The organism is Brumimicrobium mesophilum (genome assembly GCF_003025005.1).
GTDB lineage: Bacteria > Bacteroidota > Bacteroidia > Flavobacteriales_D > Crocinitomicaceae > Brumimicrobium > Brumimicrobium mesophilum.
Genome location: NZ_PVSS01000012.1, coordinates 1 through 57,671, shown reverse-complemented (window position 1 = coordinate 57,671; position 57,671 = coordinate 1). Strand labels below are relative to the sequence as shown.

Here is a 57,671-nt window from a genome sequence, read left to right as displayed (position 1 = left end):
CATTATTGTTCACTGACGTAAAAGTTCCTAAAGAAAACAGAATTGGAGAAGATGGATTCGGATTCAAATTCGCAATGAAAACACTTTCAGGAGGAAGAATCGGTATCGCTGCTCAAGCATTAGGTATCGCTGCTGGAGGAATGGATTTAGCGGTTGCTTATTCGAAAGAACGTAAAGCATTCGGTAAAGAAATTCACAAACACCAAGCCATTGCATTCAAAATTGCAGATATGGCTACAGCTGTTGAAACTGCTAGATTGATGGTTCATAAAGCGGCATGGGAAAAAGATAATGGTCTTAACTATGACCAATCTGGAGCGATGGCAAAACTATACGCTTCATCTGTAGCGATGGAACAAACTGTAGAAGCAGTTCAAATTCATGGTGGATATGGATTCGTTAAAGAATACCACGTCGAAAGATTAATGCGTGATGCAAAAATCACTCAAATCTATGAAGGAACTTCTGAAATTCAGAAAATCGTTATATCAAGAGGTGTTTTGGGAGCATAGACTTCTCACCTTTCTAAATAACTTTAAAGCCCAAACAGATTGTTTGGGCTTTTTTATTTTTAGAATTCCATGCAAAGAGTTGTAGTATGGAAGGTTAGCAAACCGTTCCTGCTCAATATTTTCACTTTAATTGTGCTAATACAATTGGTGATTGGAAAAGATTTTAATTATATTCATTTTTCGAAAATAAAAAGACAAAAAACAATATAGATGAAAGTATATACCAAAACAGGAGACGAAGGAAAAACATCATTAATTGGTGGAAAACGAGTTTCTAAAAACGACATTAGAATTGATAGCTATGGAACCGTTGATGAACTAAATTCGTGGATAGGATTACTGAGAGATCATGAAGAAATGCCAAAAAACCAATTTGATCAACTTATAGAAATACAAGATCGTTTATTTACTATCGGCTCTTTATTGGCAACCCAGCCTAATGGAACAAAAATGAAACTACCATTGATTTATGAAGGAGATATTGAATTCCTTGAAGAATCAATTGATAAAATGAATGAAGACTTGCCAGAAATGCGCCACTTTGTTCTTCCAGGAGGAAAACCTATTCTTTCTCATTGCCATATTGCTAGATGTGTGTGCAGAAGAGCGGAAAGATTGACCGTTGGATTGGAAGACAATAGCGATCAATTTAAAATAGCTGTGAAATATTTGAACAGATTGAGTGATTACTTGTTTGTACTTTCAAGAAAAGTTGCCAACGATTTAAAAATTGAAGAAATCCAATGGAAACCAAGAGTTTAAGGAGTTAATAGACTTTTAATCTGTGAAAGTTAAAATACTATTTGGATTTTCAAAAATTAAAATTACTTTTGCGCATCGATTCAGATGTATATAGAATTAACATTATAAAAAACAACATAATATGTATTGGACATTAGAATTAGCTTCCTACTTAGAAGATGCACCATGGCCAGCAGCCAAAGACGAGTTAATTGACTTTGCTATCCGTAACGGTGCACCATTAGAAGTGGTTGAAAATTTACAAGGTATAGAGGATGAAGGAGAAATTTATGAAAATATCGAAGATATTTGGCCAGATTATCCTTCGAAAGAGGACTTCTTCTTCAATGAAGATGAATACTAAACCTTATTGATTCATTAAACCCAGACATTTTTGTCTGGGTTTTTTATTTAACCTAACGTCATATTGTCAGTTATTCACTCATGGAATAATTTATGTTATGACTAACATATTAAAAAATACTACACCCCAATTAAAAGTAATTAGCTTATTTTTGAGGTCTAAATAATAGCATATAAAATGATAGGAGGACTATTAAAAAAATTACTTGGTGACAAATCGGTTACAGACCGTAAAACCTTTCAGCCAACAATTGATAAAGTAAATGAGATTTTTAACTCAATACAAAACATCAGTGATGATGAATTAAGGGCAAGAACCAAATCATTCCAAGACAAAATAAAAGAAGGAACGGCGGAGATTGAAAAAGAAATCCAATCACTTGAAGACCAAGCCAACAATACCGAAACAGCAGTTTTGGATAAGGAGAATATTTTTGAGAAAATAGACAAACTTACTGAAGAAGTTGATACAAAAATTGAAGAGATCTTAAAAGATTTGATGCCAGATGCATTTGCAACAATCAAAGAAACTTCAAGACGTTGGGCAGAAAACAAAGAAATAATCGTTACGGCTACCGACTATGACCGCGAAATGGCTAAAAAGCATGACGGTTTAGTAATTGATGGCGATAAAGCGATTTGGAAAAACAAATGGACTGCAGCAGGAACAGATGTTGAATGGAACATGGTTCATTACGATGTGCAAATCATGGGTGGTGCAGTTCTTCATGGTGGAAATATTGCAGAGATGCAAACGGGTGAAGGGAAAACTTTAGTCGCTACTTTACCCGTTTATTTAAATGCATTAGCGGGGAAAGGTGTTCATCTTGTAACAGTGAACGACTACCTATCTCGTCGAGATAGTGAATGGATGGGACCACTTTATCAATTCCACGGTTTATCCGTAGATTGTATCGACAAACACAAGCCAAACTCAGAATCAAGAAGAGAAGCTTACAAATCGGATATTACATTTGGAACGAATAATGAATTTGGTTTTGACTATTTACGTGACAACATGTCAAGTGACATAGAAAGTTTGGTTCAAAGAAAACACCATTATGCAATTATTGATGAGGTCGATTCAGTATTAATTGATGATGCAAGAACTCCTTTGATTATTTCTGGACCCACTCCAAAAGGAGACCAACAAGAATATGTAGCATTAAAACCATTAATCGAAAAAGTTGTTAGTGCTCAAAGAGCTTATATTAATAAAGTCCTTGCAGAGGCTAAAAAGGATTTAGCGGCTATAAATCAGCCAAGTGAAGATAAGAAAGAACAAAGAAGGTTACTGGATGAAGGTGGACAAAAACTACTGCGTGCATTCCGTGGACTTCCAAAAAATAAAGCATTAATAAAATTCCTTTCTGAACCTGGTGTAAAAGCACACCTTCAAAAGACTGAGAATTTTTACATGGCTGAGCAAAATAAGCAAATGCCATTTATCGATAACGAATTATTTTTCGTGATTGATGAAAAAAATAACACCATCGACCTTACTGATAAAGGAATTGATTTAATGTCTGGACAAAATGATCCTAACTTTTACATCATGCCAGATATCGGAACAGAATTAGCAAAACTTGACAATGAAGATTTGGCTGAAGATGTATTAGCAGAGAAGAAAAACGAATTAATTCGTGATTATTCTGTAAAATCTGAACGTATCCACAGTATCAATCAACTTTTAAAGGCTTATACTTTATTTGAAAAAGAAGTTGAGTATGTAATTGCTGATGATAAAGTGAAAATTGTTGATGAATCAACCGGTCGTATCATGGAAGGTCGTCGTTATTCTGATGGACTTCACCAAGCAATTGAAGCTAAAGAGAATGTAAAAGTTGAAGCGGCAACGCAAACTTACGCAAGTGTTTCTCTACAAAATTATTTTAGAATGTACCACAAATTGTCAGGAATGACAGGTACAGCAGAAACTGAAGCAAAAGAATTTTGGGATATATACGAATTAGATGTTGTAGTTATCCCTACGAATAGACCGCTAGCCCGTAAGGATTTAGAGGACATGGTTTATAAAACTGGTCGTGAAAAATACCAAGCAGTTATTACTGAGGTTGAGAGGTTAGTTGCTGATGGACGTCCAGTTCTTGTTGGTACAACTACAGTTGAGATCTCTGAATTATTGAGTCGAATGTTACAAATGAAAGGCATTAAACACAATGTCTTGAACGCGAAACAACACCAAAAAGAATCTGAAATTGTTGCCGAAGCCGGTACTACTGGAACGGTAACAATTGCAACGAATATGGCTGGTCGTGGTACCGACATTAAATTGCGCGATGAGGTGAAAAAAGCGGGTGGTTTGGCAATTGTAGGTACTGAACGTCATGATTCTCGTCGAGTTGATAGACAATTACGTGGTCGTGCCGGTCGTCAAGGTGATCCAGGATCTTCTCAATTCTTTGTTTCTTTAGAAGATGATTTGATGCGTAAGTTCGGTTCTGAACGTATTGCTAAATTAATGGACCGTATGGGCTTGAAAGAAGGTGAAGTTATTCAACACAGAATGATTTCTAAATCTATCGAGCGTGCACAGAAAAAAGTAGAGGAAAACAACTTCGGTAACCGTAAGCATTTATTAGAATATGATGACGTAATGAATGCACAGCGTAAAGCAGTGTACAGAAAACGTAAAAATGCACTTTATGGAGATCGTTTAGATTTAGATATTGCCAATATGTACTATGACACTATTGAATTTATAGTAAGCAAGTACAATGGAAAAGATGACTTCAAAGATTTCGAATTAGAATTATTACGTGTTGTGGGAATCCAATCTCCAATTACACCTGAACAATTCAATAGTCAAAATCAAACGGATACTATCAACGCAGTTTACAATGCTGCATTGGACCGTTATGATGCAAAAAACAAAAAGATAGCTCAATTGGTTTTCGAAAATGTGAAACCACATTACGAAAATGAAGAAAATTGGATGCGACACATGCGTGTTCCAATTACTGATGGCAATAGAGGAATTGAAGTTTCAACAACTATTAAAGATGCATTTGATACTGAAGGTAACTCTATCATTCGTCAATTTGAAAAGGCTATAGTTTTAGGTTTAATTGACAATGAATGGAAAGAGCACCTTCGTGAAATGGATGATTTGAAACAATCTGTTCAACAGGCACGCCATGAGCAAAAAGATCCATTATTGGTATACAAATTGGAATCTTTCAATCTTTTTAAAGACATGATTGACCGTTTGAATCAAGATACCGTAGAGTTCTTGGTAAAAGGAGCTATTCCAGTTCAACAAGCACCGGCATCTGTTCAAAACAATGCAGCAAAGCAAAATGACAATTATGCTCAAGCGCAAGTGAATGAGAACAAACAACCACAGACTAGCGGAAATCAACAGAAGTTTGAAGGAAGTCAAGGTTACGATCAAGCAATGGCCAATTCTCAACGTCAAAGTGCGCCAAAACAACAACCAGTTGTTGCTGAAAAAACTGTAGGTAGAAATGATCCATGCCCTTGTGGAAGTGGTAAGAAATTCAAGCAATGTCACGGTAAATAATTTTCCAAAGTGGCAAAAGTTGCAATAATTGGAGCTGGTGTTGGTGGCCTAGCTAGTGCAATTCGATTTGCGAACGCTGGACACCAAGTAACAGTATTCGAAGCAAATTCTCATCCCGGAGGAAAGATTAACACTCTTTCCTTGGGAGAATTTCGCTGGGATATGGGCCCATCAGTTTTAACTGCTCCACAATACATAAAAGATTTGTATAAATTATGTGGAAAAGACTTTGCTGAATTTGAATACAATAAATTAGACACCACCTTCAATTATTTTTTTAATGATCACACCCGATTTTCTTTACCTGCTAATCAGGAAAAAATGTTGGATGTTTTTGAACAAGAATTGGGTGAAGACAGAGAAGTTGTAAGAAAGTATTTGAAAAAAGCTGGTGAAAATTACAACCACATCGCTCCTTTATTTATCGAAAAGTCATTACATCGATTTAAGCACCTGATTAACGCCAAATTATTCAAAGCCCTGGCAAGACTCCCAAAGTACAGATTAAACTCTACAATGAATGAAGAAAACCTTTCTACATTCAAAAATGAGAAGACAATCCAATTATTTAATCGTTACGCTACATATAACGGCTCTAGTCCTTTTAAATCTCCTGCGATGTTGAACATGATTCAACATTTAGAATTGAATGACGGTATATTTTTACCTAAAAATGGGATGGTACAAATCCCACTTTGCTTATATGATTTAGCAAAAGACCAAGGTGCTGTTTTTCGTTTCAACGAAAGGGTTCTATCCATTGAAACTCAAAACAATAAAGTTAGAGCAATAAAAACCGATCAAAGAACAGAGGTTTTTGATGTTGTGGTTTCTAACATGGATGTGAGCTACACTTATGACAGGTTACTTTCAAATGAAATTCCTAAACCTAAGAAAACTTTAAATCAAGAGCTGTCTTCGTCAACAATCGTATTTTACTGGGGAATTAATGGCACATTTCCAGAGTTAGATGTTCACAACATGTTTTTTGCTTCAAATTACAAGGACGAATTCAGACATATTTTTGAGTCCAAAACACTGAATAACGATCCATCCATTTATCTTCACATTACTTCTAAAATGAAGAAAGAAGATGCTCCAGAAGGCAAAGAGAACTGGTTTGTGATGATTAACACTCCCAACATTGAAAACCAAGACTGGGAAAAACTAATACAACAATGCAAAGAGGATTCATTAAAAAAATTAAGTAAACTTTTAAATAGGGATATTAAGTCATTAATTGAAGAAGAATTCGTGATTGATCCCGTCTATTTAGAAAAAACCTATTCAGCAGCAAAAGGTTCTATTTATGGTAATGCTTCTAATAATAAATACGCAGCATTTTATCGTCACCCAAACTTCAGCAAAAAAATCGCTGGTCTCTATTTTACAGGAGTGACTGTGCATCCAGGAGGAGGAATTCCTTTAGCGCTTAACAGTGCCAAAATAGCATTTGAATGCTACGAGGAGGATGTAAAAAAAGCGTAGTGCTGTCCTACCCTATTTGAACAAATTTCTAAATCCTTCAAACTCAAATTCAGGTACTAAGTATAATTTGATTCAATACTTCATAAATTGTGCTTTGAACCTTCCAAAAACAAAAGCACTTCCCATTTAATATCTTAAAACTGATGATTAACAAGAGATCAAGATAAATCTTGTTTTTCAAATTTACTTATTAAGTTAATAAATAAAAATGCCAAACGGTAACTTTACCCCTAAATAGATTGACTAGCTCCAAAGGAGCGCCATGTTATTTACCAAGACCAAAGTCCGAACCTATAAAAATATAGTCCATCTATGACTAAAATTTGTAAGCCACTAGTAACAATGGACAAACGACTACTCATCAGAATTTATTTTTCCTGTAAAAAAACATATTAAATAAATATGACCATTCCGAAAAACTTTAGGGATAATGAAGATGATAGGCATTTAAATGAATTATGACTACTTCATTCTAAGTAGTAATCAGTCTAAATTCAAAATTGAAATTTTGAAAAAAATGAATCATCAGTACAACTTAATGTCAGTTAAGCATATTAGGTAATCCTGAAACCGTTCATAAACTATTTGATTATCCAATACCACATATAAAAACTGAGCTACCTAAAAGTACTAAACAAAAAAAAGGCTCATCTTACGATGAACCTTTTTCAAAATAAATATTGCGTTTTACTATTTAACTACAGCCATAAATGCTGCGTTTTCATGGTAATCAATAAACTCACGGTCTCTAGCAGCTTTAGCTTTAAGAGAAGAATCTTGAGCAATTGCAGCGCTTAAGTTTTTGTTTACTTCTGCGATATTGTCTTGACGAGAAGCGATGATTGCTTTCAAGTAATAACCTTTAGCAGTTTTAGCCTCTTCAGAGTTTTCGATTGTAGTTTTTGCACCACTATCGTTTTTATTTAACAATTGAGCTAATGCTTTGTTGTAAGTATCTTCACTTCCGAAGTTAGAAACAGCAGCATCATATTTACCATCTTGGATAGCTAAAATACCTTTGTTGTAAGATACTTCATCACCAGCTCCATTTGCTTCACCTAAAAGATCTTTAGCTTTTTGACGCTCACCTTTAGCTCCAGCAATTGCAGCTAAGTTATTTTTAGAGATAATATTCTCCTCAATAGCATTTGCTTTTTCAAACTGAGTTTTTGCTTCAGCCATTTTGTTTTGCATGTAGTAAACTCCACCAACGTTGTTTGCTCCACGGTAATCTTCAGGGAACATACGCTCAGCTTCTTTATATAAACGTAATTTTTCGTTCATATCATCAGTCAATGTTGCTGTAAAAAGAACTTCTTCAACAGTCATTGTATCGATGTTAGATTTTGAAAGTGCAGTTAATTCTTCATCAGTGTATCCTGTCAAATCGAAATCTACAACAATTTCAGAACGACGTTGTGCTGGGAAGATATTTTTGTCTAAGTATAAATATGTACTTAAATCACGAATTGCTTGCTCACGAGAAGAAGCAGTTTGTTGCATTTCAAGAATTCTTAAGATACGGTCTTTATCACCTTCATCCATTTCAGATGCCTTTAAAGCTTTTTTGAAACCTTCGAAATCCTCTCCTTTTCCAACTGTAGAATAACTAGCGTCTTTTTGACCTGCTTCGTTAGCTACATTCTTCTTAGCTGCCATTTCCATAGTCGTTTCCTTTGCCGACTTAGCACGATTTTCTGAAAGTGTATTATTTTTAGTTTCTTCACCCTCGATAGAAGCAAATGCCGTAATGTTTATAGCATTAATTTTAATCTTTGGATTTTTCTGTGCTCTAATCATGAATGCTTCAAGATCTTTCATGTCTTGATCAACTTTTTCACCAGAACGAACAACTGGACTACCTTTTAAGTAGTTAATTTCAGCAATTTGCTTTTCTTGAGTAACTCTCTTGAATGCATCTTTTGCCATGATAACGCGGAAATCTTTATCAACCAAGTAAGGAGTGATAATAGTTGCATCAGCAATCTTTCCTTCATCAATATAACCTTTTGCTTTTCCTTTTTTGAAAACTTCACCTGTCAATTTCAATTCAGAAACCTCAAGATCTGGAGTATAAGCAACTATATCTTCATAGACTACTTTCCCTCCCGGCTTATAAGGAATCACTGCTCCATTGGCAGTAGCTTTTTCTCCAACAATAGTTACTGGTTTAAGTGGTTTATCACCCAACATAGGAACGATTTCAGCATAAGCGTTTTTCTTAATCCCTTTTTCAGGTACCATAACGTCTATTCTCACTTTAACACTATCATTGTGCATTTCAAGCGGAGAGGGAACAACAGTATATTCCACATCTCTAACTATATCACAGCTTGTCGCCATTAAACCAGCTGCAGCAACAAATGCTATACTTTTGATTCCTTTTTTCTTCATTATCATAATTTTTATTTCTTTCCTTGTAATTGTTTGCAATAATAATAATTATTTCCACCACAAAAAAGTAGTTTATAGTAATAATTTTAATGTTAATGTTTAATCCTCATACAATACGACCTTATTTTCAACGTTACAAATCATAAGTAAATGCTTTGTGGTTACACCCTTTAAAGGATCAATAAAGACAGGTAATAACTCAGCTAAAGGCTTGACAACAAACAACCTATCGTAAATTAACGGATGAGGAATTTTCAGTCTTTCAGTATCTAAAATCAGATCATTATAATATAAAATATCAAGATCAATAACCCGTGATTCGTAAAAATTATTTTTACTTTTTTTAACTCTTCCTAGTTTCAATTCAATCAATTGCGTTAATTCTAAAACCCTATGAGGAGCCAAATTAGTGCTAAAGGAAACACAACAATTCAAAAACAAATTATTTGAATCAAAACCCCATGGTTCAGTTTGATATATTGATGAAGATTTAACATTACAATCGAAAACCCTTTCTAACTCTAAAATAGCTTCTCTTAAATTGTTTTTTCTATCACCTATATTACTCCCAATACTTAAAACAACAATATTCTCTTTTACCATTTTACTCATTTTCTTAACCTACCAAATCAAAACCATTCCACTTATACCTTTTGATTTGGAAATTGAATATCATTTTTTGTACTTTGTAAAGTACAAATGTTCAACGCAATAAATTATATTACAAATAAAAGTAAATTATGACAAACAAAAAAGTTTCATTCTGGCGCATATTCTGGCCAAGTTTAATATCTGGAATCCTTATTCTGGTGTTAATAACTGTGCTTTTTATGGGAGCAATTGGCTCATTAATGAATAGCAAACCTGTTTATACAGTTGAAGACAAAACAATCCTACATCTTCAACTAAATGGACAAATTGGAGAAATTAGCAAAAATGACCTTAGTTATTCTAGTTTTGGTATCGTCAATAAAACAGGTTTGGCAGATTTAATATTTGGATTTGAAAAAGCTGCCAAGGACGATAGAATAAAAGGAGTCTTTATTGAGTTGAACGGCGCAAACTGTGGTTATAGCGCAGCAACCGAAATAAGAAATGCAATCAAAAGATTTGAAAAAGAATCTGGTAAATTTGTTGTAGCTTATCACAGTGGAGAAGTTGTAAGTTTAAAACAATATTACATAGCATCGGCAGCAAGTGAAAATTATGGTTTTCACTCCACAATGTTTGAATTCTTAGGTTTAGGAGCAGAATTAATGTTCTACAAAGGAATGTTTGATAAACTTGATTTAGAAATGCAAGTAATCAGAGGTTCAAACAACGACTTTAAAAGCGCTGTTGAACCTTATTTCTTAACTGAGATGAGCGATTCTAGCAGATTACAATTACAAACTTACCTCGACAATATTTGGTTGGCAGTTAAAACAAATATTAGTAATGACAGAAAAATTTCGATGACTGAATTAGAAAGAATTGCAGACAGCAGCCTGGTTAGAAGAGTTGAACACGCAGTAGAATACAAACTGCTTGATGGTTTAAAATACAGAGATGAAGTGATTCAACTTATAGCAGATAAAATTAAAGTAGAAAAAACGGAAGACCTCATCTTGAAAAGTTTTGAAAAATATGCTCAAAAGAAATTCGAAGACAATCAAAACATGGCACATGTAAAAAAAGCAAATGTTGCAGTAATTATTGCTGAAGGAGCTGTAATTGTTGAAGGTGAAGGCTTGGCAAGTAAAAATATCACTAAACTTCTTAAAGACGCTAGAAAAGATGATGATATTAAAACAATCGTTTTCAGAATCAATTCTCCTGGAGGAAGTGCTTTAGCAAGTGATGAAATTTGGAGAGAAGTAAAATTGGCCAATGAAAAGAAAAAAGTAATTGTTTCTATGGGAGACGTTGCTGCATCAGGAGGTTATTACATTGCAGCTCCAGCAAGTAAAATATTCGCAGAAGAGACAACAATTACCGGTTCAATAGGTGTTTTTGGTGTAATTCCTTTCACTGGGAAAATGCTGGAAAACAAATTGGGATTATCATTTGATAGAGTGAGCACAAATAAACATGCGGTTTTAAGTACAAACCAAAAGCTAACAGATAAAGAAAGAAGTTTAGTTCAAAACGAAGTGGATCACATTTACTCTTCATTCCTAAATGTAGTAGCCGAAGGAAGAGGCATGACTGTTGAACAAGTAAATACTGTTGCAAGAGGTCGTGTTTGGACAGGAAAAGATGCTCTACGTGTTGGATTAATTGATACAATTGGCGGAATTAAAGACGCCATTGCCTACGCTGCAAAGGAGGCTGGCATAAAAGAACCATTAGTTCGCTATTATCCTAAAGTTGAAACAGAAGCATGGATAGAATTACTTGAATCCTTTGAGGGAGAAAACGGAAATACAACTAACACAACCGTAATCCCCGAGGAGTTGACTGAAATGTATTCACGCATTAAACAAATTGAACAGATGTCAGGTATCCAGGCGAGATTGCCTTATGAAATCATTTGGTAGAATTTTCGAACTAATTCAACATTCGAATTTTAAAGAGGAAGGGAAACCTTCCTCTTTTTTTGTATAAAAAAAGACATTTATGAGAGTAGAAAAGTTTTACAGTAGAATAATCTAGTGGATTAGCTTCTTTTTTTTGGGGGGAGCCTATTTCCGCCTACTCCTCCAATTTACCTTATTGAATTGCTATATTGATTCTGGCAGAAGAAAGAGCTTCCAGAGTCGCTTTCCCTATGTTATCAACATGCAATCAATTACAGTAAAATTTCCGTATTCGTCGGGGCTTAGGGTAAAATACTTCGAAAATGGACCTATGAATTAAATATAGTAAATTATTGGCCCACTAAGATAAGTCGTACCTCATATAGATGAGATTCATTCGTTTTGCAATCATAGGATGAAAGTAAGTTATGAGATGGGTGCGGATAATTCAGTTTAAGCTTATCTCAATGAAATTGATAATTTTGATGGTGACTGCAAAAGGTTAGCGCGCTAGCAAATCGCAATCCCTAATCCCACTCCAATGTATTCATGAATTCATAAAGATCATGCTTTACAAATTCCAAAGTTGGAAGAATAGAATCATAATTAGGTCGTGAATTAAAGTACACTACTCCACTTAAAAAACGAGAAGTACTATCTGTTAGATAAAACTGAAAAGGAGAAGCAACATTACCTTGTAATTCAAACAAAGTTCCAAAAACTTTAGCTTCATTTCTAATAAAAGAAGTATCAAGAATTGCCGTAGCCATAACTTTATGTTCACCTACCTTATCTATTGAGTAATTCACATAAGCGCTTAAACTTGTATCCATATCTAATCTACTTAAATGAAGCATACCATTCAATGTTGACAATTCAATATCTCTGTTGCAAGTAGAACCCGAAACATCTTTTACTTCAAAATAACTTGGTTTATTGAAAGCGTATCCACAGCTGTCAATGTACTTTTCATAGGTACGCTCTGGCAAATTCAATTCTAAGAACGTAGAAGGTTTTGGAACATAAGTTTCTTGATCATTGCATGAAGCAAGTAATATTAACCCCAATAAAGCAAAACCAAAATTCTTCAACATACCACTTTACAATTTAATGATTTTAACCATCTTCACCCTTTTCTTATCGGAAGATTCAACTACAAATTTGAAGTTTTCAAAAATATATTTTTCGTTGTTATTCAAAATTCTACCAGATTGTTCAACTAGAAAACCACTAATTGAATCCGATTCACCTTTTTCTTCTTCAAAAGCTTTACCATCAATTTCCAAAACTTTATACATATCTACCAACGAAGTTTTACCTTCAAAAAGATAAGTTGATTCGTCTATTTTGGTGTAAACAATATCTTCATCATCAAATTCATCAGTAATTTCACCAATTATTTCCTCAAGCACATCTTCTAAGGTTACTACTCCTGAAGAACCTCCATACTCATCAACTACAACAGCCATATGCATCTTCTTCTCCTGAAATTCTTTTAGCAAATCATCAATCTTTTTATTCTCTGGAACAAAAAACGGTTGACGAATAATTTGATTCCATGCAAAATCAGAAGGTGCATTCAAGTGCTTCAACAAATCTTTAACGAATAGAATTCCTGTAACATTATCAAAAGTTCCTCTAAAAACTGGAATCCTAGAGTATCCTGAATTAAGAATCACCTGCATCAGTTGTTCGTAAGAATTCTCTTCATTGACCGCAATCGTGTCAACCCTAGAGCGCATAACTTGGCGCACATCAGTATTTCCAAAATTCACAATTCCTTCTAAAATTCGGTGTTCATCTGCTGTCGTATGTTCCTCACGTGTTAAAGCTATTGCGTTCTCTAAATCATCAGTTGAAACATCAATTTGACGCTTTCGTGCATATTTTAAAATAACATCTGTTCCATTCACTAGGAAAATTCGTAACCAAGAAAAAGGTGGTATTTTACCTAATGTATTCAAAGGAGACGACATCAATTTCACAAGTTGCAAACTATTCTTGTTGGCATAAACTTTAGGAATTACTTCTCCAATCAACAACAATACAAATGTAATTCCCCCAATTTCAATTGTAGTCCTCAGATAATCAACACCTACAAAATCAGGGTTAACAGGATAAATTTGAGCAAATATATAACTCGCTATAATAACGATAGCAACATTCACGAAATTATTCACGATCAATATAGTGGCCAACAATTCTCTGGGATTATTCAACAATCTTAATGAGGTTTCAGAACTTGGAATATTCGACTCTCGAATCCCTTCTTTGTCTTCTGGCGACAAAGAAAAGAAAGCAACCTCTGAACCAGAGACCAATGCTGATGCGGCCAACAATAAAATAAGAACTAATATTGAAATCCAAAAATTCACCCCAAAGTCGGATGAGGAAATAGAAAGTAGAATAAAACTGAAGGGGTCTGTATCGTCCATTAAACTTATGCTTTAAAATGGTAAATCGTCATCATCATCTTCAGACAATCCTCCGCTCATCGGCTTAGGTTTTTCTGGTGTATTTCCAGTATTGAAATCAGGTTGGCTTGGACTGTTTGCATTTTCATTTTTACCTGACAACATTGTCATATTATCTGCAACAACTTCTGTAGTATATTTTGTAGCACCGGCTTCATCTTGCCACGATCGGGTTTTCAACTTCCCTTCAACATAAACTTTTTGACCTTTCGTTACATACTTTTCTACAACTTCGGCAAGGCCTCTCCAAACTACGATATTGTGCCAATCCGTAATATTCACACGCTCACCAGTTGTTCTATCATTATAACTTTCGGATGTAGCCATAGGAAAACGAGCTAATTTCGTCCCATTTTCTAAAGTTCTAATCTCGGGATCTTTCCCTAAATTACCAATTAATATAACTTTGTTTACGCTTCCTGCCATAATGCAAAAGTAAAAAAATATTCACTTAAATATACATACAATATTCGTAAAAATTTAATAATGTATAAATTAGGGTTGAATTGCAATGGAACGCTTTATTTATTGTGGATTTGTAAATTGGAAAGATAGTTCAATAGCCCCTAAAATTGAATCTAAATTTTTACATCTAAAAATAATGAGGTATTTTAATGAATTACATTCAACCTAAAGCGCGATATAGGTTTGTCTTAATTTCCAACTTCCGCCATTCAATTCAATCAACCTACCTTTTACCAAAAGGAACTTCAAATCATTAAATTTTAGCCAACTTTTATTAGCCAATGCAAAATTTATCTTCTCATTTTCAGACAGATTTCGAGATATTAACATCAGCGTATCATTTTTGTTATTCCATAACCCTTCTGAAAAAAATGAACTCTTTCGTTTGTTTGCTGAAAATTGGAATGTTCTGTCCTCATTTAAAATCAATTTCATTTTAAAACGGTCCTTATTCCGTCCTTGATAATTGCCAAAGAACAATATTGTTTTTCTATCAGGGGGCTCAATATTCATCAACGTATACATCCTATCGTTAAATATCTTGATAAATCTTGAGATTCTGGAGGCGTCAGTACACGTGTGGCAGAATTTTAAATCAATAATCTTTATATTATTTAAGTAAAGTGTATCTATCATTTCATCTGGACAACCAGAATAACCTCCAACTGGGCTAATTAAAATTCTTTTTCCCTCTTGATAGAGAGCTGTTGCAATTTGACTAATTCGTTTGTCCAACCATTGCCTGTCATGTTCGGATAATTCAAGCTCCTCTCTATATCCACTATAAGCTTGGATCACTCCTATTGAATTTAACGTGGAATAAGGCAATTTACTCTCTAGATCATGAATTGAGTCAGGTTTTAGATTTATCGGTACATAATTCACTAAATCGTAATACTGTTGTTTTTGAAAATTAGTCGAATCAGAATCTTGAGCAAGCACTAATGTGCCAATAATGAAACTTAGTATGAAAATGGCATTTTTCAAATGATGAACTGGTTTTTATTTACGTAATTTAGGAATTTTCTTAATATTTAATATTTCACTTTCAGTACAACAATCCCTAAAAAAACTAAACCTTCGAAAAAGACTCTAAAGATTAGCTTTCTCTGAATCAATAAGTTTGTCGTGCTGAATATCGTTTCTGCTCTCAAATGAAAAAATATTATCAGGGCATGCTAAAACTAAAAATTCTAGAATGAATATTAAGCATCTCATTTTGCTATATTCTAAACAATTAAATCTTATTCAATCACTATCTTTTGTTGCCAAACACCACCATTGCTTCGCTTAAAAACTATGACATAAACCCCTGAATGAAATCTACTCGTATTAATTTTAGTTTCACCTTCGTAATTTCGCAAACTCTGATTAATAATACTTCTTCCTGAAATATCATAAATCTCTAACTCTGCATCGGAAGAAGACAATTCGTATTGAACCGTAATAATGTCTTTAGCTGGATTCGGAAAAACGCTAAAAATCTCATCCACTTTTTCATTTCCATCTAACCCTAATTCAGTTAGATCAACACAAATACCATCGGTCATGACCGGAGAAAGAATAAAAGTTGCACCAAAACTTTCACCATTTCCATATTCTCCATATTGATTTCTTCCTCCCCAATACCAAATTGTACCGTCTGATTTGGTAGCCATAATAGCATTTGCAAAGCCAGCATTTACAGTTTCCCAATTGTTTTCTGTTCCAATTTGATAAGGTACAAATCTATTTATATCAGTTCCATCCCCTAATCGTCCAAAAGAATTTATTCCCCAAACCCATAAAGTACCATCTTCCTTAATCGCATAAGATGTATTTCCGCCAGCAGAAAACCATGACCATTTATCTGTAGAAATTTGTTGAGGGGTATTGGTTTCAGTGGGCGAACCTCCAACACCTAAACCAGCTCCTCCTCCCCATGACCACAAAGTACCATCGGATTTTTGCGCCAATACATGTTGTAATCCAATACTCATTTTAACCCAATCGGTTGTTGTACCTATTTGGGTTGGCTCGAGAACTAAGTTAGTGCTGCTGCTGGCTTCAATGACTGAAGAAATATTAGATCCCCACCCCCAAATAGTACCATTCGATTTTAATGCAAAAGAAGTTCTGTGAAATCCTGCAGCACTTACCCAATCGGTATCCGAACCTATCTGAATAGGAAATAATTGATCAGCCGTATTTGGTGAATTACCCATCTGATTGTAATCGTTACGACCCCAAGCCCACAACGTTCCATCAGTTTTTATCGCCAGAGTAAAATCAGAATTTGGATAAACATCCATCCAGTTTGTAGCGGTTCCCACTTGCTGAAATGAATGAAATTGCTGTGTAGCAGAATTCACCCCTAAAGATCCATATTGATTACTTCCAGCCCCCCAAAGTGTGCCATCTTTAATAGCAAAAGTGTTCAATTTCCCAGCTTTTACAACATCCCAATCAGTCTCTGTACCTACTTGGATTGGATTAGGTTCAACAATTGTTATGGTTTCCAAATTTCCATAAGCAGCCGCCCCCCAACCCCAGAGAGTCCCGTCAGACTTCTGCCCAAGGGTGTGCATCCCACCAAAGGTTAAAGTTTCCAGGCATTGTGCAGACGAAATTAGAGAAAAAAGTATTAGAAATTTTAAGAGTAGTAACTTTTTCATAAGAATTGATTTTAAATAGCTTTAGTTTTATCTATAGCTAATCGTTATTAATTGTAGTATTAAATAATGTTTTCTCACCAAATTGTATGACAAAACATCATTACAAAAACGTTCTTATTCTGACTAAGGTTGTCAAAATCATAAAAATTGTTCTTTTGAGTATATAAAAGAAGAAAACCACTCCACTAACACAATCATTAGTCTTAATTCAAAATTGAAGAGCGCAATAGGTACTTTGAATAGTTAGTTATTATGGCTAGTATTTGCACTAATCGTCCTTGAACTAGGTTTGAATTACGACAAATCAGGGCAAGTACATCACTCCATAAACAGTCCTACATTCTCCTCCAAAAATCTTTCAATCAACCTTGGCAATGGCAAATCATTAATTGTTTCCAAATCAACTTTTACTATTCCTCCATCTTTCAACCTTTCATCAACTTCCCAAAACGTAGCATTAATATGTTGATGCGTTAATATATGCTTTTCCTCAGAAATCTTCTTGAGCAGATTTACACGAAATTTCTTTTGGACTAATGTTTTGATTTCACTCTTTAATTTTTTGCCTTCTAGTTCAAGCACAGGAAATTCATACATATTTTGCCATATACCTTTTCCTTCTCTTTTAATAAGTTGAATTTCTTGAGAGGGAAAAATAAAATAATGAAAATGGCGGGTAGTAACTTTAACCTTTTTTGATTTAACTGGAAGACTTGTTGGAACACCTTCATTAAAAGCTAAACAAGTATCAGCCAAGGGACAATTTTCGCAATCTGGATTCTTAGGCTTGCACACCATAGCCCCTATTTCCATAATTGCCTGATTAAATTCGGCAGGATCTTCTTTATTCAATACATCATCCGCGTATGCTTTGAAAATTTTAGCTCCTTGACCTGTATCTATAGGAGTATCATCATTAAAATAACGCGAAAGTACACGAAAAGCATTTCCGTCTAGAACAGCATATGGTAAATCAAATGCAAAAGAGGCAATTGCCGAAGCGGTGTAATCCCCTACTCCCTTTAAACTTTTAATATCTTTAAAATTATCAGGAAAAACACCATTAAACTCATTTACAACCTGTTGAGCAGCAAAATGCAAATTCCTGGCTCTACTATAATAACCTAAACCTTGCCATAATCTCAGCACTTCTTGTTCCTCTGCAGCCGCTAGTTTACTTACGTCAGGATAATGTTCAACAAATTTTTTATAGTAAGAAATACCTTGATTTACCCTAGTTTGTTGCATAATAACCTCAGAGAGCCATATTTTATAAGCATTTCTAGTCTCCCTCCAAGGAAGTTTTCTATAGTTTTGTCGATACCAAACCTGAATTGATGGGGAAAAATGATGCATTTAAATAAATTTTCAAATAAAAAGTTAAAAAGACAAAGATAAAAGGAATAAGCTAAGTACCTTTGTAGCTGGAAATCATTAGGTTGTTAAAAGTTAAAAAATAATAAATTATGACAAAAGCTGATATTGTAGCGGAAATTGCTGAAGAAATTGGACTAGAGAAAAACGAAGTTCAAAAGACTGTTGAATCTTTTATGGAAACTGTAAAGAAGTCTCTAACGAACGGAGAGAATGTATACTTAAGAGGTTTTGGTAGCTTCATCGTTAAGGAAAGAGCAGAAAAAACAGGTCGTAACATTTCAAAGAATACGACAATAATTATCCCTGCACATAACATACCATCATTCAAGCCTGCTAAGACATTTGTAGAAGAAGTAAAATCAAATGTTAAAGTAAAATAATCGAAAATCTGTCTCCATGTTGGGACTTATAAAAGTTATTTATATCTTTGCGCTCCTGTTTCCCTAAAAAGGCAGGAGTGTTTTTTTTGAAACACTGATTATTAAAAGAATATTAATACTTAAAACATATAGTTATGCCAAGTGGTAAAAAGAAAAAGAGACATAAAATGTCAACGCACAAAAGAAAGAAGCGTTTAAGAAAAAACCGTCACAAGAAGAAAAAATAGATTTCTTCTTTAACATGTTTCTTTTCAGGAAAAGAACTCAAGTCAATTTGAGTTTCTCTGATTAAGAACAAAGACAAATTCGCAAATAACTTGGCAATTGATTGCTAAGTTATTTGCATTATATAAACTTAAAAACGGCTTCCGTGAATTACGAATTAGTAGTTGATTCCCGTAAAGGGAGTGTTTGGCTTGCACTACTAAAAGACGGAAAGCTTATTGAATTACACGAAGAAAGTGAACAGACGGACTTTGCTGTTGGTGATGTATACCATGGTAAAGTTAGAAAAGTAGTTCCTAGTCTTAACGCGTGTTTTGTCGATGTAGGATACGAAAAAGATGCTTTTTTGCATTACTTGGATTTAGGTCCACAGTATCTGTCGCTCAATAAGTTTACCCAACATACGTTGCAAGGAAAACAAAACGTAGCCGATCTTTTATACTTCAAAACTGAAGAGGATATTGCAAAGGATGGAAAAATCACTGATGTGGTTTCTTCCTCTCAACATGTAATGGTTCAAATAGCAAAAGAACCTATTTCAAGCAAAGGACCTCGATTAAGTGCTGAAGTAACATTAGCTGGTCGGTATTTAGTACTCGTTCCGTTTTCAAATAAGGTCTCAATTTCTCAGAAATTAAAAGACCCAGAAGAACGTGAGCGTCTGCGCGAACTTATGAAGAATATCAAACCAAAGAATTTTGGAGTGATTATTCGTACAGTGGCGAAAAACAAAAAGATTGAACAAATTGATCAAGACCTAAAAGACCTTTTAGAGAAATGGAATAAATTACATGGTAATTTAATAAATTCTAAACCTCCAAGAAGAATTCTAGGCGAAATCAATAAAGCATCATCATTATTAAGAGATTTATTGAACTCAGACTTTACTAACATCCATGTGAATGATGATGATTTGTATGACAAAATGAAACTCTACGTTGCCTCAATTGCTCCTGACAAAGAAAGTATTTTGAAGCGATACAATGGTAAATTAGATATCTTTGAAAAGTTTGGAATTAACAAACAAATCAAAACACTATTTGGAAAGAAAGTTCCTTTACCTAGTGGTGGATATTTGATTATTGAACACACTGAAGCCATGCACGTGGTGGACGTAAACAGTGGTAACAGAAAAGATCCTAAGGGGCAAGAAAGTAACGCACTTGCAACTAATCTTGAAGCTGCTGAAGAATTAGCTCGTGTACTCCAATTGAGAGATATGGGTGGTATTGTTGCTGTCGATTTTATCGATATGCATGAAAAGGAAAATAACAAAGCTCTATTTGAAAAAATGAAGGAGTTTATGAAGCCTGATCGTGCAAAACACAACATCTTGCCTCCATCTCGTTTTGGTGTTATTGAAATAACACGTCAGCGCGTTCGACCAGAAACAGACATTGAAACATCAGAAAAATGCCCAGTTTGTGATGGTACTGGAGAAATTACAGCAAGTATTTTATTTGCAGATGAAGTGGAAAACAACCTTACTTATTTATTAGAAGACAGGAAAGTTAAAGACATTTCATTGGAGGTTCACCCATATATTGAATCTCATTTCAAAATAGGCCTACTTTCGAAACAAGTAAAGTGGTTCTTAAAATATAAAAAGTGGATTAAAGTTACAGGAGTTACTAATTTCCATTTATTGCAATATGCTTTCAAAGACAAAGAGGGTCAAATTGTAAAATTATAACATGGCAGGAGAGGATAAATATTCCTTTTTAGAAGCTAAAAACAAAATTGAAGCTTGGTGTGCTTATCAAGATCGTTGTCATCACGAAGTTTACAACAAACTTAGAGATTACGGATTAGATGATGAGGACACCAATGCTTTACTTTCCCACCTCATCTCTTATCAATTTCTAGACGAACAAAGATTTGCAGATAGTTTTGTATCTGGAAAACACCGCATAAAAAAATGGGGCAAGAATAAAATTGTAGCCCATCTAAAACAAAAAAGAATTTCAGCAAGAATTATTCAGGATGCTTTAAAAGAAATTGACCAAAAGGAATATTTAGATATGATACATTCTTTGGCGCTTCAAAAATGGAAAACCAAAAGAGGTACGAACTTCGAAATTAAAATAAAGGTGCAACGATTTTTAATTAGCAAAGGATATGAATTCGATCTCATTTATAATGTTCTAGAAGATATAGAACAAGAACTAAATGAATAACCAAAGTTAAAACCACTCCCTATTGGAACAATTCTAATCTTAGGAATAATCAGAATATACTATTTGCAAACCAACTTTCTCTTCCGCTTAATATTCTGAGGGATTCGCATAAATCTTTAAAGAATTAACTGATTAAAAACATCGGTCAAAAAATTTTAAATTATATTAGCGAATTATAAGATTTTGAGACGTGTCTGATAGCATAATAATAATTCCAACATATAATGAAATAGAAAACATTGAACGAATGATTCGTAAGGTGTTTAGCTATGAAAAAGAATTTCATTTACTTATTGTAGATGATAATTCACCTGATGGAACTGCTCAAAAAATTATTGATCTTCAAAAAGAATTCCCAACACGCCTCTTCTTATTACAGCGTCCAGAGAAAAATGGATTAGGAACAGCTTACAAAGCTGGATTTGATTGGTGTTTAAAAACGGATTACAATTATATATTCGAAATGGATGCTGACTTTTCACATAATCCTGAAGATTTAATAAGACTATACAAAGCTTGTTCAAAAGAAGGAATTCATCTTTCAATTGGTTCACGCTATTGCAAAGGAGGAAAAATAACGAATTGGCCAATAATGAGGGTCTTGATGTCATATTTTGCATCTATTTATGTTAGAATGATTTTGTGGATAGGCATAAAGGACACCACAGCAGGTTTCAAATGCTATACAAAAGAGGCTTTACAAAAAGTAAATTACGACATTATTCCATTCAAGGGATATGCATTTCAAATATGCATGAAATATGGAGTACGTAAACATAAATTAGGAATTGAAGAAGTCCCTATAACCTTTATAGATAGGCAAAGAGGTACATCTAAAATGAGTACAGGGATTTTTAAGGAGGCGTTATTTGGCGTCTGGAAAATGAGAGGAATGAAATTATGAGATATCTATTAAAACAAGCAACGCTTATCAACGAAGGAACATCAGCAGTTAAGGATGTTCTAATTAACAATGATATAATTGAGAAAATAGCAACTTCTATTTCAGATCCTACAGCAACTGAAATAAATTGCGAAGGAAAATATTTGGTTCCAGGAAGTATAGATGACCAAGTTCATTTTAGAGAACCAGGTTTAACTCATAAAGGAAATATACTTACAGAAAGCCGTGCTGCAGTAGCAGGTGGGATCACTTCTTTCATGGAGATGCCGAATACGGTTCCCAATGCTTTAACTCAAGAATTGTTAGCTGATAAATATGCCATCGCTGCCAATTCAAGTATTGCAAATTACAGCTTTTTTATGGGCGCTTCTAACGATAACATCGAGGAGGTTTTAAAGACTGACCCTAAAAACGTTTGTGGTGTAAAAGTATTCATGGGTTCAAGTACAGGAAATATGCTTGTAGATGCTCCAACAACATTAAATAAAATATTTAGCGAAGTACCGATGCTTATTGCAACGCATTGCGAAGACGAAACAACGGTTAGAAGAAATATGGAGATTTACCGTGAAAAATACGGTGAGGCTGTTCCAATTAAATATCATCCAGAAATAAGAAGTGCCGAGGCTTGTTACCTTTCTTCTTCTTTGGCAGTTTCCTTGGCAAAAAAGCACAATGCTAGGTTACATGTCTTACACATTTCTACAGAAAAAGAATTGTCTTTGTTCGAAAATACAACTCCATTAGCACAAAAAAGAATCACAGCAGAAGCTTGCGTTCATCACCTTTGGTTTTCTGAAGAAGATTATGACCAAAAAGGAACTTTGATCAAATGGAATCCTGCTGTAAAAAAGAAATCTGATCGTGATGCGATTTGGCAAGCTGTTTTGGACAATAGAATCGATGTAATTGCAACAGACCATGCTCCTCATACTAGAGAAGAAAAAAACAATGAATATTTCTCTGCTCCCTCTGGAGGCCCTTTAGTTCAACACGCTTTACTTGCACTTTTTGAGAAAGCTAAACAAGGTATAATCAGCAAGGAGAGAGTAATTGAAAAAACAGCCCATGCTCCTTCGATTCTTTTTGGAGTTGAAAATAGAGGTTTTATTCGTGAAGGCTATTTCGCAGACTTAGTAATTATTAATCCCAACAAATCTACAACCGTATCAAAAGAAAATATTTTATACGATTGTGGTTGGTCTCCTTTTGAAGGAATTACATTTAGTCATCAAATTGAAAAGACTTTCGTAAATGGCAACCTGGTGTTCGATAACGATAAAATTATTGACCAAAGCACAGGAAAACGTCTTACTTTCAATAGATTTGACTAATGAAAAATCTAAAGTATCTTTTAATCGGTTCATTGGTCCTTCTTTTTGGAGCTTGCTCTTATCAGTTAGATAAAAAGGAAGCACCAAAAGATCTAATTCCTCAAGATACATTTACTATGATTTTACATGAAGTTATGATTGTTGAATCCTATTTCAAACATCAGCAAAATAACGCAAATTTATATTCGGAATCTTTACCCAGGGCTATAGATCCAATTTTCAAAAAGTACAATGTAGATAGTATGAGATATATTCATTCTATGGATTACTATGCAATGCAACATGGAAAGCTGATCGAAATTTATGGTCAAATTCAAGATAGTTTAATATTGAATACAGCTGATAATTCTAATGATGAAGAATCAGAAAAGAAAGACACAATAGTTTCAAATAAATAAAATTAGCAGTTATGAGATTTCACACAAGAAAATGGGTTAAACCTGAAGATTTAAATCCGAATGGTACTTTATTTGGAGGTCGATTATTAGAATGGATTGATGAAGAAGCCGCATTATACTCAATTATACAATTAGAAAACTCAAAAACAGTCACAAAATTTATTAGTGAAATTGACTTCCAAAGTTCTGCTCATCAAGGAGACATTATTGAAATAGGTATTGAAGTAATTAAATTTGGCAATGCTTCATTGACACTAAAATGCGAGGTTCGAAATAAAATGACTAGAAAGACCATTATCACTGTTGACCGAATTGTTATGGTTAGCTTGGATGAAAATGGCAATGCCAAACCACATGGTAAAACGAAGGTTGAATTCGTAAAAGATAGATTGAAAGATTAAATACTTCTGAACTAATTTGGCTAAAAAGCCTATGTATAAAGAATGAAAAAAGGGACACCAATTAGGCGTCCCTTTATCAATTCTAAACTTTTTATACTAGTGCACCGCTTCGAATTCTTCTTTTCTCAATAAAGAACCAACTTCAGTTAAAGGATAAATTTCACTATATTTTCTAATGATATCCATTTCAACACGGCGATTGATATGAACACGCTTTAATCCTTGTGGAGTTGTGACACCACTTGCTGCCATAAGCTCAATAAAACTATAGACAGTTTGTGAATGAAAGTTTGCCACACGTTGAGATTTATCTTCAACATCTAATCCACGCATTAAACTCTTATCTTGCGTTGCAACACCAACTGGACAAGTGTTTTTATGGCATAATAACGCTTGAATACATCCCGTAGCCAACATCATTGCACGGGCACATGAAACCGTATCGGCTCCAATAGCTATTAATCTAGCGATATCAAAACTTGAGAATACTTTTCCAGATGCCACTACACTGATGTCCTTCTTCAAATCATAACCGCGTAATGTATTAACAGCATAAGCTAACCCGTCTCTCAAAGGAATACCAATAGCGTTAGAAAACTCAACAGGTGCAGCACCAGTTCCTCCTTCACCTCCATCAATAGTAATGAAATCAGGTTTAATCCCTGTTTCAATCATAGCCTCGCAAATATCTGTAAATTCAATTTGCTTTCCGATACACATTTTAAATCCTACTGGCTTTCCATTTGCAAGATCTCTCATTTCTTTAATGAAATACAACAATTCAGTTGCGTTTGTAAAAGCCGAATGCGTATTAGGAGAGTGTACTGTTGTGTTTGGTTCAATGTGACGAATTGCAGCAATTTCTTCAGTATTTTTGGATGCTGGTAAAAGTCCACCATGTCCTGGTTTAGCTCCTTGAGAAATTTTTAACTCAATCATTTTCACATTAGGAATGTTCGCATTTTCCTTAAATGTTACTGGATTAAAATTCCCTTTTTTATCTCTACAGCCAAAGTAACCTGTTCCAACTTGCCAGATTAAATCTCCACCATATTGCAAATGATAAGGACTAATTCCACCTTCACCTGTGTTTTGAGCGAATCCACCAATTTTAGCACCTTTATTCATGGCCAGTACAGCATTCATACTTAAAGAACCAAAACTCATTGCTGAAATGTTCATCAAACTTGCTGCGTAGGGTTGAAGACAATCCGGACCACCAATCATTACCCTAGGATCATGATCAATTTCTTTACGGTTTTTAGCGTAAATTGAATGATCCATCCATTCATAACCAATATCGTAAACGTTCAATTGTGTTCCAAATGGAGCAGTATCATTTACTTTCTTTGCACGTTGATAGATCAAGGAACGATCAAGACGATTAATTGGTCTACCATCGGTATCGTTTTCCACGAAATATTGCATGATTTCTGGACGAATAGACTCTAATAAATACCGAATATTTCCTATTACTGGGAAATTTCTTCTGATACTGTGACCCTTTTGAAACATGTCAAAATAACCAATTACGATTAACGGTCCAAACAAGACCATAAACCAAATCACATTATTCCAAAATGGATAAATTGCAGCTACTGTTCCTACAACTATAATTGATAATAAAATAAAAATACCTCTTGGCTTCATAACATCAAACTATTAATGATTAATACCTTATATTTCAAATCGTTACAACTTAACTTCTAATCGTATGCCTAACTTAATCGAGCTTACGATTAGAAACTATTTTTTTAAAATTAATTCGCAAAGTTAAATGAATTTTTTCATATCCAACAGGAGTTAACATAACAATTATTTACTCTGTAATAAAGCTCATACTCCCTCCATCTTAATTCAAAAAATTTAGAATTATTTTATGCTTTAAGACAATGTTAAATCATGTTTGCGTTATAGTATTCTGATTGACCTGAAACCTCTTTACCTAACCAATCTGGACACAAAAAATGTTCGCTTTCATTAGAGAGTTCAATCTCAGCTAAAATTAAACCTGTCTTTGGTGATTCAAATTCATCCACTTCCCAAACAAACTTACCAAAGGTAAGTTCATAGCGTGTCTTAATAATTTTATCACCGCAGAATTCTTCTAGCATTTTCACCGCCTCTTCATACGGAATAGTGTACTCAAACTCAGATCTTGAAATTCCTTTTGTTTTTCCTTTGATAGTAATAAATCCTTGATTCCCTTTTGTTCTTACGCGAACGGTTTTCTCAACTGACTTTAATATATATCCTTGAATAACTTTCAAGCCATTTTCTGGCTTAGCTTTTTCCCACTTTAACTTATCAACCAGGAATTTTCTTTCAATTTCTAATCCCAAACCTAAAGTGTTTTAATTAAATCGATTAATCGATTAGAATATCCAGCTTCATTGTCATACCAACCAACGAGTTTCACTAAATTTCCAACAACGGAAGTCAATTGGCTATCAAATACACAACTATTAGGGTTTCCAATTATATCAGAAGAAACCAATGGTTCGTCTGTATAAGCCAAAATCCCTTTCAATTCATTCTCACTTGCTCTTTTGAATTCTGCATTAATTTCCTCTACTGTAGGAACTTTCCCATCTACTGTTAGTGTTAAATCGGTCAAAGACCCATCAGGAACTGGAACACGAATTCCACATCCTCCGATATGCCCTTCCAATTCAGGAAATATTTTAGTTAAGGCCTTAGCTGCACCAGTTGTTGTAGGAACAATTGATTCGGCTGCTGCACGTGCCCTTCTCAAGTCTTTATGTGGTGCATCATGTAAACGTTGATCTGAGGTATAACTGTGAACAGTAGTAATGTATGCACTTTGGATTTTGCACATTTTTGAGAACAACATTACCATTGGAGCTGCCGAATTCGTTGTGCAAGATGCATTACTTATTAAAGTATCCTCACCGTTCAAAATATCATCATTAACCCCTAAAACTACTGATTTTACATTCTCTCCTTGTCCAGGAGCACTAATTATAACTTTTTTAGCACCACCCTCAAAATGAGATGAAGCTAATTCTTCAGTTCTAAAAAGTCCAGTCGATTCTAAAACTAATTCAACTCCATACTTTTCCCACGGTATTTCCTTAGGATCTCGAAATTGTGTAAAGATTATCTTATTTCCATTTTCAAAAACTATGGTGTCGTCAACAACCTTAAAGGCTTCGTCTATTTGTCGGTGAACAGAGTCGTACTTTAATAAATGGGCTAGCGTATTAATATCTGCCAAATCATTTACTACAGCAACTGATATTTCAGATTGTTTTAAACTCATTCGTGTAAAATACCTTCCTATTCTACCAAAACCATTAACACCAACTTTTTTCATATAAATTGAATTTATTTATCTAACAAAGTTAACCATAATCGGAAGTTAATGAAAGAAAAAGGATGCTTTGATAATGTCTTCTATAATTTTTCAAATTAAATTACGTTGAAGTTCTTGGGTCGTTTGAACAGCTCTATCATCTAAAATCACTAAATTCGTAACATGAAACAAATGCTAATTGTCCTCATATTTATCACTGTTTCCTCTCTGGGAATAGCACAAGGTGATTGGACTTGGACTAAAGTGGCACCTCTGCCATTTGCCACTTCAAACAACGCCGTGGTTGAAGCTGTTGTGGGTAACAATAAATTCATGTATAGTTTCGGAGGAATTACCGGTAGTTTGACCCAATCTGAAATTCATAAACGTGTTTTTAAATACGATGTTAGTCAGGATATTTGGTCAGAAATGGATGGAGTCCCAGATTCGACAGGAAAATTAGCTAGTGGAGCAAGTTATGTTAATGGCAAAATCTATTTAATTGGTGGATATCATGTCCAAATTAATGGCACAGAAACGAGTTCAAATAAAGTACATATTTACAATCCACAAACTGATGTTTTTGAAGCAGATGGCTCACCAATTCCTATTCCAATTGACGACCATGTGCAAGCCGTTTGGCGTGATAGCTTAATTTACATAATTACTGGATGGAGCAATACAGGAAATATACCTGATGTACAAATCTACAATCCAGAATTAAACTATTGGATGATGGGTAGTCCAACGCCAAACAATTCTAATTTCAAAAGTTTTGGTGCTTCTGGTTACATTTTGGGAGACACCATTTATTACCTCGGAGGAGTCAGAGATACCCCAACATTCTTAGCTAACAATATTTTGCGAAAAGGAGTTATTGATAAAAATGACCCAACACAAATTGAGTGGTCAATTGTAAATTCTAACAATGGAGAACCACTTTACCGAAGCGCTTGTTCTGCGCATGACAAAACAATTTTTTGGATAGGTGGATCAAAGGAAGCTTATAATTTTGACGCTATAACATATTATTCCAACAAGCCTGTTGTCCCAAACATGAGAACCTTTGAATTAGATCTAGAAAACAAATCACAAAATAACTATTTCAGTGCTCAAACTCAAGCTATGGACTTAAGGGGAATAGCAAAACTAGGTGGAGGAAATTGGATGATTGCGGGTGGAATTGACACTTTACAGCAAGCCACTACTGACACTTATCTTCTCCATAACCCTGAATTATCAAATATTGACAAATCAACTACTCCACCATTTTTTAAAGTTGAAGAAAGCAATGGGTATTTTAAAGTAATGACTGAAAACATTGGTGAAATAATTGTCTACGATATCCAAGGAAGGACTTTATTCAAATCGAATAAAAACCTTGCTGACATAAAAATTCTTAAATCAGACCTGCAAAAAGGAATGTTACTATTTGTGTACAATGACAAAACAAATTTGCCTATTCTTATTAAGAAAATCAATCCATAACTGACTAAACTGGGGATATGGAACACTTCAATATTACTCCTATTGAATACCTAAAAGGTGTTGGAACAGAAAGAGGAAAAATCCTCAGATCGGAAGCGGGCATAGACAAAATGTGGGATTTACTCAACTACTTCCCTTTTCGTTATGTAAACAGATCTAATTATGCCAGAATAGTTGATATTCCTGGTTATGAAGGACAATCTATTCAGTTGAAAGGCACAATTACAGGAGTAAGAGAAATCGGAACTGGAAGAGGAAAACGTTTGCAGGCAACTTTTCAAGATTCATCGGGTACAATAGACTTGGTGTGGTTTAAAGGTGCAAAATGGATCAAAGATAAATTAAAACCTGGTGTACTTTTCAGAGTTTATGGTAAGCCTGCTAGGTTTGGTCCAAAATGGAATATTGCGCATCCAGAAATCACTCCATTTGAACAAGTAGCTCATGAAAAAGGATTGCAACCTATTTATAACAGTACAGAAAAACTCACCAAAAAAGGGTTACATTCTAATGGAATTGAAAAGTTAACTTATCAATTGGCGACCTCTAGCCGCGGGAAAATTACAGAGATTTTACCACAAGAAATCATCGACGAATACCGACTCATTTCTAGAGATGAAGCTTACCATTTAATTCATATTCCAAAAACAGCAGAGGATATCCAAAAAGCACAGATGAGAATTAAATTTGAAGAGCTTTTGTTTCTTCAATTGGAATTGCTTTTGCGAAAAAACGCCAACATTGAAAAATCAGAGGGTTTTGCATTTGGACAAACAGGTAAATATTTTGATGAATTCTATAAAAACCATATACCTTTCGAACTTACCGATGCTCAAAAACGAGTTGTGAAAGAAATAAGAAAGGATTTGCGCAAAGGTGTTCATATGAATCGCCTATTACAAGGAGACGTTGGTAGTGGTAAAACTTTAGTTGCACTCTTAAGTATGCTTTTTGGAATAGGAAATGGGTATCAATCTGCTTTGATGGCTCCTACAGAAATACTTGCACAGCAACATTTCAAAACAATAGAAGAATTAATGGCTCCTCTCGATGTCAAAGTCGCACTTTTGACCGGTTCAGTCAAAAAGAAGGATCGAGTAGGTTTGTTTCAAGAACTTGAGTCTGGTGATATAGATATTTTAATAGGTACACATGCCTTACTTGAACCTACGGTGAAATTCAAAAATCTTGGTTTGGTAGTCATTGACGAACAACACCGTTTTGGAGTTGCTCAACGTGCGAGATTATGGAAGAAAAATACTAAACCTCCACATATATTAATAATGACTGCCACTCCCATACCACGAACTTTGGCCATGACATTTTATGGAGATTTGGATGTTTCTGTAATCGACGAACTCCCACCTGGTAGGAAACCAATCAATACAATGCATTTTTTTGAAAAGAGTAGACTAAGGGTTTTCGATTTAATTAAAAATGAAATTGGTTTAGGCAGACAAGTTTATATAGTTTATCCCTTAATTCAGGAATCTGAAACCATGGATTACAAAAATTTAATGGAAGGATACGAAGCCATTTCTAGAACATTTCCTCGTCCAAATTACCAAATCAGCATTGTTCATGGTCAAATGAAACCAGACGATAAAGCATTTGAAATGGACCAATTTGCTGCGGGAAACACGCACATTATGGTTGCCACTACCGTAATCGAAGTAGGTGTTAACGTTCCAAATGCTTCCGTAATGATTATTGAAAGCTCCGAAAGATTTGGGCTTTCGCAATTGCATCAATTACGTGGACGAGTTGGACGTGGAGCTGAAAAGTCCTATTGTATTTTAATGACAGGAGAGAAACTTTCTCAAGAAGGTAAAAAACGAATTCAAACCATGGTTTCTACCAATGACGGATTCAAAATAGCGGAGGTCGATTTAGAAATTCGTGGTCCGGGAGACATTATGGGAACACAACAAAGTGGAATTATGAATCTCAACTTAGCTGATTTAGCAAAGGATGGTCAATTGGTGAGTGCCGCTCGAGATACTGCTAGGGCAATTCTTAAAGAAGACCCGAAAGTTCGCCTTGGAAAACACCGCGGATTAAGAACAGAATTAAAAAGACAATTGAAAGCTAAGCCCAATTGGAGTAAAATTTCTTAACTTGAACTCATGAAAAATTTAACATCACTATTATTCCTTCTATTATTGTGTTCCACCGCGGCATTTAGCCAAATAAGTGGTGATGTAGTGAAGGACAACCGTAAAATGAAATCCGATTTCAAATTTGAAATTAATGGACATTTGAACGGAACAATTACAATTGATATCACTGTCGATGCACTCGGAAATGTTTCATCTACTAAAGTTTTGAGCAGTGAAACAACTACTAATAGTACTCCAGCAAAGTTAAAAGCAATTAATCATGTGAATGAATTCAAATTTGAACCAGGAACGTGGTTTCCGAAATTTCACAAAGCAACTGTAGTTATTACGATGGTGAAACGATAGATATGAATTGATTGATAAAATAGTTGGTACCTTCAACACATTGAGTCACTGAAGAGCCATACGTTGACTGAGCCTCGTTGAAGGGAACAATCGAAAATGCCCTAAAAAAGGGACTCAACTCATAAAGCTGGTCCCTTCGATTATTGTATTTTTGAATTCAATTATAACTCATCATTGATTTTGGGGTTTACAGACCCACCCTCATTGTATCACCGATATATGACTATTCTGCATTTCTATAAATCTTCGCTACAGAAGCTGCGTGAATTTCCATAATCTTTTTACGCTTAAATTTCAATGTTGGGGTCATTTCCCCACCTTCAACTGAAAATTCTACTGGAAGTAATTCAAATCTTTTAATTCTTTCAAATTGTCCAAACAATTCATTGTACTGGTCAATTTCTTGCTCCATTCTTTTGATCACCTCAGGGTGTTCAATCAAAGATTTGTTATCATTTTCCACTTTTATTCCTTTGCGATCTGCCCAATCTCTAACGAAATCAAAAACTGGAACCACCAATGCAGCCGGGTGCTTTTCACCTTCTCCAATCACCATAATTTGTTCGATGAAACGAGATTCTTTGAATTTATTTTCCATCATTTGTGGAATAATATACTTCCCTCCTGAAGTTTTAAAAATTTCTTTCTTACGGTCTGTGATTTTTAAATATTTACCATCGATCATTTCGCCAATATCTCCTGTAGAAAACCATCCATCTTCAGAAAGTACTTCAGCAGTTTTTTCAGGTTGATTGTAATAACCCATCATTACGTTTGGACCACGAACGATGATTTCACCATCTTCAGCGAATTTTACTTCTACGTTATCTAACAAAGTTCCAACTGTTCCGAATTTAATTCCATTTTTCTTACAGTTTACAGAAATAACAGGAGATGTTTCTGTTAATCCATAACCTTCAAGAATTGGAATTTCAGCGGCTAAGAAGATTCTTGCCAACCTTGGTTGCAATGCAGCTGCACCTGAAGCTATTGCTAACACTTCTCCTCCAAGGGCCTCTTTCCATTTCGAAAAAATAAGTTTACGAGCAATTTTTAGTTTAAAATTGTACCAACCAGACTTTCCTTCTTGTTCATATTCATCACCAACAGAAACAGCCCAAAAGAAAAGCCATTTCTTAATTCCAGAAAGATCATCACCTTTAGCAATGATTTTTTGGTATACTTTTTCAATTAGCCTTGGAACAGCCGTAAATACATGCGGTTTAACCTCTCTAATATTATCTCCAATTGTATCTAAACTTTCAGCGAAATAAATAGAAAAACCAGCCCTCATATATAAGTAATGTAACATTCTTTCATAAACGTGACATACAGGTAAGAACGACAAAGATCTACTGTTGGAGTCTCCAGGAATACGCGGATAGCTTCCATAAACATTTGATAGAAGATTGTTATGAGAAAGCATTACTCCTTTAGGATTCCCTGTTGTTCCTGAGGTGTAAATCATTGTTGCTAAATCACCATTCTTAATCACAGATTTTCTAACTTCTACTTCTGAAATATCTACTTTATCAGCTTCATCCATAATTTCAGTCCAATGATTTGCTCCATCAACTTTATCGAAGCAATACACTTTCTCTAATGATGGTAATTCACTTTTAATTCCTGTTATTTTTGAATAAAGATCTTCATCACCAGTAACACACATTTTAATGTCAGCATCACCAAAAATATATTTGTAATCTTTGGTTGAAATATTGGGATAAATCGGAACTCCAATAGCACCGGTTTGTTGAATTCCAATATCCATAATATTCCATTCAACCCTATTCCCTGAAACCAATCCAACCTTATCTCCAGGTTTCACCCCTAGTGCAATTAGTCCTCGCGAAACCAAATTTGATTTCTCCAAAAATTCTTTTGTACTCACAGCGTCCCATTTCCCATCAATTTTAGTAGAAAACATGATGTCCTGAGGGAATTTTTCAAGCTGGTAATAAGGTATATCAAATAATCTTTCTTGTCTTTCCATAATTTTATAGTTATTACTCGTTTAACTTTTTCTAAATTTTCCTTTCAGAAGTTTAGAAAAAGTTTCAAACGGCTCTTTATTTTCAAAAATAACCTTTAGCAGGTTTTATTTTTTCTATTTAACTTCCTTAAATCTACTAAAAAAAAACATACTAAATCTTTTTCGTTACTAAAAAACATTTAGCCGTTATAAGTACATAATAAAGTATGAATAATTTTAAGGTTTCAATAAAAAATGCTTTATTTTAAAAAATAATTGAACAGGGGTGTAACTTTTGCACCTGTTAAATTGTTTTACTGTTATATGTGCACATTTTGAATCGTAGAGAGTACAATATCGCTGTAGAGAAACATTCATCCAACTTGTTTGGGTATGTTTTTAGCTTCCTCCGCAATAGCGAGGATAGTCAAGATATTGTTCAGGATGTTTTTGAAAAATTGTGGAAAAACAAGAAGAAAGTTGAAGTTGAAAAATGTAAAGCGTGGATGTTTCGTACAGGACACAATACATTGATCAATTTTGCAAAAAGGAAACAGCGTACTGTATATGACACAGACATGATTCCAGAGCAGATGAATATTGATGAAAGTTTTGAAAATCAAGAAATTATTGATTTGGCTTTATCTCTTCTTCCACCACTACAAAAAAGTATCATTCTCTTAAGGGATTTAGAAGGTTATTCGTATGAGGAAATTGGTGACATTTTGGATTTATCCGATAGCCAAGTAAAAGTTTACTTATACAGAGCACGTAAAAAAATTAAAAAACAGTTAGGCGATTTAACAAAAATTCAATGAGCAAATTAAATTTCGAAAACATAGACCGATGGCTTTTTGAGTTCACTGAGGGAAACCTTACAGATGAACAAGAATCGCATTTATTTGATTTTTTGGAACTTCATCCTGAATTAATGCCTGAATTTAAGGCTTGGTCAAGCGCTAAAATCAAAGCACCAGCCCAGACAGAATTTTCTTCTGAGCACCTAATAAAATCAGCTCCATTTTTATTACGTCCATTTTCTTTAGTTGGAATTGGATTTTTAGCTTTCGTATTAGCTTGGCTAGGATATGGTTTAATTCCTTCTACTCCAATATACACAATGGAAGATATTGATGCCGAAATTATTGAAACTGAAACCGAGCAAACTGATTTATATGTTGATCAATTATTGGCTTTGTCAAATAAGAAAAACTTAAGCACTGATTTTCAAGACAAAGAGGTTGATTCAAAAGCAATCAAAACACCGATTAAAAATATTAATTCTAGCTCAGATAATAGCAATTCCCCAATCAATTGGTCTAGATCTCAAACAGCAGTAATTGATCAAGCTTCATCAAATGACCATTTAAGTGATGTAGAAAGAATAATTCAAACCGATGAATATTCACATTTTATAGCTAAAAATCAAAACACCATTGAAGATCAATATTTAGCCGTAAATAATCAAAGCCAAGTTATTTCAAGTGATTTTGAAATAATATCGGATTATTTAAGAGAAAAAGATAGAGCTAACACCAATTTGAAAATTGATAGCGGAAGTGATAGAGCAAATGATTTTGCACATAACAAATCTAAAAAGACCTCTAAATCTACTGCTTCAAAATCTAGTTTTAAGAAAACTTTAAGCTCTACATTCAGAAAAATAAAACGAATGGCAGATTATCCTGTGGCAATGCAAAACACTAAAAATCCTAATTTCCATACTCCAATGATGTCAGGATACGATGCTAACATAGCTATGGTTGGATCAGCTTCGGGTAACAGAATTCAGGCTACTTCTCGCATGCAATGGCTAAACGAATCAAATAGCCAATTGATGAATACTATTTCTTATGACGGTTACGTTTACGCACTTCGAGGAGGTGTTGGGGTTGATGTCAATTACAACAATTATCAAGGCAATGACATAAGTAATTACTCTACTGGATTGACTTATTCGCCTAAATTTTCTGTCAATAAAAAGATTTCATTTGAACCAGCAATCCGCCTTAAAATGGGTGTTCTAAATTTAGATCAACAATCCAGTAGTATTGGAAATAGCATTGAATTGGACCGCAGGAATATTGTTTCTTTATTTGAAGATGAAAAAGTAGCCAACGGACAACAATTGTGGTATCGTGATATGGGACTTGGGTTTATGCTAAACACCAAATGGTTCTATGCAGGATTTAATGCTGACAATATTGGAAGACATTACAACAACTACTATTCATCTAATTTAGATAAAGAGTACAAATCAAGCATTCACTATACTGCAATAATGGGAACAGAATATGTTGCTAAAACACGACAAATGAGAATTAGCGGTTATGCATTATTTCAAAATTATGGTGATTTAAATGAATTATGGTTAGGTTCTAATTTCCAATACAACTGGTTACAAATTGGAATTGGTGTAAGTTCTAATGCTGATTTAGCTTCATCTTTAGGTGTGATTTTTAAACAGTTTAGTTTGCATTATAATGTAGATTATACTGAAAGTAGATTATTAGCACAACAAAATATTTCACACCAAATCTCAATGAGATTTTTATTAAAACCTAGTAGAAACGCCGCTAGGTTTTTAAAACGCTAATTAAAACAAATAATTATGAAAAAACTACTCATCATATTTTTGTTCTCCTTCTTTGGAGAAGTATACGCACAGGATCCACAGTTTTCGCAATTTTATGCGAATCCAATTTACTTGAATCCTGCATTTGCGGGAAGTAATTTGTGTCCCAGATTTGCTGTAAATTATAGAAATCAATGGCCAAAATTGGATGGTTCTTATGTAACTTATTCTGCTTCCTATGATCAATACCTTAGTGGGATAAATGGAGGATTAGGGGTTATCTTAACACATGACCAACAAGGAAGAGGAACAATTAACCATTCTACAATTAGTTTGATTTACAATTATCATTTAAAAGTGAACCGAAAATTCACCATGATGTTTGCTGGTAAAGCAACATGGAATCAAAAATCATTAGATTGGGATAGACTTACTTTTGGTGATATGATTGACCCAAGAAGAGGTTTCATTTATGGTACTAACGATACGCCTAGAGGTGGAACAAGAGGATTCTTCGACGTTTCTGCAGGAATGGTGGGTTTTACTGAGAAGTTCTTCTTCGGTGTTTCAGCTTACCATCTAAATATGCCTGATGAATCAATGATTATTGGAAATAGCCCTATGCCAATTCGTTTTACAGGACACATGGGGGCGAAACTACCTTTGGGTGGAAAATCACAATTTAACACTGATGTTTCAATCATGCCAAACATGATTTTCCAATATCAACAAGGCTTTATGGAAATGCTTCTTGGAACATACGTTCAATATGGTGCTTTAACTGCAGGTGCTTGGTTTAGGTCAAGAGATGCATTTATTTTATCAGCAGGATTAAATACAGGAACTTTTAAAGTGGGATATAGTTATGATGTGACGGTATCTGCTTTAAACAACGGAATTTCTGGAGGTTCACATGAAATCTCCTTAGGGTTTGATATAGCATGCAAGAAAAAGAAGCCAAGCTTCAGAACAATTTCTTGTCCTTCTTTTTAGAGTAGTGGTTTAAGAGGTTTAACAACTACTTTATTTGTTTAAATGTAAAGGGATTTCACTCCAATGAAGTCCCTTTACTATTTAGGGAGTCTTGAGTTGGGAGTCTTGAGTCTTGAGAATTGACACTTCACCATACTGCAAACTCGAACCTCGAGCCTCGGCACTCTAGACTGAGTACTCAAGACTCTAGAATCTCCTACCGTATTCTTAAATTTCTTTGTATATTTGAAATTAACAGTATTCAAAAAACCAATAGAATTTTCTACATGGATATTTCAAAAAAGAAACCACCATTTCCAATTAACCAAGGTTTACGAAAGTATTTACGTAAATATGGACGTGAAGATTCCATTGCTGTTGCTTATGAAGACATGTTACGTTGGAATGACAGTAGTCCGGTTTATGATGCGAACGGTGAAAATACTTATTGGGAAAGTGTTATTTATGACATGGCCACTCAAGAAGAAATTTTAAAAGGTTTAAAGGAAATATACGCTGAACTTAAAACAGGGGGTGATACAGAAATTATAAGTCATTTAACAGTTGGAGCAATTGATTATTGTTTGTTTGCAAATTCAAACCCTTTCCGGATAAAGATTGTAAATAAGCTAAATGACCACCACGATTATTTCTACATTAAAAGAGCTGATGCTTCCAGGGTTTATGGTTTAGAATTAGAACATATTCTTTCACCAAATAGAATGGACTATATGGTTGATGGAAATACTTTAGTTGAAGCACATATTGCAGGAATTCCCGGAGATCAATTTATGGATAATTACATGGATTCACCTAATTTTTATCCAACTGGAATGGCCAAAGAATTTGTAAAATTTAATGAACGCTGTTTTGTAATGTTACTCGGTGACATGCGCTCGTACAACTATGTTGTGGCGATTACTCCAGACTTCGACAAAGAACAATATAGGGTTCGACCTATTGATTTCGATCAAACCGCTTACGAAGGAAGACAAAATCATTATAAGCCTCAATATTATAAGGAAAATAACAAAATAATTGATTTCTGCATTCAACTACTCACACCAGAGACCGTTGAACAATATAGATATGAGGAAAGAACATTAATGAAAAGACGATACAAATTGGCCTTAGCTAGATTAAATCGTTTACTGGATTCAATGCTCTACCAAGAACTTTCAACACCAGAAAAAATTGCTACACTTGCCGCAGATTTAAACATTTACCATGATACAAAACGCTTCTCAAAATACAATCATATGGGAAGAATCTTAAAATCTCACTTAGCTTTGATGCTAGGGAAGCCAAAACCTAAAAAGTTTTCAGGCAAAGCAAATTACAAAGAAAGAGAAAGAAATTAGGAAAATAGTTCTCAAAAATCTTTTTGTTTTTACTCAACATTAAAAAACTACAATTATGTTTTTATAAATCAAATGTTATACTTTTGAAAGTAACAAGGAATTCTCCTTTTCGCATTTAAACTTTTAACAATGAAATACTTATTGTTTATTTTATTGATGTTATTGGCTTGTAAGAAAGAGAAGAACGAAATTATTTCAAATCCAAACACTCCTAACCCATCTACAGAATACTATTTCCCTCCTATTAATTCATCAGAATGGGATGTTGCAAACCTTAATGAATTAGGTTATGATTTGCCAGACACTTCTGAGTTATATGATTTTTTATCTCAAAGTGGTACAAGGGCATTCATCCTTATGGAAAATGGAAAAATTGCAATTGAAAAATATTGGGGAAACAACATTCTAAATACAAGTGAATTTTCCAAAGACTCTCAATGGTATTGGGCATCCGCTGGAAAAACAATTACTTCCTTTTTATTGGGGTTAGCTCAAGAAGATGGCCTTCTTAATATAGAAAACAAAACTTCCGAATACTTAGGTAATAATTGGACCAACATGGTTCTTGAAAAAGAAAACTTGATAAGTGTTAAGCATCAGTTAACTATGACTACTGGTTTAGATTATAATGTTTCTGATTTAGATTGTACCTCTCCTTCCTGTTTAACCTACAAAGAAAACGCAGGTGACCAATGGTATTATCATAACGCACCTTACACACTCTTGAAAAATGTTGTAGAAAACGCAACAGGAATATCCTTTAATGCATATACTGATCAAAAACTAGAATCAACAATTGGAATGCAAGGTAATTGGTTACAATTATCTGAACTTAATGTTTATTCTTCTACAGCAAGAGACGCTGCAAGATTTGGATCTCTTTTGTTAAATAATGGAGAATGGGATGGAAATCAAATTATGACAGATCAAAATTATTTTGAATCTATGGTTAACTCTTCTCAAACCATAAATCCCTCTTATGGGTATTTATTTTGGCTAAATGGCAAATCATCTGTTGTTTTTCCAGGCTCAACTTTTTCTTTTAATCAACAAATTTCGGATAATGCCCCCCAAGATTTATATGCAGCATTAGGGAAGAATGGTCAATTTATTCTAATAATTCCAAGTAGAAATATGGTTGTAATTAGAATGGGCGAATCACCGGACAATTCATTAGTTCCAATAGTATTTCATGATTTAATGTGGGAGAAAATAAACGAAGTGATAAACTAAATCCTTACTCAGTTTATAATCTATTGTTGCAATTCCGATTAACATTTATTGTAATCGGAATTTTTCTTTATAGTTTCCTAATCATTAACTTTCTCATAAACTTAAACATTAATAATATGAAAAATTTAAACTTATACATTGTTTCTATTTTAGCAATAGGAATGATTTCTTTTAGCTGTGAAAATGCTATTCAGGCAGATGAAGATGGCGGAAATAAAACTGATTCTACTTCAATGTCAAATAATGACTCAGATGAAAGCTCTTCAGTAAAAATGGGAGATCCAGACAATTTCAAAACGAAAATAATCAGGACCGAATTGAATGCAAAAAGCCAAAGTAAAGCCTCTGGTTATATCACTTTTGAAGAGAAAATGGGACAAGTAGTAATGGAAGCTAAATTTGAAGGCTTAAACAAAGGAACTCATGCCATTCATTTACACGAAACTGCAAATTGTAGCTCTGACGATGGGAAATCAGCAGGTGGACACTGGAACCCTACAGGTGAACGTCATGGAAAATGGGGAGATGCAGAAGGATTTCACAAAGGTGATATAGGAAATTTTGAAGCTACAGAAGATGGAACAGCAACTGTAAGGTTTGAAACTTCAGAATGGTGTATTGGATGTGATGATACAAATAAAAATATCGTTGGACGTTCTGTAATTATTCACCAAGGAGGTGATGATTTCGTTTCGCAACCATCAGGAGACGCTGGAAAAAGAGTTGGTTGTGCTGAAATTTCAGATTACCAAGAGAAATAAGTCATAGAGGTTAGACTTCAAGATTAAACAGCCCAAAAGATATCTTTTGGGCTGTTTTTGATTTATATGGGTTAGATTTTTTCTTTAAAATACAAATGTTGTGCGAAACACAAAGTTCAATCCTTGTCGTTGAATTTTCAAAACGTCTAAATGCTCGTAATAAGGTGTATCGAAAATATTATCTATACCAAACTCAGCATGAAGAGATTTATCATTTTTCAAATCGAAACGTTTTTGTACAGCTACATTTAAAAGATTAAACGCAGGAGTTGTTCCCTCACCATATCTTGCGGTACTCACATTATTTTGAGCCAACGCTCCAACATATTCAAGTCTCAATCCCCAACCTTTGTAATGATATTTTATGAAATTTACAGATTTGAATGGTGGAATGTAAGGTAAATAACCACCCACCTCATCAGTTCCATAAGTATAACTATTCACTGATTGAACAGTTAGAACTTCAATTGGATCCCATTTTAAAGTCAATTCTCCACCAACAAGCAACGCACTTTCGATGTTGTCAAATTGTTTTACTCCATCCGCTCCTATTGTCATGTTGCTGTATTCCGGAAGAACTATTCCAATGATATAATTTGAGAATGAATTTGCAAAAACTTCCATAGAAATTGCAAACTTTTCATACTTCAAATTAGCTCCTAGGTTTCCACTTATCGAAGATTCATTTTCTATATCTGGATTTCCCAAATAATCATGATTATCTAAACGGTTAAATAAATAGAAACCATATACTTCTTGCAGAGAAGGAGGTCTTTGCGCATAATTTAAACCACCATAAAACCACACCTTTTTAGAAAGTTTGTAATTCATTTGAGCAAAAACATTCCCTGAGAATCTTGATTGAGCAGCTTCACCAACATAAAAACTGGTCAAAGTTTGTCTTCCAAATTCTGTTGTAATATCTGATTGATTCATCTCTATTCTTCCTCCAAACGTAGCTTTCAACTTGTAATTTATTAACCAGGCATCAGACACGGTTAAGCCGTATGTTCTGCGCTGCCCATCTGGAATGGTTAACATATACATCTCTGATCCAGTATCTGGGTACATTGTCATTTCAGCATGTAAATCGTTCTGAAAAGCATTGATTTGGAAATTTAACATGTGATTTGGATTCACAACATATTTCGCTTTGCTATACATCCCAAAAGTTCGGGAAGTTCCCGGCATATCCATGTGCATTGGCACCATTTCAGCTGGGCGTTTCGTGTCATCCATCGCGTGGTCAATATAATTGAAGTAGAATTTAGATTCTATACTTCTCAATTTTCTAGATTTATTTTTATAGGTATGTGTAAACGCAGAAATATATGCTTTTGCAAACGCAACATCCATTGTTAATGCTGGATAACCAATATCGTATCCTTCATCTTGAATATAATCCAAAGAAATTCTGTTGTGATCGTCTAATGCGACAACTAAATTTGCACCAGCATTCCATTTTTCGAATTGAGAAAATAAAATCTCACGTCTATCAGCAGCAAAGTAGTTATCAGCTTTTCTATAAATCCCATTCACCAACAATGCCCAACGTTTAGTACTGTATTGAAAAGTACCTAAAGTTTGAATATTATTGGCATTGGTCTGATAACCTGCTCCCAATTTACCGCTCATCTTTTTTGGAGCATTCAATTGTGCTTTCATTAATGAGAAATTAATTCCTCCTCCTACAGTGCTTCCTGTCTGTTCAGCGTTTGGAGAAGTATTCAATTGAATTTTTTCTAAATTTGTTGGTTCAATATATGAACTGATTGGATCCATTCGATCCGTACAAGCTCCAAACATCTGCATTCCATCAATTGTAGTTGTGATCTGACCTGCATTTAAACCTCGGATTGTTGGTTCCAATGCAAAATTTCCACGTTTAATTAATGTAACTGCAGGAATTGTACTCATCAACTTATCCGTTGATTCTTGTAATTGCTCAGCGGTTTTATCTTTACTTTCTTTACTTTGTCCTTGAATAATTATTTCTGTGAAATTTTGAGGTGCTCTAAGTGTATCTTCTTGAGAAAACACTGATCCTAAAGCAAATAAAAACAAACCTAATAGTATTAAATTTTTCATCTTATATGTTTTTAAGTCCCTACGGTCAATGACTGCAGGGACTTTAAGTGAATTATATTTAATTACCTAATTAAAATAGGACATCAATATTTGCATTTACAATTGTATCACCAGCATCGATTAAATCTAAATTTAACCTCCAATCACCTGTCATAGTAAAGTTTACTTCTCCTTCATAAAAACCATCTCCAACACTTACTGGAGAAATGTTATTAGGAGAACCGTGCCCCATTGAAGTCATTTGTGGATCCATTGCAATTGTTAATCCCTCAACTACTGGAAACGACATCATTGACTCTCTCTTGTGCACCATAAATGAAACATCGTTCATTCCAACTGACCAATCCAAAGGTTTAACGATTGATACAAAATAGCTATCTCCATTTGTTCCTACATACGAACCAACGTGCTTTTCCCCTGCTGGAGCACCCAATACATTTAAGTCCATAGTTGCAGCTTCTCCATCAACCATTATTTCGATATCCCAAGCACCTTGAGAAGAAGACATTACAAAAACAATAACTCCTTCATAGTATCCAGAAGTTGAATTGTAAATTGGTTGCACGGTAGGTGTTGTATGTTGCATCATTCCCATGTCCATCATTGGCATAAAAGAAACCATTGCATTTTCAACAAGATCACCATTCAAATTTTCCACCTTCACATAAACAGGAGTATAACCCATTTCAAGCGTTTCGTTTTCTGCATAAAGTTCAACAATTAAATCATTATCTGTTGTATCTTTTTCAATCAACTTATATTCTGAGCTTGGGTTTGTCACACCCGGATTCGATTCCTCAGTTTCATCTTTGTCTTTTTTACATGCAACAAATAAGAATGCACTCATCAACGACAATAAAAATATCTTTTTCATCTTTTTAATTTTAAAATAATGTATGTGTTCAATCGTTCTCTATTCAATTTTTTGAGACGACTAATTTTTTAATAAAAAATAAGGTATAGCAAGAAGTAGTAAACTCTAGCTTTTACTTGCTATTTTGACACTAAGAGTCTAAGAAGGAATAACTAATCCAAATTGACTTGTTCTATTTTTTTCCGTTATACGTCAAAATTTTAACAATAGCTCCGGCTATGCTTGAACATTTTATCTTGATCAAGAAAAAAATACTTTTGTCTACTATGAATGACTTAAATCGTCAAAGACCCCATACAAAATTATACTCGGGGTGGATGAAAAATGGCGTAACCAATTCCGTTTGTTAAATCAGAGTTGAAGAAATAAGAAATATTCTTTTCAATGTGAAAACTTTTCTCTTCTTCAGCTTCAATTTTTGACTCAACCAAGAACATAAGAATTTCTGGTGAAACTTGAATGTCTTTACTTTCTTTCTCCTCTTGGTTATCTGCAAGTTGATCAGCTAGGTGACATTTACCGTTACATTTCAGGTCGGGTTTGTCTTTGTTTTCACAATATAATTCTGTGAATTGCTCAATATCCATAACATATTCCGCAAAAATTCCAATCTGATTGAAGGCATAGCTCAACATGATAGAAAGAAGGGATATGGATATTATTTTCTTCATTTTCGCAACAAAGATAGTATAAAAGTCATATTTAAACACTACTTATCTGTATGACTTTCGTCATTTTTAGAGTGAGGTTTTCGGTTTTACGATTAAAGAATGAAAGAATTTAAATTAAACCGTTTGCAGTATCATTAATTTGATAACTTCTGTAAAATCATCAATCACATGATAATTATTCTTTTAGTATGAACTACAAACTCTTACCTTTCAATTCACCATTAAAGTTCGTGCGAAATTGAAATAGCAGCGCATTTGAGTAGATTCTATTTATTATTAGAATTATTAAATCCTCTGTAAATAAAGAACAGCGGTATTAATGAAACAATTCCGATTGTACTTTTAAAAATGCTGAAGATTATTATTCCTATCATTGCACCTATAAAAACAGCGTTCATAATTCGAGTTGTCCTCTCTTTTTTTAGTGATTTCTTAACTGTTAAGCCTTCTTCGTTCATTTATTTATATATTTATTATAGTAGATAGAAATACAGTGAAACTGTTCTCCTTACAAATATGGAATTCTACTTAAATATTTTCTTTACCACTTTCCCTTGCTCCGATTCTAATTGTAACAAATAACTTCCTTTTGGTAAGAAATCTAAATCAGTTATTTTCTCATTCTCTATAATTCCGCTTTTCACCACACGTCCATCGGTGTGTAGAATTGAGTATTTTGCTCCGTCTTCAATACCTTCTAATTTCAATATAGAATTGAAAGGATTTGGATAAACGTTGAGATTGAGTTCGGCAATATTTTCATTTAAACCGACAGTTGAAGACATTTTTCCTAAATAATTAATGCTTTGGGTGTATAAGTTAATTTCAAAATCTCCGCCAACATAAAGGTCGTCATTCATATAAGCAACACTGTTTACGGGATGATCCAACATTGCAATTGGAATTACCTGATTAGCAATTAGGTCGTATTTAGCAAGATTATATCCAAAAGTCAAACCTTGCATCACCTCAAAATCACCTCCAAAAGCAAATTCACTCCCCTCATTATAAGCAATGGTATTGACAGAATACTGGAGGTACTGATGATCATTAAGGTACAGAGGTTGTAAAACTGAATTAAAATATCGGCTCATGCAGACATCATTACCAAAAGCAGAACTCTGACATGTTCCTCCAAAAATCAAAGCTCCTCCAATCTCCTTAACCGTATTAACAGTCTCACTTATCTCGCCAGTTATTCCATACCAAACGTCTTCATAATTTTTACTAATAACCACATTGTTTACAGAAAAGGTTGTGTCAATTGTTGCATTAGAATTATAAACAATTACCGAATCAAAATTTCCTACATGTACGCGACCATATCCACTCGCAATAATATCATTAATATTTCCATTGACTTTGGCTTGCCTTTCCCAAGTATTACTGTTCAAATAATGCCATATTTCTTGGTGGTTAGGAATAGAACTATGTGCAATGGCAACTTCATAGATATAGCCTTGCCCCCCAAAGTTTGCTGCTGATGCGGTGGCACCATTTCTACCTGGAATTCCAATGAAATCCCAATTTACTCCATCATATTTAGCCAGAGGGTAAACTTCTCCATCGTGAGGAAACTCTCCAAAAACATAAATGCCATCTGTTTTATGTTGAATATCATTGATTTTCCCATCGATTCCGTTCCCGTAACAAGAAAGCTGATCGTTAATGTAATATCCAATGTTTAAACAAGCAGAATTATCTAATTCTGTGAAATTCCCAGCTATCGAAAAGCCACCATTTAAATTATTTATTACAATCTTTTCTACGCTACCATTCGTCCCACCTAAAACTTGATCCATTGTTTGTGTTGGTGGATAGCCTGGCTGAATCCACTTCAATTCTGCCAAAGTAAAACCAAATTCATTGGCCCATTCTAAAATTCCTTCTGTGCGAATGTCTTTTATATAGTCATAGTTATGTTCATTACTGATTTTCACGACCAAATCTTCATTTCCAGAAAAATAAATCAGTTGTCCAACGGCACAATTCGTCCCTAAATGATCCACAAAATAAGGTGTTCTCAACGAATGATATTTATTGATTGGAAAAACTTTTTTGTTAGCATAATCTTGAAGCTTGTTTAATAAAGTCAATCTGTTTGAAAGCTGATTAGAATTTAAACCTGAGGGAGAATTTTCTTTCAAGTGTTTAATGACCAAATTGAGGTGTAACTGAATTCTATCTTTATCTGAATCAAATGAAACCATCCCATTTGGAGCAATTTCTAAGTGATTATTCCATTGTTCATTCACTTCAGAAAGGTGATTGAAATAGGAGTCTACTGGAATACTATTGTTTGCTTGAAATGATGAACTTATTCCGATAAAAATAATGAATAAAAAAGTTTTGATTCTCGTAAAATACTGATTAGACTTCATAAGCTTTGATTTTTAGATATTTATAGTGTCTGTGGATTAGAAATATTCCCACTAAATAGTGTTCTTTAAAATTACGAATAAAATTGCAATTAAAATAACTGATATTACTTTCATAATAGTTTTGGATAAATAGATAGTAATAATATACCTAAAACTTCTCACGTTCTAAGGAATTTTCAAAACACTAAAAAAATAGAATAAATCCTTAATTAATAACTTTCCTTACCTCGTTTCAAACACTTCCCCCTAGGTTCATCACCTTCATAAAGCACCACATCAGAATGTAAAAACTGTGCTGCTTCCGCTGAATCTTTCACTTTTTTAGCGCTGCGATTTAACATTTCAGCTTCGAATTCAGTTAAAACACTTGCACGAATTCCATTTCCTCGCCAGTTAGACATTGGTCTACAACCAATTGCAATTCCTCGCGCCAAAGACAAAGCATCCAAAAGTGCTTGATTAGCTCCTTGACCTTTAAATGGACTCATAGGATGGGAAGCATCTCCAATTAAAGTAACTTGCTTTCCTTTTTCCAAGAATTCTGATGAAAGTAATTCACGGTCATAAACTGGGTAACCAGAAATTTGAGTTTCTTCCGTTGCTTCCAAAATCTCAGGAATTGGATCATGCCATGGAGTTCTTCGTATGGCTTCTTCTTTGAGCGCTTTTGTTCCTTTTGCACTTAATGTTTTCGCCTCTTCCTCTGATATTGGAAAACTCAATTGCCACATGATAGATTCCGAGTCGAAAGGCATAATATAAATACGTTCATTTCCGTTAGCGGTTTGAAAAACCGTTGCTGAATCTAACAAAGGACTTTCAACATTCTCCATTGCAGACAAAGGGCAAATTCCTAGAATAACTATACAATCAAGATATCTTAAAGGAGTAATTTCATCACCAATCAAAATTTTCCGAACAGCACTTCTAATTCCGTCTGCTCCAACTAAAAGGTCAGCCTTGGCTTTTTTGATTTCACCTTCCACAAGGAATTCCAACTCAACTCCCCCACTTTGGACTTCTCGAAAATCTACCAATTGATGATTCCATTCCACTTTGTTTTCTCCACCCAATTGTTCTAGCAAAGCCAAACGCAAAGATTGCCTAGCAATATGCATATTTGTTCGTTTCGAAGTTTTCTTTTCTTCCGAATCCATCCATTTTCTAACGCCCCATTCACCAATTACTTTTCCATCTGGAGTGTGAACGACATGTCTTGTAGAAATTACTGTATTCTTCAATGAGAAAATTCCAAATCCTTCAATGGCTTTACTGGCCTGCTGCAAAGTTAATCCATAACCTTGAGATCGGACATCAAAACTACTATCTCGTTCATACAGGGTAAATGGGATTCCGCGGTGAAAACAAGCAACGGCCAAAGCCACACCACCTATTCCACCACCGATAATAGCAACATGAGGTAAATTTACTTTATCTGGCTGAGGTGGATTTTCAGAAGGAAGTAATCCAGAACCATCACATGTGGTACAAGTAGATAAATGTCCTTTTGGTCGAATAGGTGCAGTATCTTCGCTTTTAGACTTTTTAAATTCCTCAACTTCTCTCTGGAAACGAAGCTTCACCTTTTTCCTGAGTTTTTGGCGTTTCTTTCCACGTCCCTGACAATCAAGGCAAATAGTAAAACTTTTATTTTCGTTGGAGGATTTCAAAATTTGTTTTTGGTAGTGGCGAATTTAGTGGGAATTTGGAGAATATGAGGATTTAGATATAGGTTTAATTTTAATCTATCGTGATTGCAAGTGGTTGTTTCCAATTTGTAAACAACCACTTTTTGTAATGTTTATAAAAATAATTGTAATGAAAACGCACTACAAAATTGATTCCACTTAAATAACCACTAATCTCAATCAAAAAGAGATTCCTCAATACTCTGTATTTTCGGAATGACAATCGATTAGTTGGTTAGGTGGGGAAAGTTGATGAAGCTTAGCTTCAGCAACTTTCCCAATCAATAATATATAACATTTGTCATTCCGAATGGAGTAAAACGACTGAGGAATCTCTTTTTGATTATCGCTAAATAATAACACGGAATCAAATGACTGAAATTCCGCTGGTTAATTCTATTAAAAGAACTATTATGAATGTTGGTAATCATACTTCAAAATGTTACATAAATAATTGAAAAGGTTATGAAATAGAATTAATGTGTGAAGTAGTAAATTAGAATTGGATGTTTTTAAAAAACTGGAAAATCTGTAATCCATTTCAAAAAATATGAAATTAAAGTACGCCATAAAGGATCCAGAAATTACTGTAACTTTCTTGCTTTTTCAGATCTCAAAATCTTCCCTCTAATAACAGTATTCCCTAAAACACCAACAATAATCAACAACATCCCCGCAATCGCATACAAGGAAATAACTTCATCAAACAAAAACAATCCAAGTATAAAAGCATAAATAGACCCCAAGTATTTGAATGGAGTTACTGTTGCAGTATTCGCAGCGTGAAATGATTTCGTGGCGAATATTTGTGCGATGTGTGTGAAAACACCAATTACCAATATCACTCCCCATTCCTTTCCTTGAGGAATAACATAATCGAATGCCGTAAGGATCGTCATTACAGGAATTGCAATTAATGGAAAGTAAAGGACGACTGTTATTGGTGCATCCGTATGTCGTAATTTTGCAATTGCATTGTAAGCCATCCCAGCAAAAGCGGCAGAAACGACTCCTACTACAATCCACCATGGATTTACATTCGAGATGTTATCGTCTTCACTAAAATATTTAGAAAAGCTGATAAAAACAATTCCTACAAATGCAATGAGAAAAAACAAGCCTTGTATAGGTTTTACTTTTTCTTTAAGAATGAAGATGGCAAGAATCACCGTAAATATTGGACTCAAATATTGAATCGTAGCTGCAATAGCAATTGGCAAGTTATTTAAGGTATAGAAATACAAGGTTAATGCGATTGTTCCCGTTACACCTCGAATGATCAACCATTTTTTATTGTGTCCAAACAATGGAATCCCCTTACTTTTAATAACAGCCAAACAAATTGAAAATGTTATAATCGATCTGAATAGGATAATCTCAGGGATTGGGTATTTTTGTAAACCTGAAATGATAGTTTGATCTGGACCTTGTCCAAGAATTTTAACCAGGACATTTACTATTATATAGCAAAGTCCAGAAAGTATCATATACAGAATGCCTTTATTCATGGGCGCAAAGATATAATTAGCATATTAGAAAAATGACAAAAGAGAATTATTCAACAGAGTTTTATACAAAAAGGTTAGAAGAATTGGCCGTAGAGCTAAAAAAATATACCAAACGTTCACGAATTTGGGTTGCCGTTCGTCTAATTTCATTCTTGTCCATCGGAATTTTGGCTTATTTCACTTATCCTTATGGTGGTTATTCAGCATTAGGAATTATAGCGACAGTTATTTTATTTCTGATTTTCGTTCGAAAAAGTGCGGAAAATAAAGACCAATTAAACTATGTAAAAGCACTTATTAGCATCAATGAAAATGAGATCAAAGGAAGTCAATATGATTTTTCAAGTTTTGATGATGGTGAAGAATACATGAACCCTCAACATCCATTTAGTTATGACATGGATATTTTCGGAAAAGGAAGTTTCTTTCAATTATTCAATAGAACTGTAACTAAAAAAGGTGAAGAAGCATTGGTAAAACGCCTTTTGAATGGAGTTGAAGTTCCTTTAGAAAGTGCAGAAGCCATTGATGAATTGAAAAACAAAAAAGAGTGGTATCAAGATTATTTGGCACACGGAAGTACTTTAGATAAAGAAGCTACGGAAGTGAGCATTTCTGATTTAACGAAAGAAGAATATCCCGTTAAATCTTGGATGAAAGTTCTGCGTATTCTCTCTCCAATAATCGCATTTATCGCTTTTGGCGCATATTATTTTGATTTTATAGGTGGAATTCATTTTGCGATTGGAGCAATTATTATTTTCATTCCAGTTCGTCAATCCCTAAAAACGACAAACCATTTACATCAATCACTTTCAAAAATTGGTTTCAGGGTTTCCGCCATGCAAAATCAATTAACGAGAATGGAGAAGGAAAGCTTCTCTTCGAAGTTAATGTCTGACTTTCATAAAGAGTTGTTTCAGGATGAAAACAATGGAAAACAAGGATTAACCGAATTATCTAAACTGGTAAAACAAGCTGAATTCAGAAATAACATCCTCGTGGCAATTATCTTAAATTACTTTTTCGCTTGGGATTTCCGTTTGTTGATTAACATGGAGAAATGGAATATGCTTTATTCTAACAAAGTAGAAATATGGGAAGAAATTGTTTATGAAATGGAGGCATTAATTAGTGGAGCGAATTTTAGGTACAACTTCGAGAATCAAACGACTATACCAACATTATCCAATCAGAAGGATGGCCCAATAGAATTGATAAAACTCGGTCACCCAATAATTCCATTTCAAAAATTAGTTAGTAACGACTTCACACTTTCCTCCATTGAACAATTTGCGATTGTTACAGGTCCTAACATGGCAGGAAAAAGTACATTCTTGAGAAGTATTGGAGTAAATTTAATGTTAGCACGCTCAGGATTTCATGTTATGGCAGAAAAATTTGTTTTTCCAGATATGAAACTTTACTCCAGTATGAGAACAAGTGACGATTTAAAAGATGAAACTTCTTATTTCCATGCGGAGTTATTGCGCCTACGTTTTATTGTTGATGCTATTGAAAGAGGAGAAAACGTTTTTATAATTTTAGATGAGATTCTAAAAGGAACAAATTCAAAAGATAAGGAAGAAGGTTCTGCTAAATTCTTACAGAAATTAAATCAATTAGAAGCGCGAGGAATTATCGCTACACATGATTTGTCATTAACTCAATTAGCAAATGTTTACAAAAGTGTGGTCAATAAATATTTTGACACGGAAATAAATGGTGATGATATTTCCTTTGATTATTGCATTCGTAACGGAGTTGCCAAGAACATGAATGCAAGCTTCTTGTTACGTAAAATGGGACTAATAGACAGTTAATGTCGTGTTTTGATATACGGTTATGCCAATCTGTCTTTAAATTAGACTTGGCAAAAAGTTTGATAAATTGAAGTTGAAGGTTTATATTTATGAGCTGAAATAAAATAGAACATTAATAAATAAAAAATAAAATTATGGCAGTAGAAATAACAGATGCGAATTTTGATGAGATGGTAATGAATTCTGACAAACCAGTTTTAATTGACTTTTGGGCAGAATGGTGTGGACCATGTAGATTAATCGGGCCAATTATCGATGAAATGCATGGTGAATATGAAGGAAAAGCACTTATCGGAAAAGTAGATGTAGATGCAAACCCGGGAGTTTCAGCGAAATTTGGAGTACGTAACATCCCAACAGTATTGTTTATTAAGAATGGTGAAGTTGCTGACAAATCAATCGGAGCAGTTCCTAAAGAGCAATTGAAAAGCAAATTAGATGCTATTATGTAAGCATTGATGTTTATATATTATTAAAATCCTCGTTAGCAATAACGGGGATTTTTTTTATGCAAATATCTTGTTGCAATCAAAAAATGTACAAACGAAACCGTTTGTACATTTTTAATTTTATGGCTTGCATTCTGCTAGCTTTAAAGATTTTCCTCCCTTGGCAAATCACCTTCTTGAGATGCAGATGCTAAATCTCTGTCCATATCATAAAGATTAGAATTTCCACCTTTACCTTCCCCCGCAGCTAAGTGATATTTATCAATGATGTCATTGATTAGGGTTTCTTCCTCGATTTGTTCTTCCACAAACCATTGACCGAAATTGAAAGTAGACCAATCTTTTTCTTCATGAGCTAAATTAACAATTTTGTCAATCTCCTTAGAATTATCAATTTCATGTTGAAGGATTTGCTCAAAACAATCCCCTAAGTTTTTAGGATTTTTAGGAGCAGCTTTTATTGCTTCAATTTTTGATTCCCCTCCTCTGTCATTGATATATTTTAAAATCTTAAACATGTGCTCACGCTCCTCTTGCATATGTCCATATAAAAAAGTCGCAATTCCTGGAAAACCATTAACTTCCGCCCACGATGCATATGATAAATAAACTTGAGCTTGATAAGCTTCACGCGTCATTTGGGTATTAAGGATTTTCTCCATTTTATCTGATATTCTCTTACTCATAATTTTCGTTTTAATTAGTAGGCTTAAAATATCAATATTAATCCAAAGGTGTAACCCAATTTTACATTTTTTAAGAAAGAAATCCTTTGAACTTTACACAATTAAGCACTTTTATTGTCACATTAACAAGCTGACTTACTAGTGTATTGGGAACAAAAAACAATCAATCCTTTTCCTGTGAGAACACTACAATTTCGTTCTCGCTAGTAATTGTAATATCATATGATACGCATTCCTCCATATTTAATGATTGTGAAAGTTGGCTACCATCTATAGAGGCATTGATTGAAGCATTTCCAGCAGAATAACTTTTTACAGATGAAATTAAACCAGAAGACAATTCCGTTATTGAAATAATATCTCCATTTGAAGCGGTAATTTGAACATTTGCAGCTGTTGAACCATTATTCAAAACACGTGCAGTTGGTTCTTCATTGTTGCACTTTGCACAACTAGAAAAAATCATTAAAACAGATATACTTAGTAATATTGATATAGCTTTCATCTCTTGGAATTTCTTGAGTTTTTGTTTATCAAATATAGCGTTAAATTTATTATATATTCCAAAATTCTAAACTACAGATTAATAAAAAACCATAAAGCTTCAAAATTGGATTGTTAGATTGATAAGGAAAATGTCTTCGCAAAAATCAATTCTACAGCTAGAATTTGATACTTTTATTAAAAATAATTTGAACGACAAATGAAAATTATACTTCTAATTATAGGAATTTCATTAATCACTTATTTTTCAATAGAAAAACTGAGGCCTAACTTAATATATGATCACCCGAAGGTGGGTGAGAAAGTTGACAGTTTGAATAATGTGTATGTTTATTACAATGATAAAGTTGGGAACGTAATTGGAAGAAATACTAAAGAGGGGTATAATATTGGTTTAAAATATCAATGTGTGGAATTTGTAAAAAGATATTATTATCAATATTACAATCACAAAATGCCCGACAGTTATGGACATGCTTTAAGTTTTTACAATATTAAATTTAAAGATGGAGAATTAAATACGCAGAGAAATTTACTTCAATTTACTAATCCTAGTTCATCCAAACCAAAAATAGGAGATTTAATTGTTTTTGATGCCACGATTTTTAATTCCTATGGACATGTTGCCATTGTTTCAAATGTAAGTGATAACAAGATTGAAATTATTCAACAGAATCCAGGACCGAATGGTTCTTCTCGGGATAACTTTTATATGAAGTTAAATAATCAATCTAAATGGGAAATAGAGAGTGCGCGCATTCTTGGATGGCTCAGAAAATAAAAATGTAATTTATCGGGTTAAACACATGAATCCGAAAAGATTCAATAATCATCCATCAATATTCATAATTACTTTAAAGAATTTAAGTAAATTAGGCAGTTCTATGACATTAAAACTTATTCTATTATCCCTTTTTTTTTCAATGTCCTTGAACTCAAAGGCGCATGAATTTTATTTCTCCTTTGCTGAAATGCAATACAATGAGAAAACAGAAAAATTTGAAATTTCATTGGAAGTCACTGGACATGACTTAGAAGATTATATCAAAAATAAAGGCATTTTGATTCCTCGACTTGAGGATTGTGTTGGGAAACCACTTTATCTCAATATGATTGAACAGGAAATTTCCAGCGGGTTTCAAGTCATAATCAAAGAAAGAACTCTTCAATTAGATTTGGTTGGAATGAAAATTAATGACAATGATCAAGTTGTACTATTCCTGGTGTCAAATAAAGTTGAAAAACCGTTAACTATAGATGTAAAATACAATTTATTAATGGACTTCTATCCTTTACAACAAAACAAGCTTACTATATTTAAACCAAAAGGAAAACAATTTGTTACCTTTTTAAACACAAGATTCAAAAGAACGATAGAACTATGAGAATAATACTAACAATTATCTTTGCTTTCACTTGTTTGCATTCCTGGAGTCAGGGTCATGTGAATCCTGAGAATATCAACATGAACAAATTTCGTCAGTTGAAACAAGAGTTGCCAACGCCAAATGTATACAGAACTGCCTCTGGAGCACCTGGTCATGAATATTATCAACAACGTGCAAATTATGACATTAAAATTGAATTAGATGATGAAAAGCAAATCATTAATGGAACAGAACGCATTACTTATGTAAATAATTCTCCAGATAATTTAGAGTATTTATGGCTTCAATTGGATCAAAATATGCGAGCTCCAGACTCGGATTCAAAACTTATTCAAGTTGAGAGAATGGAAAATTTCAATACACTTTCCAAAGTTCACCGAAAAATGTTTGAATTCGATGGTGGTTATAAAATAGAATCCATTAAAGCCACAAATGGCGAAGATCTGGTCTATGCTATAAATAAAACAATGTTACGTATCGATTTAGAAGAACCACTATTAGCTGGAAAATCAATAAGTTTTGACTTAAAATGGTATTACAATATTAACGATAGGATGAAAATTGGTGGTCGCGCAGGTTATGAGTATTTCCCGGAAGACGAAAACTACCTTTATACAATTGCTAAGTTCTTTCCAAGAATGTGTGTTTACAACGATGTTGAAGGTTGGCAAAATAAGCAATTCTTAGGTAGAGGCGAATTCTCCCTACCATTTGGAGATTATAATGTTGAAATTAAAGTTCCAGAAGATCATGTTATTGCAGCAACCGGAGTTTTACAAAATGAATCGCAGGTTTTATCAAGTAAACAAAGAGAACGATTAGCTGCGGCAAAAAAAGATTTTTCGAAACCAACAATTATTATTAATCAAGAGGAAGCTACACAAAACGAAAAAACTAAATCCACAAAAGTAAAAACGTGGAAGTTTAAAGCTGAAAACGTTCGTGACTTTGCTTTTGCATCCTCAAGAAAATTCATTTGGGATGTAATGCCAGTAAAAATTGATGGTAAAACGACATTAGCAATGTCGTTTTACCCTAAAGAAGGAAATCCATTGTGGGAGCAATATTCAACTGAGGTGGTTGCACATACATTAGAGGTATATTCTGAGCATACCATCCCTTACCCATATCCCGTTGCAATCTCAGTTCATGCCGCATCGATAGGTATGGAATATCCAATGATCTGTTTTAATTTTGGACGACCAGAAAAAGATGGCACTTACTCTCCACGTACAAAATATGGAATGATGTCAGTGATTATTCATGAAGTGGGACATAATTTCTTCCCAATGATAATTAATTCTGATGAGCGCCAATGGACATGGATGGATGAAGGACTAAATACATTTCTACAATATGTTACAGAACAGAAATGGGAGCGAAATTATCCTTCAAGGAGGGGTCCTGCATATATGATTAGTGATTACATGGGTGGAGATAAAGAGATTATTTCTCCAATCATGACTAATTCAGAATCGATTTGGCAGTTTGGAAACAACGCTTATGGAAAGCCTGCAACAGCTTTAAACATCCTGAGAGAAACTATCATGGGTCGAGAATTGTTCGATTATGCTTTTAAAGTATATTCGAATAGATGGGCATTTAAACACCCTACTCCTGCAGATTTCTTCAGAACTATGGAAGATGCTTCTGCAGTAGATTTAGATTGGTTTTGGAGAGGTTGGTTCTACTCTACCGATCACGTTGATATCGCTATGACCGATGTAAAATGGTTTCAAATGAATACAGGTAATCCTGCTATTGAAAAACAAATATCAAAAACGGAGTCAGAAAGAACCTCTGATTATATTGGTAACCAAAGACATCAAGCAGATACAAATAAAACAAGATTAGAAAGAAGGCCGGAATTAGCAGATTATTATAACAATCAAAATCCATATTCCATAGAATCCGCGGATAAAGAAGATTTCGAGAAATTAAACAACTCCCTGAGCAGAGAAGATAGAGAACTATTAAATAAAGGATTACATTTCTACGAACTAAATTTTGAAAATATTGGAGGTTTAGTAATGCCATTAATCATTAAAGCTGAATTTACTGATGGAACTGAAGAAATAATCAGAATTCCAGCTCAAATATGGCAGAAACACAATTATAAAATATCTAAAGTTTTATATTTTGAAAAAGAAGTAAGTGCTTTTATTTTAGATCCTTACTTAGAAACTGCAGACACTGATATCAGCAATAATAGCTGGCCAAGAAAGGTTGAACCTACAAGATTTAAATTGTTTAAGGAAGAAAAGATGAATGAGAATCCTATGCAACGCAGTAGAAGGTAACCAACAAAGTAAAACAACACAAATTGGTTATAGTCTTTTTTAGGCACCTATTCCGCATTCGTCTTCTAGTTTATTTGTTCTTTTTGGCAGTATTCTGGACTTTGAAATGTGCTTCTAAAGTCGCAACTTCAAATTCCAATACTGCAACAAAAACAACTGCACAAAGCTAATCGCCTACTACGGGGTAAAGAATAAAACTTACATTACAGCGAATAAAAATTTATTCCAAGGCAAATTGATTATTGTATAAAGAATGTGTAATAAAGAGAGAAATAAGTGAATCAAATTCAAGCTCTAAAGAAATCACCAAGGCAAAACAAAAACAACCCAGGCCATAAAAGCTGAAATATAACCAAGGTCATTAAGCGCATATCTATTCATTTTGATAAGTAATAACCTAATCAAGTAGAATATCAATTTACGATAAAGACAGCCTGGCACATCACAGCAAAGACTTTAATTCAGGAAGACTTTAACGTTCCGTAATGTTTTTATCGCTTTTCACCTATTATCAGTCAAATGGAGCATATACACGAAAACAGTGGCAATATACTTTTGTATCATTGCAGATTATACAATGAATAAACTTTAAGAATTCCTTCCGAATAAAATTGATAATGAAAAGTTAGACCACTTAAAGAAATCGTAGTAGGTGTAGATGCTCACGCGGATACATTAGATTACAAAACAAATATCCCACATAATTATATGTTGGACGTTTTAAAAAGATGAAGTCTATAGGATTACTATTTGAATACTCTTCCAACCTTCACCGGACGAACAATATCTTCATCACAAGCCATTTTGATGACCCATATAAAACAAAAAAACCTCACACA

At 34.0% G+C, this 57,671-nt stretch carries 47 protein-coding genes (1 of these 47 running past the window's edge); 27 read left to right on the top strand and 20 right to left on the bottom strand.

The window, feature by feature from the left end; all coding sequences use genetic code 11:
- The 5 genes from C6368_RS12825 to crtD all read left to right on the top strand — a co-directional run.
- Positions 1-512: the end of an acyl-CoA dehydrogenase gene (locus tag C6368_RS12825; protein WP_107039622.1), read on the top strand. 631 nt of this gene lie to the left of the window's left edge; 512 of the gene's 1,143 nt are visible here — the last part of the coding sequence; its start codon lies off the left edge, out of view; its stop codon occupies positions 510-512.
- Between the two features lie 210 nt (positions 513-722).
- Positions 723-1,274, top strand: a complete 552-nt coding sequence (locus C6368_RS12820) for a cob(I)yrinic acid a,c-diamide adenosyltransferase (protein ID WP_107039621.1) — start codon at positions 723-725, stop codon at positions 1,272-1,274.
- Between the two features lie 121 nt (positions 1,275-1,395).
- Complete coding sequence (locus C6368_RS12815; protein ID WP_107039620.1) at positions 1,396-1,617, top strand: DUF2795 domain-containing protein; 222 nt, start codon at positions 1,396-1,398, stop codon at positions 1,615-1,617.
- 177 nt (positions 1,618-1,794) lie between these two features.
- A complete protein-coding gene (gene secA / locus C6368_RS12810; RefSeq protein ID WP_107039619.1) occupies positions 1,795-5,160 on the top strand; it encodes a preprotein translocase subunit SecA in 3,366 nt (1,121 codons plus the stop codon).
- A gap of 9 nt (positions 5,161-5,169) precedes the next feature.
- On the top strand, positions 5,170-6,648 hold the full coding sequence (gene crtD, locus C6368_RS12805) for a 1-hydroxycarotenoid 3,4-desaturase CrtD (protein ID WP_107039618.1): 1,479 nt from the start codon (positions 5,170-5,172) through the stop codon (positions 6,646-6,648).
- A gap of 690 nt (positions 6,649-7,338) precedes the next feature.
- On the opposite strand, the gene C6368_RS12800 is transcribed toward crtD, so the two are convergent.
- Both C6368_RS12800 and folK read right to left on the bottom strand, forming a co-directional pair.
- On the bottom strand, positions 7,339-9,042 hold the full coding sequence (locus tag C6368_RS12800) for a tetratricopeptide repeat protein (RefSeq protein ID WP_159038589.1): 1,704 nt from the start codon (positions 9,040-9,042) through the stop codon (positions 7,339-7,341).
- 99 nt (positions 9,043-9,141) lie between these two features.
- Positions 9,142-9,645: a 2-amino-4-hydroxy-6-hydroxymethyldihydropteridine diphosphokinase gene (gene folK / locus C6368_RS12795; protein WP_107039691.1), complete on the bottom strand. Its 504-nt coding sequence runs from the start codon at positions 9,643-9,645 to the stop codon at positions 9,142-9,144.
- Positions 9,646-9,782: 137 nt separating this feature from the next.
- Between folK and sppA the strand changes: the two genes are divergently transcribed.
- The gene (gene sppA / locus C6368_RS12790; RefSeq protein ID WP_107039616.1) at positions 9,783-11,561 is read left to right on the top strand and encodes a signal peptide peptidase SppA; all 1,779 of its coding nucleotides are present in this window, start codon (positions 9,783-9,785) and stop codon (positions 11,559-11,561) included.
- 506 nt (positions 11,562-12,067) lie between these two features.
- On the opposite strand, the gene gldD is transcribed toward sppA, so the two are convergent.
- From gldD to mutY, 6 genes are all read right to left on the bottom strand, one after another.
- Positions 12,068-12,634, bottom strand: a complete 567-nt coding sequence (gene gldD, locus C6368_RS12785; protein WP_107039615.1) for a gliding motility lipoprotein GldD — start codon at positions 12,632-12,634, stop codon at positions 12,068-12,070.
- 6 nt (positions 12,635-12,640) lie between these two features.
- On the bottom strand, positions 12,641-13,975 hold the full coding sequence (gene gldE, locus C6368_RS12780) for a gliding motility-associated protein GldE (protein ID WP_107039614.1): 1,335 nt from the start codon (positions 13,973-13,975) through the stop codon (positions 12,641-12,643).
- A gap of 12 nt (positions 13,976-13,987) precedes the next feature.
- Positions 13,988-14,440 (bottom strand): single-stranded DNA-binding protein, encoded by a 453-nt coding sequence (locus tag C6368_RS12775; protein ID WP_107039613.1) that lies wholly within the window; start codon positions 14,438-14,440, stop codon positions 13,988-13,990.
- Between the two features lie 204 nt (positions 14,441-14,644).
- Positions 14,645-15,466, bottom strand: coding sequence for a hypothetical protein (locus tag C6368_RS12770; RefSeq protein WP_159038588.1), 822 nt, complete (start codon positions 15,464-15,466; stop codon positions 14,645-14,647).
- Positions 15,467-15,723: 257 nt separating this feature from the next.
- The gene (locus C6368_RS12765) at positions 15,724-17,133 is read right to left on the bottom strand and encodes a T9SS type A sorting domain-containing protein (RefSeq protein WP_107039611.1); all 1,410 of its coding nucleotides are present in this window, start codon (positions 17,131-17,133) and stop codon (positions 15,724-15,726) included.
- 318 nt (positions 17,134-17,451) lie between these two features.
- Positions 17,452-18,489, bottom strand: a complete 1,038-nt coding sequence (gene mutY, locus C6368_RS12760) for an A/G-specific adenine glycosylase (protein ID WP_107039610.1) — start codon at positions 18,487-18,489, stop codon at positions 17,452-17,454.
- Positions 18,490-18,599: 110 nt separating this feature from the next.
- On the opposite strand from mutY, the gene C6368_RS12755 reads away from it, so the two are divergent.
- The 7 genes from C6368_RS12755 to C6368_RS12725 all read left to right on the top strand — a co-directional run bounded on the left by C6368_RS12755 (position 18,600) and on the right by C6368_RS12725 (position 24,329).
- A complete protein-coding gene (locus C6368_RS12755) occupies positions 18,600-18,890 on the top strand; it encodes an HU family DNA-binding protein (protein ID WP_107039609.1) in 291 nt (96 codons plus the stop codon).
- Between the two features lie 370 nt (positions 18,891-19,260).
- Entirely contained in the window at positions 19,261-20,808 is a 1,548-nt protein-coding gene (locus C6368_RS12750) for an Rne/Rng family ribonuclease (protein ID WP_107039608.1), read from the top strand.
- A gap of 1 nt (position 20,809) precedes the next feature.
- Positions 20,810-21,292 (top strand): regulatory protein RecX, encoded by a 483-nt coding sequence (locus tag C6368_RS12745; RefSeq protein ID WP_107039607.1) that lies wholly within the window; start codon positions 20,810-20,812, stop codon positions 21,290-21,292.
- 190 nt (positions 21,293-21,482) lie between these two features.
- Positions 21,483-22,196 carry a polyprenol monophosphomannose synthase gene (locus tag C6368_RS12740; RefSeq protein WP_107039606.1) on the top strand — a complete coding sequence of 238 codons (714 nt, stop codon included), beginning with the start codon at positions 21,483-21,485 and terminating at the stop codon, positions 22,194-22,196.
- Positions 22,190-23,530, top strand: coding sequence for a dihydroorotase (locus C6368_RS12735; RefSeq protein WP_199851642.1), 1,341 nt, complete (start codon positions 22,190-22,192; stop codon positions 23,528-23,530). The genes C6368_RS12740 and C6368_RS12735 overlap by 7 nt, the downstream gene beginning before the upstream one ends.
- Positions 23,530-23,928: a DUF4296 domain-containing protein gene (locus C6368_RS12730; protein ID WP_107039604.1), complete on the top strand. Its 399-nt coding sequence runs from the start codon at positions 23,530-23,532 to the stop codon at positions 23,926-23,928. Before C6368_RS12735 ends, C6368_RS12730 begins: the two co-directional genes overlap by 1 nt.
- Positions 23,929-23,939: 11 nt before the next feature.
- Positions 23,940-24,329, top strand: a complete 390-nt coding sequence (locus tag C6368_RS12725; protein WP_107039603.1) for an acyl-CoA thioesterase — start codon at positions 23,940-23,942, stop codon at positions 24,327-24,329.
- A gap of 96 nt (positions 24,330-24,425) precedes the next feature.
- Here C6368_RS12725 and C6368_RS12720 read toward each other — a convergent pair whose 3' ends face one another.
- The 3 genes from C6368_RS12720 to gap form a co-directional block, all read right to left on the bottom strand.
- Positions 24,426-25,979 (bottom strand): FMN-binding glutamate synthase family protein, encoded by a 1,554-nt coding sequence (locus C6368_RS12720; protein ID WP_107039602.1) that lies wholly within the window; start codon positions 25,977-25,979, stop codon positions 24,426-24,428.
- 245 nt (positions 25,980-26,224) lie between these two features.
- Positions 26,225-26,671: a CYTH domain-containing protein gene (locus C6368_RS12715; protein WP_107039601.1), complete on the bottom strand. Its 447-nt coding sequence runs from the start codon at positions 26,669-26,671 to the stop codon at positions 26,225-26,227.
- A gap of 2 nt (positions 26,672-26,673) precedes the next feature.
- Positions 26,674-27,666, bottom strand: coding sequence for a type I glyceraldehyde-3-phosphate dehydrogenase (gene gap / locus C6368_RS12710; RefSeq protein WP_107039600.1), 993 nt, complete (start codon positions 27,664-27,666; stop codon positions 26,674-26,676).
- Between the two features lie 162 nt (positions 27,667-27,828).
- Between gap and C6368_RS12705 the strand changes: the two genes are divergently transcribed.
- Genes C6368_RS12705 through C6368_RS12695 form a run of 3 tightly spaced genes read left to right on the top strand, consistent with a single transcriptional unit; the run spans position 27,829 to position 31,598 of the window.
- Positions 27,829-29,133, top strand: a complete 1,305-nt coding sequence (locus tag C6368_RS12705; RefSeq protein ID WP_107039599.1) for a Kelch repeat-containing protein — start codon at positions 27,829-27,831, stop codon at positions 29,131-29,133.
- Positions 29,134-29,150: 17 nt separating this feature from the next.
- The gene (gene recG / locus C6368_RS12700) at positions 29,151-31,250 is read left to right on the top strand and encodes an ATP-dependent DNA helicase RecG (RefSeq protein ID WP_107039598.1); all 2,100 of its coding nucleotides are present in this window, start codon (positions 29,151-29,153) and stop codon (positions 31,248-31,250) included.
- Between the two features lie 9 nt (positions 31,251-31,259).
- Positions 31,260-31,598, top strand: a complete 339-nt coding sequence (locus tag C6368_RS12695; protein ID WP_107039597.1) for an energy transducer TonB — start codon at positions 31,260-31,262, stop codon at positions 31,596-31,598.
- A gap of 223 nt (positions 31,599-31,821) precedes the next feature.
- Here the strand turns inward: C6368_RS12695 and C6368_RS12690 are convergent, their stop codons facing one another.
- Complete coding sequence (locus C6368_RS12690; RefSeq protein WP_107039596.1) at positions 31,822-33,591, bottom strand: AMP-dependent synthetase/ligase; 1,770 nt, start codon at positions 33,589-33,591, stop codon at positions 31,822-31,824.
- 314 nt (positions 33,592-33,905) lie between these two features.
- Here C6368_RS12690 and C6368_RS12685 point away from each other — a divergent pair, with 314 nt between their 5' ends.
- The 6 genes from C6368_RS12685 to C6368_RS12660 all read left to right on the top strand — a co-directional run bounded on the left by C6368_RS12685 (position 33,906) and on the right by C6368_RS12660 (position 40,472).
- The gene (locus C6368_RS12685) at positions 33,906-34,388 is read left to right on the top strand and encodes an RNA polymerase sigma factor (RefSeq protein WP_159038587.1); all 483 of its coding nucleotides are present in this window, start codon (positions 33,906-33,908) and stop codon (positions 34,386-34,388) included.
- Positions 34,385-36,166 (top strand): type IX secretion system membrane protein PorP/SprF, encoded by a 1,782-nt coding sequence (locus C6368_RS12680; protein WP_107039594.1) that lies wholly within the window; start codon positions 34,385-34,387, stop codon positions 36,164-36,166. Before C6368_RS12685 ends, C6368_RS12680 begins: the two co-directional genes overlap by 4 nt.
- A 15-nt stretch (positions 36,167-36,181) precedes the next feature.
- Positions 36,182-37,138 (top strand): PorP/SprF family type IX secretion system membrane protein, encoded by a 957-nt coding sequence (locus C6368_RS12675; protein ID WP_107039593.1) that lies wholly within the window; start codon positions 36,182-36,184, stop codon positions 37,136-37,138.
- A gap of 266 nt (positions 37,139-37,404) precedes the next feature.
- On the top strand, positions 37,405-38,478 hold the full coding sequence (locus C6368_RS12670) for a hypothetical protein (RefSeq protein ID WP_107039592.1): 1,074 nt from the start codon (positions 37,405-37,407) through the stop codon (positions 38,476-38,478).
- A 129-nt stretch (positions 38,479-38,607) separates the two neighbouring features.
- Positions 38,608-39,711, top strand: a complete 1,104-nt coding sequence (locus C6368_RS12665) for a serine hydrolase domain-containing protein (protein ID WP_107039591.1) — start codon at positions 38,608-38,610, stop codon at positions 39,709-39,711.
- Positions 39,712-39,827: 116 nt separating this feature from the next.
- Positions 39,828-40,472 (top strand): superoxide dismutase family protein, encoded by a 645-nt coding sequence (locus C6368_RS12660; RefSeq protein ID WP_107039590.1) that lies wholly within the window; start codon positions 39,828-39,830, stop codon positions 40,470-40,472.
- An 84-nt stretch (positions 40,473-40,556) separates the two neighbouring features.
- On the opposite strand, the gene C6368_RS12655 is transcribed toward C6368_RS12660, so the two are convergent.
- The 6 genes from C6368_RS12655 to C6368_RS12625 form a co-directional block, all read right to left on the bottom strand.
- The gene (locus C6368_RS12655) at positions 40,557-42,560 is read right to left on the bottom strand and encodes a TonB-dependent receptor plug domain-containing protein (RefSeq protein WP_107039589.1); all 2,004 of its coding nucleotides are present in this window, start codon (positions 42,558-42,560) and stop codon (positions 40,557-40,559) included.
- A 70-nt stretch (positions 42,561-42,630) separates the two neighbouring features.
- Positions 42,631-43,434, bottom strand: coding sequence for a FixH family protein (locus C6368_RS12650; RefSeq protein ID WP_107039588.1), 804 nt, complete (start codon positions 43,432-43,434; stop codon positions 42,631-42,633).
- 302 nt (positions 43,435-43,736) lie between these two features.
- Positions 43,737-44,105, bottom strand: a complete 369-nt coding sequence (locus C6368_RS12645; protein ID WP_159038586.1) for a hypothetical protein — start codon at positions 44,103-44,105, stop codon at positions 43,737-43,739.
- A gap of 524 nt (positions 44,106-44,629) precedes the next feature.
- Positions 44,630-46,486 carry a T9SS type A sorting domain-containing protein gene (locus C6368_RS12635; RefSeq protein ID WP_107039585.1) on the bottom strand — a complete coding sequence of 619 codons (1,857 nt, stop codon included), beginning with the start codon at positions 46,484-46,486 and terminating at the stop codon, positions 44,630-44,632.
- A gap of 209 nt (positions 46,487-46,695) precedes the next feature.
- On the bottom strand, positions 46,696-48,159 hold the full coding sequence (locus C6368_RS12630; RefSeq protein ID WP_107039584.1) for an FAD-dependent oxidoreductase: 1,464 nt from the start codon (positions 48,157-48,159) through the stop codon (positions 46,696-46,698).
- Between the two features lie 599 nt (positions 48,160-48,758).
- Positions 48,759-49,682, bottom strand: a complete 924-nt coding sequence (locus C6368_RS12625; RefSeq protein WP_107039583.1) for a DMT family transporter — start codon at positions 49,680-49,682, stop codon at positions 48,759-48,761.
- A gap of 32 nt (positions 49,683-49,714) precedes the next feature.
- Here C6368_RS12625 and C6368_RS12620 point away from each other — a divergent pair, with 32 nt between their 5' ends.
- Positions 49,715-51,505: a MutS-related protein gene (locus C6368_RS12620; RefSeq protein ID WP_107039582.1), complete on the top strand. Its 1,791-nt coding sequence runs from the start codon at positions 49,715-49,717 to the stop codon at positions 51,503-51,505.
- A gap of 134 nt (positions 51,506-51,639) precedes the next feature.
- Positions 51,640-51,957, top strand: coding sequence for a thioredoxin (gene trxA, locus C6368_RS12615; RefSeq protein ID WP_107039581.1), 318 nt, complete (start codon positions 51,640-51,642; stop codon positions 51,955-51,957).
- Positions 51,958-52,097: 140 nt separating this feature from the next.
- Here the strand turns inward: trxA and C6368_RS12610 are convergent, their stop codons facing one another.
- Both C6368_RS12610 and C6368_RS12605 read right to left on the bottom strand, forming a co-directional pair.
- Complete coding sequence (locus C6368_RS12610) at positions 52,098-52,640, bottom strand: ferritin (protein ID WP_107039580.1); 543 nt, start codon at positions 52,638-52,640, stop codon at positions 52,098-52,100.
- Positions 52,641-52,803: 163 nt separating this feature from the next.
- Positions 52,804-53,145, bottom strand: coding sequence for a hypothetical protein (locus C6368_RS12605; RefSeq protein WP_107039579.1), 342 nt, complete (start codon positions 53,143-53,145; stop codon positions 52,804-52,806).
- A gap of 198 nt (positions 53,146-53,343) precedes the next feature.
- Between C6368_RS12605 and C6368_RS12600 the strand changes: the two genes are divergently transcribed.
- From C6368_RS12600 to C6368_RS12590, 3 genes are read left to right on the top strand one after another with little or no spacing between them, the layout of a single operon-like run.
- Positions 53,344-53,925, top strand: a complete 582-nt coding sequence (locus tag C6368_RS12600) for a CHAP domain-containing protein (protein ID WP_107039578.1) — start codon at positions 53,344-53,346, stop codon at positions 53,923-53,925.
- Between the two features lie 25 nt (positions 53,926-53,950).
- Complete coding sequence (locus C6368_RS12595) at positions 53,951-54,529, top strand: DUF6702 family protein (RefSeq protein WP_159038585.1); 579 nt, start codon at positions 53,951-53,953, stop codon at positions 54,527-54,529.
- Entirely contained in the window at positions 54,526-56,832 is a 2,307-nt protein-coding gene (locus tag C6368_RS12590) for a M1 family metallopeptidase (RefSeq protein WP_107039576.1), read from the top strand. Before C6368_RS12595 ends, C6368_RS12590 begins: the two co-directional genes overlap by 4 nt.
- Positions 56,833-57,671 lie beyond the last annotated feature (839 nt).

Coding starts and splice junctions, on each gene's coding strand:
- C6368_RS12820 (WP_107039621.1), top strand. CDS start 723: ATGAAAGTATATACCAAAACAGGAGACGAAGGAAAAACATCATTAATT.
- C6368_RS12815 (WP_107039620.1), top strand. CDS start 1,396: ATGTATTGGACATTAGAATTAGCTTCCTACTTAGAAGATGCACCATGG.
- secA (WP_107039619.1), top strand. CDS start 1,795: ATGATAGGAGGACTATTAAAAAAATTACTTGGTGACAAATCGGTTACA.
- C6368_RS12800 (WP_159038589.1), bottom strand. CDS start 9,042: ATGAAGAAAAAAGGAATCAAAAGTATAGCATTTGTTGCTGCAGCTGGT.
- folK (WP_107039691.1), bottom strand. CDS start 9,645: ATGGTAAAAGAGAATATTGTTGTTTTAAGTATTGGGAGTAATATAGGT.
- sppA (WP_107039616.1), top strand. CDS start 9,783: ATGACAAACAAAAAAGTTTCATTCTGGCGCATATTCTGGCCAAGTTTA.
- gldD (WP_107039615.1), bottom strand. CDS start 12,634: ATGTTGAAGAATTTTGGTTTTGCTTTATTGGGGTTAATATTACTTGCT.
- gldE (WP_107039614.1), bottom strand. CDS start 13,975: ATGGACGATACAGACCCCTTCAGTTTTATTCTACTTTCTATTTCCTCA.
- C6368_RS12775 (WP_107039613.1), bottom strand. CDS start 14,440: ATGGCAGGAAGCGTAAACAAAGTTATATTAATTGGTAATTTAGGGAAA.
- C6368_RS12765 (WP_107039611.1), bottom strand. CDS start 17,133: ATGAAAAAGTTACTACTCTTAAAATTTCTAATACTTTTTTCTCTAATT.
- mutY (WP_107039610.1), bottom strand. CDS start 18,489: ATGCATCATTTTTCCCCATCAATTCAGGTTTGGTATCGACAAAACTAT.
- C6368_RS12755 (WP_107039609.1), top strand. CDS start 18,600: ATGACAAAAGCTGATATTGTAGCGGAAATTGCTGAAGAAATTGGACTA.
- C6368_RS12745 (WP_107039607.1), top strand. CDS start 20,810: ATGGCAGGAGAGGATAAATATTCCTTTTTAGAAGCTAAAAACAAAATT.
- C6368_RS12730 (WP_107039604.1), top strand. CDS start 23,530: ATGAAAAATCTAAAGTATCTTTTAATCGGTTCATTGGTCCTTCTTTTT.
- C6368_RS12725 (WP_107039603.1), top strand. CDS start 23,940: ATGAGATTTCACACAAGAAAATGGGTTAAACCTGAAGATTTAAATCCG.
- C6368_RS12720 (WP_107039602.1), bottom strand. CDS start 25,979: ATGAAGCCAAGAGGTATTTTTATTTTATTATCAATTATAGTTGTAGGA.
- gap (WP_107039600.1), bottom strand. CDS start 27,666: ATGAAAAAAGTTGGTGTTAATGGTTTTGGTAGAATAGGAAGGTATTTT.
- C6368_RS12705 (WP_107039599.1), top strand. CDS start 27,829: ATGAAACAAATGCTAATTGTCCTCATATTTATCACTGTTTCCTCTCTG.
- recG (WP_107039598.1), top strand. CDS start 29,151: ATGGAACACTTCAATATTACTCCTATTGAATACCTAAAAGGTGTTGGA.
- C6368_RS12695 (WP_107039597.1), top strand. CDS start 31,260: ATGAAAAATTTAACATCACTATTATTCCTTCTATTATTGTGTTCCACC.
- C6368_RS12690 (WP_107039596.1), bottom strand. CDS start 33,591: ATGGAAAGACAAGAAAGATTATTTGATATACCTTATTACCAGCTTGAA.
- C6368_RS12680 (WP_107039594.1), top strand. CDS start 34,385: ATGAGCAAATTAAATTTCGAAAACATAGACCGATGGCTTTTTGAGTTC.
- C6368_RS12675 (WP_107039593.1), top strand. CDS start 36,182: ATGAAAAAACTACTCATCATATTTTTGTTCTCCTTCTTTGGAGAAGTA.
- C6368_RS12670 (WP_107039592.1), top strand. CDS start 37,405: ATGGATATTTCAAAAAAGAAACCACCATTTCCAATTAACCAAGGTTTA.
- C6368_RS12665 (WP_107039591.1), top strand. CDS start 38,608: ATGAAATACTTATTGTTTATTTTATTGATGTTATTGGCTTGTAAGAAA.
- C6368_RS12660 (WP_107039590.1), top strand. CDS start 39,828: ATGAAAAATTTAAACTTATACATTGTTTCTATTTTAGCAATAGGAATG.
- C6368_RS12655 (WP_107039589.1), bottom strand. CDS start 42,560: ATGAAAAATTTAATACTATTAGGTTTGTTTTTATTTGCTTTAGGATCA.
- C6368_RS12650 (WP_107039588.1), bottom strand. CDS start 43,434: ATGAAAAAGATATTTTTATTGTCGTTGATGAGTGCATTCTTATTTGTT.
- C6368_RS12645 (WP_159038586.1), bottom strand. CDS start 44,105: ATGAAGAAAATAATATCCATATCCCTTCTTTCTATCATGTTGAGCTAT.
- C6368_RS12635 (WP_107039585.1), bottom strand. CDS start 46,486: ATGAAGTCTAATCAGTATTTTACGAGAATCAAAACTTTTTTATTCATT.
- C6368_RS12625 (WP_107039583.1), bottom strand. CDS start 49,682: ATGAATAAAGGCATTCTGTATATGATACTTTCTGGACTTTGCTATATA.
- C6368_RS12620 (WP_107039582.1), top strand. CDS start 49,715: ATGACAAAAGAGAATTATTCAACAGAGTTTTATACAAAAAGGTTAGAA.
- trxA (WP_107039581.1), top strand. CDS start 51,640: ATGGCAGTAGAAATAACAGATGCGAATTTTGATGAGATGGTAATGAAT.
- C6368_RS12610 (WP_107039580.1), bottom strand. CDS start 52,640: ATGAGTAAGAGAATATCAGATAAAATGGAGAAAATCCTTAATACCCAA.
- C6368_RS12605 (WP_107039579.1), bottom strand. CDS start 53,145: ATGAAAGCTATATCAATATTACTAAGTATATCTGTTTTAATGATTTTT.
- C6368_RS12600 (WP_107039578.1), top strand. CDS start 53,344: ATGAAAATTATACTTCTAATTATAGGAATTTCATTAATCACTTATTTT.
- C6368_RS12595 (WP_159038585.1), top strand. CDS start 53,951: ATGAATCCGAAAAGATTCAATAATCATCCATCAATATTCATAATTACT.
- C6368_RS12590 (WP_107039576.1), top strand. CDS start 54,526: ATGAGAATAATACTAACAATTATCTTTGCTTTCACTTGTTTGCATTCC.